This window comes from Saccharothrix sp. DSM 118769 (genome assembly GCF_052936295.1).
In genome coordinates, this window is sequence record NZ_CP193627.1 from 114,373 (window position 1) to 171,028 (window position 56,656).

Genomic DNA, 56,656 nt, shown 5'->3' on the forward strand with positions numbered 1-56,656 from the left:
GGAGCAGCGTCCGCTCGTCCACCTGGTCGGCGAACTCCTCGCGCAGCGCGCCCATCGCCTCCGCCACCGCCTCGGCCAGGTCGGTGGGGTCGCGGTGGTGCTCGACCACGTCCTCCCACCACCGCTCCGGGTCGTCGAACCCGGCCGCCTCGGCGAGCACCCCCAGCGGGTCCGTCACCGCCCGCGGCGGCTCCGCCGCGGACTCGCCCAGCGTCACGGCCGCCGGCAGGTCGAAGAACCGCACCGGGACGTCGTGCGCGCGCGCCCACACCACCGCCCGCCACTCGGGCGAGAACTCGGCGAACGGCCAGAACGCCGCCCGCGCCGGCTCCGCCTCGTCGTGCAGCAGCAGCGCCACCGGCGGCACCAGCCCCGGCACGTGCCCCAGCAGCGCGTCGCCCTCCGGCGGCCCCTCGACCAGCACCACCTCGGGCCGCGCGGCCTCCAGCGCCGCGGTGACCATGCGCGCCGACCCCGGCCCGTGGTGCCGGATGCCGAGCAGCGCCACGCGGTCCGGCAGCGGTCGGTCCATCAGCCCACCAGGTCCCGGCACGCCCGGTACAGGTCGCGCCAGTCGGCGCGCTCCTTGACGACCGCCTCCAGGTACTCCTGCCACGCCGCGAGGTCCGACACCCGGTCCTTCACCACGGCCCCGAGCAGCCCGGACGCCAGCTCGTCGGCGGTGATCCGGCCGTCGCCGAAGTGCGCGGCCAACGCCATGCCGCTGGTCACCACCGAGATCGCCTCGGCCGTGGACAGGCTGCCGCTGGGCTTCTTCAGCTGCGTCCGGCCGTCCGCCGTGGACCCGCCGCGCAGCTCGCGGAAGATGCGCACCACCCGCCGCACCTCCTCCAGCGCGGGCGGTTCGGCGGGCAGCTCCAGCGCCCGGCCGAGCTGCGCCGCCCGCGCCAGCACGATCTCCACCTCGGCGTCCTCGGTCGCCGGGGGCGGCAGCACGACCGTGTTGAACCGCCGCGCCAGCGCCGACGACATCTGGTTCACGCCCCGGTCCCGGTCGTTCGCGGTCGCGATCACGGTGAACCCGGGCACCGCCTGCACCCGGATGCCCAGCTCCGGCACCGGCAGCATCTTCTCGGACAGGACCGTGATGAACGAGTCCTGCACCTCGGCGGGCATCCGGGTCAGCTCCTCGACGCGCGCCACCGCGCCGGTCCGCATCGCGGTCATCACCGGGCTCGGCACCAGCGCCGCCTCGGACGGCCCCTCGGCGATCAGCCGCGCGTAGTTCCAGCCGTAGCGGACCTGGTCCTCGCCGGTGCCCGCGGTGCCCTGCACGACCAGCGTGGAGTCCCCGCTCACCGCCGCCGCCAGGTGCTCCGACAGCCACGACTTCGCCGTCCCCGGCACGCCCACCAGCAGCAGCGCCCGGTCGGTGACCAGCGTGCCCACCGCGACCTCCACCAACCGCCGGTCGCCCACGTACTTCGGCGTGATCACCGTGCCGTCCGGCAGCGTGCCGCCCAGGACGTAGGTGACCACGGCCCGCGGCGACATCCGCCAGCGCGGGGGGCGCGGCCGGTCGTCCGCCGCGGCCAGGGCCGTCAGCTCGGCGGCGTACTGCTGTTCCGCGGCGGGCCGCAGCACGGTGTCGGTCACGGGCTCTCCTCCTGGTGGTTGAACGCCTCGCGCAGCCGCATCCGCAGCCGCAGGACGTCGAGTTCGACGGTGTGCTCGGGCCAGCGGTCGGTGATGCGGTCCCAGTGCGCGCCGAGCACCTCGGCGTCACCGCGCGCCAGCAGCACCGCCGGCGGCCGTCCCGCGCGCCACCTCGGGTCGCGCATGGCCGCGTACCGCTCCAGCAGGTCGGCGGTCGCGCCGGGGCCCCACGGCGCGGGCAGCTGCGAGCACGCGTGGTCGAGCAGGTCGTAGTTCCACTGCCGGGACACCTCGACCACGGTCCGCGCGGCCAGGTCGGCGGGCAGCCCGGCGAGCATCTCCAGCTGCTCCATGCCGGTCAGCGACCGGGTCGCCGCGACCGCCCACGGCCGGGCGTCGACGGCCAGCCGCAGGTTCTGCGCCACGCCCCGCAGCAGCGCCGACGCCCACGGCCCCTTCGCCAGCTCGGCCGCCGCGCCCGCGTCGTCGGTGTCGAGGCGGCTCGTCCAGTGGGACGGCGGCACGCTCGCCGCCGCACCCCGGACGCGTCCGGTCACGCCGGTCTCGGAGCCGTCCTTGAGCAGGTCGCGGGCCTCCTCCGGGTCGGGGGACAGCTCGGTCCACAGCTCGTCGTCCTGCACGTCGAAGCCGTCGTCGGTGAACCACAGGCCGCGGTGCAGGCGTTCGGCGGCGCGGCCGGCGAGGGCCGAGCCGGGCAGGGTGCGCAGCAGCCGCAGCGCCTCGTCGTGCACGCCGATCGCCCGGTCGTCGAGGGCGTGCTCCAGCAGCGGTTCGTCGTCCGGGCCCAACCCGGCCTCCAGGGCGCTCACCAGCACCTGCCGGTCGGTGGCCCGGCGCTGGGCGTCGAACCGCGCGGCGACGAACGCGCGCGTGCCCGCCGGGTCGCGCGTGCGGGCCCGGCGCAGCGCGGCCGGCCGGGAGGCGCCGGGCAGGTCGAGCGCCTGCTCCAGGTCCACGTCCTCGTGCACGGTCCCCGTCGCCCACGCCCACGCGGGCCGCAGCCCCGCCAACCAGCGCCCGCGCGCGCCGAGCACCGCGGTCACCGCGGCCCGCAGCCCGGGGTGGACGGTGCCGAGCCCGAGGAGGGCGGGCAGCTCGCGGGGGTCGGCGGTCACGCCGGACGTGCGGGCCAGGCCGCACCACTCGGTGAGCAGCACGTGGTCGTCGAGGGCGAGGACCTGCGCCAGCACGTCCCGCGCGGCGGCCCCGGCGCGCACGTCGGCGGACGCGGGCGCCGGGGCCAGCAGCGGCCCGTCCACGGCGGGCGGCAGCCACGCCCCGTGCGCCGCGACGCCCAGCGCGGCCATCCGGTCGAGCAGCGCGGCCGGTGTCGTGCCCGCGCGGTGCGCGCCGACCAGCGCCGCCTGCACGGTCTCGTCCCACTCGGCGGCGAGGTCCGCCGGCGTGCTCCCGCCCCCGGTCACCCCGGCACCTCCGGCGCCCCCGGTCACCCCGGCACCTCCGGTCACCCCAGCACCTCCGGCGCCCGGCCCGGTCCGGCGACCGCGCCCAGCCGCAGCGCGTGCCCGTCCCACAGCCCCCACGCGTCGAACGCCGCCCCGCCGGTCACCGCCAGCGCCCGGTCGAGCGCGAGGTCCGCCCGCACCGGCAGCCCGTGCCCGGTCCCGTCGACCAGGTGCCCGGTGTCCCCGGTCAGCCGCACCGCCGCGCACCCCAGCGGGTGCAGCCTCTGCCACGGGTCGGCGCGCAGCCACCCCTCCAGCCCGGCCAGCGCCTCCCGCCACGACCCCGGCGCGCCCACCACCCCGTCCGCCGCCGGCCCTCCCGGCTCCGGTGACACCTCGCCCACCGCCACCCGGTGCGGCGGCGCCCCGGGGTACGGGTGCAGCACCCCCCGCACGCGCACCCCGTGCGCCAGCGCCGGCACCGGCGCGGCCCCGCCCCCCGCGTGCCGCACCGCGACCACCCAGCCGTGCGCGCGCCCCCACACCCACTGCCGCACGGTCCGCACCCGCCCGTCGTCGGACTCCAGCCGCAGCAGCGGCACCCAGTGGTCCGCCCAGCCGGGGCCGGCGCGGACCTCCTCCTCGGTCACCGAGAACCCGAGCCGGGGGCGCACCACGTCCGCGAACCCCGGCGACTCCGCCAGCGCGGCCAGCAGGTGCAGCCCGCCGAGCCGGTCGGCCGCGTCGTGCGCCCACGAGGGCCCGCCCGCCGCGACGACGCCGCGCACCTCGTCCACCGCCGACGCCAACCCCGGTGCCTGCGCGTCGACCATCCTGGCCTCGGCCGAGCGCCACCACGCGGCGTCGCGCGACGGCAGCCCGGCGATCCCCGAACCGGCCACGTCGGCCAGCCAGTCGGTCAGCCCGGCGACCCCGGCGCGCACCGCGTCCCGCCTGGCCAGGGCCGTCTTCTCGCGGGCCCTGGCCCGCCGCCGCACGGCCTCCGGCGAGTCGTCCACCACGACCGCCCCGGCACGCCGCGCCAGCCACTCCGCAACCCACCCCGGCGCCTCGCCGGGCGGCAGCGGTTCGCGCGCGTCGCGCAGCTGGAGCGCCAGCGCGTGCTTGCACGGGAACTTCCGCGACGGGCACGAGCACTTCGCCGAGCGGTCACCGAGGTCGACGCACACCCGGTACGGGGTCGCGCCGCTGCCCGCGCACAGGCCCCACAGGGCGGTGTCGTCGCGCCCCGTGCCGTGCCAGCCGGAGGACCCGGCGAGCCGGGTGGCGGCGCTCGCCACCTGCCCGTCCGGCGCCGTGCCGAGCAACGTCCGCACGTCCATGCCGGCAGACGTTAGAGGTAACCACCGACAGCGGGGCGATCAGCCGAGGTCGGGTCCCCGCCGCGACCACGACCAGGCGTACGCCGGGTCCTCGGAGGCCAGCGCCGCCTCGCCCAGCTCCAGCGGGCGGAAGGTGTCCACCATGACCGCGGTCTCGTCGAAGTGGTCCACCCCGAGGGACGCCTCCACGGCGCCGGGCTGCGGGCCGTGCGTGCAGCCCGACGGGTGCAGCGACAGGGACCCGACGCCGATGCCGGAGCCCTTGCGGGCCTCGTAGTTCCCGCCCACGTAGAACATCAGCTCGTCGGAGTCCACGTTCGCGTGGTTGTAGGGCACCGGGATCGCCAGCGGGTGGTAGTCGACCTTGCGCGGCACGAACGAGCACACCACGAAGTTCGGACCCTCGAAGGTCTGGTGCACGGGCGGCGGCTGGTGCACGCGGCCCGTGATGGGCTCGAAGTCGCGGATGTGGAACACCCACGGGTAGAGGCAGCCGTCCCAGCCGACCACGTCGAACGGGTGGTGCGCGTAGGTGAGCCGGGTGAGCCCGGCGCGGTGCCTGACCAGCACCTCGACGTCCTCGCCGTCGACCAGCAGCGGCTCGGTCGGGCCGCGCACGTCGCGCTCGCAGTACGGCGAGTGCTCCAGGAACTGGCCCTTCGCCGACAGGTAGCGGCGCGGCGGCCCGACGTGCCCGGTCGCCTCCAGCACCAGGAGGCTCATCGGCGAGCGCGGCACGACCCGGTAGGTGCACGAGGTGGGCAGCACGACGTAGTCGCCCTCGGCGACGGCCAGCGCGCCGTAGACGGTCTCCACGACCCCGTCGCCGGCCTGCACGTACAGCAGCTCGTCGCCCGTCGCGTTGCGGTAGAGGGGGCTCGGCGCGGTGGCCGTGACGAAGCCGATGACGACGTCGGCGTTGCCGAACAGGGTGCGCCGCCCGGTGACCGCGTCCGCGCCGTCGTCCCAGGTCAGCTGGGGGGTGCGGAAGTGGCGGGGCTTGAGCGGGAGGTTGGGCGCGAGGGGCCCGCGGTCCTCCTCGACGGTCACCGCGTCGACGATCGCGGTGGGCAGGTGGCGGTGGTAGAGCAGCGCCGAGTCGGCCGAGAAGCCCTCGACGCCCATCAGCTCCTCCGCGTACAGACCCCCCTCCGGGTCGCGGAACTGCGTGTGGCGCTTCCGGGGGATCTCACCGACCTGGCGGTAGTACGCCATCGTCTCACTCCGGGCGTTCGATAGTCGGACATCTTTGTTCATAGACCGGTACGCCACTAGCGTGTCAGCCGTGTCAAGCGCCTTCGAACTCCGTGCGCCCGGTCCACGCGGCACTCCGCCCCTGCTCGCGAGGCTCGTCGACGACGCCGCACTGTTCCCGCCGGGCAACGCTTCCATGCCCGACGCGGTCCGCGGCCACCTCGACGCGCGCAGCGGGGAATGGGCCGGCGCGGTCGGCCTGTTCCTGTGCCCAGCGTCGCGACTCGCCGAGCTCATCACCGAGCTGATCAAGGTCAAGCCGGTCAAGCCCATCGCCCTCTCCCTGGTCATCGACACCGGCCTGGGCGGTGTACCCAAGGCCGTGTCGATCGTCGAGTCCCGCAGTGAGCTGCTCGCGCTGCGCATGGTCGAGATGCCCGCCCCGTCCGACGTCGACGAGGTGTGGCTGGAACGCGTCTCGGAGTTCGTGCCCGAGGACGTCATCCGCGTCGTCGAGCCGCGCCGGGGCGGCGCCGAGTGGCTCGACGGCGTGCGCCGCGTCATCGAGCACGGCAGCTGGCCCAAGCTGCGCTGCGGCGGCGTGAGCAGGGAGAACTTCCCGAGCATCGACGAGGTCGCCGACTTCCTGTCGGTGGTCAGCTCCGGCGGGGTGGCGTTCAAGGCCACCGCCGGCCTGCACCACGCCGTCCGGCACACCGACGAGAAGACCGGGTTCACCCACCACGGGTTCCTCAACCTGCTGGTGGCGACCGCCCGGGCGCTGTCCGGCGGCGACGTGCGCGAGGCGCTGGGCAGCACCGACTCGACCGCGCTGGGCGAGGAGGCCGCGGCGCTGTCCGACCAGGCCGCGCACGCCGTCCGCGGCGTGTTCGCCTCCTACGGGTCGTGCTCGCTGGACGAGCCGATCGCCGACCTCGACCGCCTGGGGCTGCTGTGAGCTGGGTCGACGTCCCCGCGTTCACCGCGGACGACCCCTTCGGGCCCCAGACGCTGCCCTACGGCGTGCTGGCCGACCACGGCGTCGCGGTGCGGGTCGGCGACTCCGCGCTGCCGCTGCGCGGCCTGGCCCTCGGCGAGCGGCTCGCGCCGCTGGTCGCCGGCCCGTCCCTGGACCCCCTGCTGGCCGCCGGTCGCCCCGCGTGGAGCGAGCTGCGGGCCCGCCTGGTCGAGCTGGTGGCGGCGAAGTCCGCCCCGCGCGGCGCGGCCCTGGTGGGCCTGGACGGCGCCGTGCTGCCGTTCACCGTGGCCGACTACGTGGACTTCTACTCGTCGCGCCACCACGCCGAGAACGTCGGGCGCATCTTCCGGCCCGACGGCGACGCGCTCACCCCCAACTGGACGCACCTGCCCATCGGCTACCACGGCCGGGCGGGCACGGTCGTCGTCTCCGGCACCCCGGTGACCAGGCCGAACGGCCAGCGCCGGTCGTCGTCCGGGCCCGTGTTCGGACCGTCCGGGCGGCTCGACGTCGAGGCCGAGGTCGGCTTCGTGTGCGGCGGGCCCGTCGCGACCAGGCTGAGCCCGGCGAAGGCCGTGGACCACGTGTTCGGCGTGGCCCTGGTCAACGACTGGTCCGCGCGCGACGTCCAGGCGTGGGAGTACCAGCCGCTCGGCCCGTTCCTCGGCAAGTCGTTCGCCACGTCCGTGGCGGCCTGGATCACGCCGCTGGAGGCGTTCGCGGTCGCCCGAGTCACCCCGCCGCCGCTGCCCAACCCGGTATTGCCCTACCTCGTCGAGGAACGGCCGTGGGGGCTCGACATCCGCCTGGAGGTCGAGTGGAACGGCGAGGTCGTCTCGCGGCCCCCGTTCCGCGAGATGTCGTGGACGTTCGCCCAGCAGCTCGCGCACCTGTCGGTGAACGGCGCTACGGTCCGTCCGGGCGACCTGATCGCGTCGGGCACGGTGTCGGGTCCCGACCGCGACCAGCGCGGCTCCTTCCTGGAGCTGAGCTGGGGCGGGACGGAGCCGATCGCGCTCGGCGGGGGTGAGCGGACCTTCCTGGAGGACGGTGACGAGGTGCGCATCACCGCCACCGCACCCGGGGAGGGCGGTTCGGTCGTCGGGCTGGCCGAGGTGGTCGGCACGATCGCGCCCGCCGTCGCCGGTGCCGGTGGCGGTGCCGTCGTCGAGAGGTAGACCGTGGTCAGACCCGATCCGCGCGGACGAGTGCCGGCCCCGGCGTCGAAGGAGAGCTCGCTGACCCTGGAGCGGGGCCTGGCCCTGCTCCAGGCGGTGGCCGACGCCGAGTCCGAGGCGCCGTCGATCAGCGAGCTGGCGGCGGCCATCGGCGCGTCGCGCGCCGCCGTGTACCGGCTGCTGGTGCCGTTGCAGTCACGCGGCCTGGTGCGGCGCGAGGGCTCCAAGGTCCGGCTGGGCCTCGGCGTGCTGCGCCTGGCGTCCAACGTCCTGCCGCAGCTGCGGCTGGCCGCCCAGCCCGCCCTGCGGACCCTGGCGGAGCACGTGGGCGCGACCGCGCACCTGACCGTGGCGGACGGGTCGGAGGCGCAGGCCGTGGCGGTCGTCGAACCGTCGTGGACGGCGTACCACGTGGCCTACCGGGTCGGGTCGCGCCACCCCGTGCACCGGGGGGCGGCCGGGAAGGCCATCGGCCTGTCCGCGGAGGGCCGCCAGTGGGTGCACTCGACGGGCGAGCTGCAACCGGGCGCGTTCGGCGTCGCGGCGCCCGTGCGCGGTGTGCCCGGACTGCGGGCCAGCGTGGGCGTGGTGGCCCTGGAGGAGCTGGACGGTGACGTCGTGGGGCCGCACGTGGTGCGGGCGGCCCAGGAGGTCGCGGATGCGTTGCGTTAGAGCAACGCTACGCTGCGTGTGCGACAATCGGCGTGACGCGAGGAGGACCAGGTGACCGCTCTGCCCGAGCCTTCGGCGAACGAGCCCCACTTGTTCACGGTCGCCGAGTACGCCGCGCTCGGAGAGGTCGAGGCCGGCTACTCCGAGTTGCAAGAAGGTCGGGTCCTGATGTCGCCCAGCCCGTCGCCGCTGCGGCGGTGACCCGGGTTTCTCCCGCCGTCCCGACCTGCTCGTCGTCCCCCGGGAGGCGGTGGCGCGCGGGGGGATGCTCCGCGCGTCCGACGCCCTGGTCGTCCTGGAGATCGTCTCGCCGGGGTCGAAGCGCACGGACCGGGTCGTGGAGCGGGGCGAGTACGCGGACGCCGGCATCCCCCACTACTGGATCGTGGACCTGGCCGAACCGGTCTCCCTGGTGGCCTGCCACCTCGCCGGCGAGTTCGGCTACCAGGACCCCGGTGACGTGACGGGGGTCTTCACCACCGACGTGCCGTTCCCCGTCCGGCTCGACCTGACCGCCCTCGTCCGACCGTCCTCGTCCGGGTGGGTGCGCGGCTGCGGTTCGCGGCAGCGGGGGACGGGACCTTGGTCCTGCCCCGGACAGGACCCTCGTACCTGAGCGGAACCGCAGGTCAGACGTAACTTCATAGCCGTGGACGTCCTCGACCTGGCGCGGTGGCAGTTCGGCATCACCACCGTCTACCACTTCCTGATGGTGCCGCTGACGATCGGCCTGTCGCTGCTCGTCGCGGGGATGCAGACGGCCTGGGTGCGCACGGGCGACCGCAAGTACCTGGCCATGACGAAGTTCTGGGGCAAGCTGCTGCTGATCAACTTCGCCATGGGCGTGGTGACCGGCATCGTGCAGGAGTTCCAGTTCGGCATGACCTGGTCGGCCTACTCGCGCTTCGTGGGGGACGTGTTCGGCGCGCCCCTCGCGATGGAGGGCCTCGTCGCGTTCTTCGTCGAGTCCACGTTCCTCGGCCTGTGGATCTTCGGGTGGGACCGCCTGCCCAAGAGGGTCCACCTGGCCTGCGTCTGGGCGTTCTCGCTGGCCACGATCGCGTCGGCCTACTTCATCCTGGCCGCGAACTCGTGGATGCAGCACCCGGTGGGCGTCGTCCTGGACGACGGGCGACCGCGGCTCACCTCGATCTGGGCCGTGCTGGGCAACAACACCGTGCTCGCCGCGTTCCCGCACACCGTCTTCGGGGCGTTCGCCGTCGCGGCGTCGTTCCTGGTGGGCATCGCGGCGTGGCACCTGTGGCGGCGGACCGAAGAGGGAGCGGTCTGGCGCGCGTCGGTGAAGCTCGGCACGTGGGTCGGGGTGGTCGCGTTCGCCGGTCTCGCGGTGAGCGGCGACCTCCAGGGCAAGCTGATGTTCGAGCAGCAGCCGATGAAGATGGCCGCCGCCGAGGCGCTGTGCCACACCGAGGAGCCCGCCTCGTTCTCCGTGTTCGCGGTCGGCGACGTGTCGCGCCCGGACTGCGAGAACGTCAAGAGCGTCACGGTGCCCGCGCTGCTGTCGTTCCTCGCGCACAACGACTTCTCCACCGAGGTCAAGGGCATCGAGGACCTGGTGCCCGAGTACCAGGCGAAGTACGGCACCCACTACCCCGTCGACGAGCGGCTCGGCGAGCTGTCGGGGCAGCCGATCGACTACGTGCCGAACCTGCCCGTCACCTACTGGGGCTTCCGGTTCATGATCGGGTTCGGCGGCATCGCGGTGGCGTCCGGCCTGGCGATCCTGTGGCTGACCCGCGGCGGCCGGGTGCCGCGCGGGAACTGGTTCAGGTGGTTCGCGCTGGGCAGCGTCGCGACGCCGTTCCTGGGCAACAGCTTCGGCTGGATCTTCACCGAGATGGGGCGCCAGCCGTTCGTGGTGGTGCCCAACCCGACCGGCGTGGACGGGGTGTGGATGTTCACCGCGCGCGCCGTGTCGAACTCGACCGTCGGCGAGGTGCTGACCTCGCTGGTGGCCTTGACGCTGGTCTACGGGGTGCTGGCCTGCGTCGAGGTGTTCCTGGTCCGGCGGTACGTCCGCGCGGGGGTCGCGGGCGTGCTGCCGGCACCGGGCGGCGGTGCCGGGGAACCGCCGGGCGACGGCGGGCGACCGGGCCGCGACGAGTCCGACCACCTCCAGTTCGCGTACTGAGCGGGGAGAGCCGTGGAGACGTTCTGGTTCTGCGTGATCGCCCTGCTGTGGCTGGGCTACCTGTTCCTGGAGGGCTTCGACTTCGGCGTCGGCATGCTGCTGCCGGTGCTGGGCCGCGACGAGACCGAGCGCCGCGTGGTGATCAACACCATCGGCCCGGTGTGGGACGGCAACGAGGTGTGGCTGCTGGTGGCGGTCGGCGCGACGTTCGCCGCGTTCCCCGCCTGGTACGCCTCGCTGCTCAGCGGCGCCTACCTGCCGCTGGTGCTGTTCCTGCTGGCCCTGATCGGGCGCGGGGTCGCGTTCGAGTACCGCGGCAAGGTCGACTCGGCGCGCTGGCGGCGCACGTGGGACCGGGTGATCGTCGGCGGGTCGTGGGCGGCGGCGCTGAGCGTCGGCCTGCTCCTGTCGACCACCGTGTTCGGCCTGCCGCTGGACGCCGTCGGCGACCGGGTCGGCTCGCCGTTCGCCTCGGTCCGGCCGGAAACGCTGCTCGGCGCGGTCGCCGTGGCCGGGTACGCGCTCGTGCACGGCGCGGTGTTCCTGTCCCTCAAGACCGAGGGCGACGTGCGGGAACGCGCCCGCGCGCTGGCCCTGAAGGTCGCGCCGTTCGCGCTGCTGCCGCTGCTGGTGCTGCTGCTGGCCGTGCAGCTGCGGTCCGGCTCGGTGTGGACGTGGGGCGCGTCGATCGCGGTGGCCCTGGCCGCCCTGGGCGCGTACGCCCGGCTGGCGCTGCGGCGCGAGGGGCAGGCGTTCGCGCTGATGGGCGTCGCGGTGGCGGCGGCGGTGGCCGCGCTGTTCGGCGCGCTGCACCCCGACGTGCTGCCGTCGACGCTCGACCCGGCGTGGTCGCTGACCGTGGCCGGGGCGGCGTCCTCGCCGTACACGCTGACCGTGATGACGTGGGTCGCCGCGTTCGGCACGCCCGCCGTGCTCGTCTACCAGGGGTGGACCTACTGGGTGTTCCGCAAGCGGATCGGCACCCGGCACATCCCGCCGGTGCACGTGCCCACCGGTGACGCCCCCGTGGTCGACGCGCCCGCCCCCGGTGCGGGTCCGTCGCGCCCGTCGCGCCCGTCGGGCACGTCATGAGCTTCCCCGGAGCCCCTTCCGCCACGAAGCCGGGGAAAGGCCCGCTCGGCGCGCTGCCCGCCCTCTCGGGGGCGGCGCGCCGGGCGCTGGTCCTGTGCGCGCTGCTGGCCGCCCTGACGGCCGGGGCGCTGGTGTGGCAGGCCGTGGCGCTGGCGTCGGCGCTGGTGTCCGGCGGATCGCTGTGGGTCCTGGCGGCGGCCGTCGTGGTGCGCGCGCTGCTGGCGTGGGCCACGGAGTCCGCGGCGGCGCGCGCGGCGGCCGGGGCGAAGGAGGAGCTGCGGGCCGCGGTCCTGGACCGGGCGCTCGCCCTCGGACCCGGCTGGATCGTCGACCGCGGCCCCGCGGAGCTGGCGGTCCTCGCGACCCGGGGACTGGACGCGCTGGACGCCTACTTCACCAAGTACCTGCCCGCGCTCGTGACGACGGCCGTGGTGCCGCCGCTGGTCGGCGCGTGGGTGCTGTGGACCGACCCGACGTCGGCCGTGCTGATCGCCGTGACGCTGCCGCTGATCCCGGTGTTCGCCATCCTGATCGGCAAGTTCACCTCGGCCCGGGTCGCCGCGGCGGCGACCGCGCTGGAACGGCTGTCGGGGCGGCTCGCGGAACTCGTGCGCGCCCTGCCGGTGCTGACCGCGTTCGGGCGCGCGGCGGCGCAGGCCGGCGCGGTCCGGGAGGTCGGCGAGCGGTACCGGAAGGCCACCATGGGCACGCTGCGGGTGGCGTTCCTGTCGGCGCTGGTGCTGGAGATCGCGGCATCGCTGTCGGTGGCGCTGATCGCGGTCGGCATCGGCCTGCGGCTGGTGTCGGGGGAGATGACGCTGGCCGTGGGCCTGGTGGTGCTGATCCTCGCGCCCGAGTGCTACCTGCCGCTGCGGGCCGCCGGTGCGGCGCACCACGCGTCGGAGGACGGCGTGGAGGCCGTGCGCCGGGTCGCCGAGATCCCCGTGCGCCCCGCCGACCCCACCCCCGAGCTGCCCCCGGTTCCCGCATCGCCCCCCAGCGGTGTCGAGGTGCGCGACCTGCGCGTCCGCCGCCGGGGCCGGTACGCCCCGGACGGCGTGAGCCTGCGGGTGCGCCCCGGCGAGGTGCACCGCCTCGACGCGCCCAGCGGTGCGGGCAAGTCCACGCTGTTCGACGTGCTCCTCGGCTACGTCCGGCCGGACGGCGGTTCGGTGACCGTCGACCGCGACGCCATCGCCTGGGTGCCGCAGCGCCCCGCCTTCGCCGGCCGCACCGTCGCCGACGAGCTGGAGCTGACCACCGGCCGCGTGGACCGGGACGTCCTCGCCTCGGTCGCCGCCGACCACCTGGCCCACCGCCCGATCGCCGAGCTGTCCACCGGCGAACGCCAGCGCGTCGCCCTCGCCCGCGCCCTCACCAAGGTCCGCGACGGCGCGACCGTCCTCCTCCTGGACGAACCCACCGCCCACCTCGACCCCGCCACCGCCACCCGCGTCATGGCCGCGATCCAGCAAGCCGCGACCTCCGGCACAGCCGTCCTCCTGTCCACCCACAGGATTGTTCAACAATCCGACGACACCATTCCCGGCCGCTCAATCGCTCACACGTCGGATCGTTCAACAATCCCTCATTCCCCACGTCCGACGCGTCGGCTCGTGGCGGGCGCGCTGCTGGGTGCGGCGGCGGCGCTGAGCGGTGTCGCCCTCACCGCCGTCGCGGCGTACCTGATCGCGAAGGCCGCCACCCAGCCGCCGATCCTGACGCTGTCCGTCCTGGTGGTGGGCGTGCGGACGTTCGCGCTGGCGAAGGGCGTGCTGCGCTACCTGGAGCGGCTGGTGTCGCACGACGCGGCGTTCCGGCACGCCGAGGCGCTGCGGGTGCGGCTGTGGCGGTCGCTGCGCCCCGGCCGGGCCGACCTGACCCGGCTCGTCGACGACGTCGACACCGTCCGCGACCTGCTGCCGCGCGTCCTCCAGCCGCCGCTGGTCGCGCTCGGCACGGCGCTGGCCGCGGTGGTGCTGTTCACGCTGGTCGACCCGGCCGCCGGGGTCGCGCTGGCGGTCGCGCTGGCGGTGGGCGGCGTGCTCGCGCCGGTGGTGGCCGTCCTCGCCGAGCGGCGCGCGACCACCGCCCTGGCCCGGGGGAGGCGCGAGGTGTCGGAGCGGGTGCTGACCCTGCTCACCGCCGCGCCCGACCTGATCGCCTTCGGCGCGGACCGGACCGTGCGCGCCGACCTGGCCGCCCGGGACGCCGCACTGGCCCGGGCGGCGCGCCGGCAGGCCCTCGGGGCGGGCGCGGCCACCGGGATCGTGCACCTGACCACCGGCCTGGCCGCCGCCGTGTGCACGGGGCTCGCCCTCGCCGGCGGCGTCGACCCGCTGTGGGTGCCGGTGCTCGGCCTCGTGCCGCTCGCCCTGGCCGAGGTCCTCGGCGCCCTCCCGGCCGCCGCGCAGCACCGGGCCGCGTTGCGCGAGTCCTACGGGAGGATTGTTGAACAATCGGACGATTCAATCGTTCTTGCTTCCGGTGCGGACGTGGTGCTGTCCGATGTCACCGCGCGCTGGCCCGGAAGTGCGGAAAGCACGCTGGCGAACGTGACCGTGCATCTTCCGAAGGGGACAAAAGCAGCTGTGGTGGGGCCCTCGGGAGCCGGGAAGTCGACGCTGTTCGCGTTGCTGCTCGGGTTCGTCGGGGCGGAGCGGGGGACGGTGGCGAGGCCGGCGCGCGTCGCGTGGTGCCCGCAGGAGCCGATGCTGGTGACGACCACCCTGCGGGAGAACCTGCGGCTCGGCGACCCGCACGCCGACGACGACCGGCTGCGGTGGGCGCTCGGCGTGGCCGGCCTCGACCCCCGGCCCGACCTCGACCTCGACACGGTGATCGGTCCGACGCTGCTGTCCGGCGGCGAGGCGCAGCGCGTCGCCGTGGCCCGCGCCGTGCTGCACGACGCCGACCTCGTGCTGCTCGACGAACCCACCGCCCACCTCGACGAACCCACCGCCCGCGCCCTCCTCGACCGGCTCGACGACGTGCTGCGCGACCGCACCGTCGTGCACATCACCCACCGCCCCGCCGAGGCGGACCGGGCCGACCTCGTGCTGGACGTCGCCGGGGGCCGGGTGCGCGTCGCGGCCAGGGCATACCGTTGACCTCCGTGGACCCCGCACGCGTGCTCGCCGCTTCGACCGAGATCACCTCCGCGGCGCTCGCGGGCGACGACCCGGACGCCGTGCTGCCGCTCGTCGTGCGCAGCGCCGTCGAACTCGCCGAGGCCGACCTGGGCCTCGCCATGGTCACCACCGACGACGGCACGCTCACCGTCGAGGCGTCCTCCGGCGGGTTCTCGGGCGACGACGACCCGGTGGGCGTGGTCCTGTCGAACCGCTCGTCGGCCGCCCGCGCCGCCCGCACCGGGGTGCCCGTCGTCGCCGACGACTTCACCACCGACCCGCGCACCGCGCCGTTCGTGCCGAAGGAGCTGCGGTCCTACGGGCCGTTCGCGGTGGCGCCGTTCGGCACGAAGGAGCGCAAGATCGGCGCGCTCGCCGTGTACCGGCGCAAGGGCGGTCGGCCGTTCAGCCCGGACACCGTCGACGTGCTGGCCGCGTTCGCCGCGCAGGCCGGCCTCGCCGTGGTGCTGGCCGAGGGGTCGACGGCGCGCCAGCGCATCGCGGTCTACCAGGAGCGCGAGCGCATCGCGCGCGACCTGCACGACGTGATCATCCAGCGGCTGTACGCGACCGGCGTGCAGCTCGACCTGCTCGACCGCAGGCTCAAGCTCGACGGTCGCGAGGCGAAGCGGCTCGCCGAGGCCGTCGACCAGCTCGACCAGACGATGGCCGAGGTGCGCGCCACCGTGCGGGCGCTGCGCAGCGCCGACCCCGGCACCCCGGCCGACGCCGACCTGGGGCGCTCCGTGCTGGCCGAGGCCCGCACGGCCGGCGAACTGCTCGGCCACGCGCCCGAGGTGCGCGTCGAGGGCGACCTCACCGACGTCCCGGCGGACCTCGCCGACCACGCCCGCGCCGCGCTGCGCGAGGCCCTGTCCAACGTCGTCCGGCACTCGGGGGCCGGCCACGTGGCCGTCACCGTGCTGCGCACCCCCGACCACCTGCGCCTGGAGGTGGCCGACAACGGCTGCGGCATCCCGCGCGGCGTGGCCAAGCGCGGCCTGCGCCACCTGGAGGAACGCGCCCACGCCGCGGGCGGCGGCTGCGAGATCACCTCGTCCCCCCGCACCGGCACCACCATCACCTGGCACGTCCCCCTCCCCCACTGACCCCCGAGAGTCCAACGCCCAGACCTCGAGAGTCCAACGCTCAGGCCCTCTGAGTTCTACGCTCAGGTCCGGCGAGCGGGGTGCCCGAACGAAGAACTCAGGGGGCCTGGAGGTACGACTCTCGGGACCTGGAGGTTGGACTCTCGGGGCCTGGGGGTTGGACTCTCGCGGGAGGGGCGGGTCAGCGGGAGCGGCGGGCTACCCAGGCCGCGGCTTGGGTGCGGCGTTCCATGCCCAGCTTGGACAGGACCGCGGTCACGTAGTTCTTGACCGTCTTCTCGGCCAGGAAGAGGCGCTCGGCGATCTGCCGGTTCGTCAGGCCCTCGCCGATCAGGTCCAGCACCCGGCGCTCCTGCTCGGTCAGCGCGTCCAGCACGTCGACCTCCGCGGGCCGCCGCAGGCGGTCCAGGACGCGCGCCGTCGTCTGCGGGTCCAGCAGGGAGCGCCCGGCCGCCACCTCGCGCACCGCGTGCACCAGGTCCTGCCCGCGCACCTGCTTGAGCAGGTAGCCCGACGCGCCGGCCATGATCGCGCCGACCAGCGCCTCCTCGTCGTCGAACGCGGTCAGCACCAGGCAGCGCGGCGGCGAGGGGGACGACCGCAGCCGCCGGCACAGCTCGACCCCGCCGCCGTCGGGCAGGCGGACGTCCACGACCGCCACGTCCGGCCGGGACGCCGCGGCGCGCACCAGCGCCTCGTCCACGCCACCCGCCTCGGCGACGACCGCGATGTCGTCCTCGTCCTCCAGCAGTTCGCGCAGTCCTCGGCGAACCACCTCATGGTCGTCAACGAGCAACACTCGCACGGGCACGAACCCACCATAGGTCGAATGCCGGTACCGGCCGCACGCGCACGCCAACACAGTGCAGGGATGTTCGTACGAGCGATCGAGGAAGCCGACCGGATCGTCGTCGGCCGACTGGTGCTGGAGCTGTGGGGGGCGCACACGGCCGTCGCCCACGGCCAGGTGTTCTTCCCGGCGAGCCTGCCGGGGTTCCTGGTGGAGCAGCAGGAGCAGGTCGTCGGCCTGCTCACCTACGCCGCGACCGACGGCCACCTGGAGATCGTCACGGTCGACGCGCTGCGAAGAGGCAGGGGCGTCGGCAGCTCCCTCGTCGACGCCGCCGTGCACCGGGCCCGCCAGCTCGGCTGCTCGCGCGTCCGGCTCACCACCACCAACGACAACCTCGACGCGCTGCGCTTCTACCAGCGCCGCGGGTTCCGCCTGACCGCGCTGCGGCCGGACGCCGTCCGCGAGTCGCGCCGCCTCAAGCCGGAGATCCCCAGCGTGGGCGACTACGGCATCCCCATCACCGACGAGCTCGACCTCGAACGATGGGTCGCGCCGCGCTAGTTGTCCACCCCTTCGCCCCAGTTGTCCACAGAGCTGTGCACAGACCTGTGGACAACTCGACCGGGAGGTGGCTACCGGCGCGGCAGCGGGCTGAACACCTCGTCCCACGCCGCCGCCACCTGGCGCGCGCACGTCGCGGGCGCGACGCCGCCCACACCCGTGCCCAGACCGGGCATGGCGATGGTGCGCACCACCTCGCGCAGCGGCCTGCCGTCGTCGAGCCGACCGCCGAGCCACAGCCGCAGCACGGCCCGCGCCGCGAGGTACGGGTGCACGGTGTCCTCGGGCAGCAGTTCGCCGGGGGCGCGCATGGTGGGCGCGCTGATCAGCCACTCCGGCTCGGGTTCGCCGGTCGGCACGGCCACCGCCTCGCCCACCGGCAGCTCACCGCCGTGCAGGGCGAGCACGGCGCGGCGGACGTTGTCCTCGACGTGCGGGAAGGCCCGCGCGTAGACGGCGTCGATGCCACCGCGCATCCAGCCGGACGAGTTCGCGGGGCTCACGACGGCCTCGGCGACGATGTCGAGCACCGAGCCCCGGTGCACCTCGACGCCTGCCCTGCCGTCGGCCACCCCGAGCCACGCGCTGGCCAGTGGTTCGTCGACGGCGCACAGCACCAGACGGGGAACTACTACCGGAGCGTTGATCTCACCCTCCGTATCGGCGGACACACCTCCCAGCATTCCAGGAGAACCGCGTGCTGCGGAACGGGGGCGGGTATGCGCCGGCCGGGTGATCCTCGCCTCAACGAGGCCCACCGGTGGTGGGCCTCGTATGGTTGCGGCCGTGCTCGCCTACTTCGGACCGCAGGGAACGTTCACCGAGCAGGCCGCACGCGGCTTCGCCTCCCCGCAGGACGAGCTGGTCCCGTTCGACACCGTCCCCGCCGCCCTGACCGCCACGCGGCGCGGTGCGACGCAGGCCGCGTGCGTGCCGGTGGAGAGCTCCGTGGAGGGCGCCGTGCCCGCCACGATGGACGCGCTGACCGAGGGCGAGCCGCTGGTCGCCGTCGCCGAGGCCGTGCTGCCGGTGCGGTTCAGCGTGCTCACCAGGTCCGCCGGCGCGCCGGTCCGCACGGTCGCCAGCCACCCGCACGCGCTGGCCCAGGTCCGGCACTGGCTGGCCGAGCACCTGCCGTCCGCGCGGGTGGTGGCCACGACGTCCACCGCCGCCGCCGCGCGGGCCGTGCTGGACGGCGAGTTCGACGCGGCGGTGAGCGCACCCGTGGCGGTGCGGCACTACCCGCTGGAGGTGCTGGCCACCGACGTCGCCGACGTGCGCGACGCGAAGACCCGCTTCCTGCTCGTCCGACCGCCCGGGGCGCTGCCCGAGCCGACCGGCCACGACCGCACGTCCGTCGTCTGCACGGCGCCCGACCGCGTGGGCGTGCTGGCGGACCTGCTGGCCGAGCTGGCGCTGCGCTCGATCAACCTGACCCGCATCGAGTCGCGGCCCACCAAGGGCAGGCTCGGCGAGTACCGGTTCTACGTCGACCTCGACGGGCACGTCGCCGAGCCGCGGGTGGGCGACGCGCTGGCCGCGCTGCGCCGGCACTGCCCGGAGACCCGGTTCCTCGGCTCGTACCCGAAGGCCGAGCCGGGCGGGCCCGTCGCGGGCAACGAGGAGTTCGTGGCGGCGGCCGAGTGGCTGTCCGCCGTACGGAGGGGGCACGGCGCGTGAAGCTGATCATCGTCCGGCACGGCGAGACCGCGTCGAACCTGAAGATGGCCCTCGACTCGCTGCCGCCGGGGCCGCCGCTGACCGAGGCGGGCGTCGCGCAGGCCGCCGCGCTGGCCGAGTCCCTGGCCGACGAGCCGGTGGCCGCCGTGTACGCCAGCACGGCGATCCGCGCGCAGCAGACGGCGGCCCCGGTCGCCGCCGCGCACGGCCTGGAGGTGCGGGTCGTCGACGGCGTGCAGGAGATCTTCTGCGGCGACCTGGAGGGCCGGCACGACCGCGAGGCGTTCGAGATCTTCATCGCCGTCGTCAAGCGGTGGGCCGAGGGCGACCTGGACGTGCCGCTGCCGGGCGGCGAGACGGGCCGCCAGGTCCTCGACCGCTACCTGCGGGCGGTCGGGGAGATCACCGCCGGGCACCGCGACACCGACACGGTCGTCCTGGTCAGCCACGGCGCGTCGCTGCGCATGGCGGCGCTGGCCCTGGCGGTCAACGTCCGGCCGGCGCTCGCCGAGTCCGGCCTGCTGCCCAACACGGGCCGGGTCGTGCTGGAGGACACCGGCGACGGGTGGCTGTGCACGTCGTGGACGGGCGTCGACGTGCCGGTGTGAGCGGCGGTCAGCCCCAGCCCAGCTCGTGCAGCTTGTCGTCGTCGATGCCGAAGTGGTGCGCGACCTCGTGCACCACGGTCACCGCGACCTCGTCGACGACCTCGTCCTCCGACGAGCAGTGGTCGAGCAGGGCCTCGCGGTAGATCGTGATGCGGTCCGGGAGGACGCCGCCGTAGTCCGTCGTTCTCAGCGGCAGGGCGATGCCGTGGTAGAGGCCCAGCAGGCCCGGTTCCTCGGGGTGGCGGTCCTCGACCAGCACCACGACGTTGTCCATCGCCGACGCGAACTCGGCGGGGATCAGGTCGAGCGCCTCGCCCACGAGCTCCTCGAAGCGCTGTCGGGACATCTCGACCGGCACGGCGTCACCTCGTCGTCGTGGTGGTGGGCGTCGTGGTCGTGGACGAACCCGACGGCTCCGGGGCGTCCGACGACGGGGGCGCGGCCGAACTGCTGCTCGACTGCGAGTGCAGCGGCGCGCCGGTGGCGTCCTCCTGCTGCACGGCCGTCGTCTGCGGCGGGTTCGAGGTGGTCAGCGGCGGCGCGTCGGGGTTGCGGACGCTGCCCTGCCAGGCCGCGAGGCCGCCCTCGACGGGCACCGCGCCGATCTTGCAGTTCGCCAGGTGGGAGCCCGCCGCCCAGCTCTCCGGGGCGCGCGTGTCCCAGGTGACGATGAGGCCCTCCGCCTTGAGGTCCATGCCGCCGGTGTACTCGGCGCTGATCCGGGCGCACTCGCCCGCCATCAGCTCGTCCTGCGCCTCCGGCGCCGGGAAGTCGCCCGGCGGCAGCGGCACGACGCCGACGATCTCGAACGTGTGGGGCTTCGCGCACTCGACCGGGTCGCCCACGCCGAGGGCCTCGGTGATGCCCAGGCACACGCCCGGGTCGTACACGTCGGACTGGTCCTGGGTGCGCGCCGTGCCGAAGGACGGCAGCAGGCCGCCCGCGGGACCGGCGACCTGGAGCCCGCAGCGCAGCGTGCGCTGCCCCTGCGCCCACAGCCGCTCACCGGGGTTGAGCGGGCCGACGGTGTACTTGCCGAACGGGTCGAACTTGTTCCCGAGGTACGCCATGGACAGCTGCACGCAGTTGTCCTGGCTGATCTGCTGCCACGCGGCGTCGTCCGGGAACGGCGCCTGCGGGCCGTGCGAGGCGGAGATGTCCGAGACGCCCGTCACCTCGAACAGGTGCTGGCCGGCGCAGTCGACCTTCGCCACGTCCGTCAGGTCCTTGCGCGTCCAGTTCAGGCAGTCGCCCGCCTGGGCCTCCAGCACCGGGTTGACCTGCGACGACGTACCGGCGACGACGCCGCGGGCGCCTACCGGCCAGGACGTGAAGGTGCTCAGCGCGAGCAGCGTGAAGGCGCTCGCGAACGCGCCGAGCATGACCAGTGTCTCGGCTCGACGAAACCAGCGGGCGCTCGTGGACATCTACTCCATGATGCCCGTGCCGACCGTGGACGCCTTCGGGCGGGTGGAGTGTGTTGCTTTTGGGACACTCGTCACCCACATGGCGGCCGATCTCTGTACCGTCCCCGCCGGGAGTGGCTGATGACTGAGAACGACAACACCGGCAACGCCGCTTCGCCCGGCCAGGGCGGGGCGGGTGGACCGGGCAACGGACCGACACCTCCGGCCGGTGGCGCGACGCCGCCGCCGTACGCGCCGCCGCCCTCGCCCGGACAGGGGCAGGCGGGGCGCGGCCAGATCCGCAGGCAGGAGCCCGGCCGGACCAAGCCGAGGCCGCCGACGCTCGCCGAGCAGCGGGCCCGCGCCCAGGCGATCGAGGAGCAGCGCGAGGCGGAGCTGGCCCGGGAGGCCGAGGAGAAGCGCAAGAAGAAGCTGCGCAAGCGCCTGCTCATCGGCGGCGGCGTGACCGTGGGCGTGGTGGGCGTGGTGGCCATCTGGTACGCCGCCTCCAGCCCCGACGACGTCACCGCGCAGTGCACCGACGACGGCGTGGTGGTCGAGGACCAGTACTGCGACGACAACTACGCGCGCTCGCACGGCGGGTACTCCAGCGGCGGCTTCATCTACATCGGTGGCAACTCCTACCGCTACCACTACGGCAGCGCGCCCCTGTCCGTCGGCCAGAAGGTCAGCGGCGGGAGCTACACGATCCCCAAGGGCGCGAACGTCACCACGAAGTCCGGCACGACGATCCAGCGCGGCGGGTTCGGGGTCTCCGGCGGCAGCAAGAGCGGGGGCAGCTGAGTGCGCCGCGAGTCCTCCGCGCCCCGGCCGAACTGGCAGCGCACCGTCTCCGACCAGGGCCTCGTGTTCGGCGCGCCGTCGAAGCACGTCGACGGCAGCGCGCGCCCGTACTGGGACGAGTCGGCCCACTACGCCTTCGACATGAGCGAGGTCCTCGCCCTCGAAGCGGACGTGGAGCTGCTGCACAACCTGTGCCTGGAGGCCGTCGACAACGTGGTGCTCACCGAGCGCTACCGCGACTTCGGCATCCAGGAGTGGCTGTGGCCCGCGATCGCCGAGTCGTGGAAGCGCCGCGACCCGCACGTCTACGGGCGGTTCGACCTGCGCTACGACGGCGGCGGCCCGGCCAAGCTGCTGGAGTACAACGCCGACACGCCCACGTCGCTGCTGGAGGCGTCGGTCGTCCAGTGGAACTGGAAGACCGACGTCTTCCCCGACGACGACCAGTGGAACTCGATCCACGAGAAGCTGGTCGAGCGGTGGGCCGAGCTCGGCGCCAAGCTGCCGTCCAACGAGCTGCACTTCACCTGGTCCGGCGCCGACCCGTCGGGCGAGGACCACGTCACCGTCGCCTACCTCCAGGAGACGGCGGCCGAGGCCGGGATGAACACCGTCGGCCTCGCCATCGAGGAGATCGGCTGGGACTCGCTGCTCAAGCGGTTCGTCGACCTGGAAGACGCCCCGATGGGCACCGTGGTGAAGCTCTACCCGTGGGAGTGGGTGGTCGACGAGCAGTTCGGCCGCTTCGCCGTGGAGAGCCTGCCCGGCACCCTGTGGGTCGAGCCGCTGTGGAAGATGCTGCTCTCCAACAAGGCGCTGCTCGCGGTGCTGTGGGAGATGTACCCCGGCCACCCCAACCTCCTGCCCGCGTTCCTCGACGACCCCGGTCTCCTCACGGAGTACGTGCGCAAGCCCCGGCTGGGTCGGGAGGGCGCGAACATCCAGATCGTCGCCCCCGGCTACGAGACCCAGACCGGCGGGGTCTACGGCAAGGAGGGCTTCGTCTACCAGCTGTTCGACCCGCTGCCCGAGTTCGACGGCTACCGGCCGGCGCTCGGCGCGTGGGTCGTCGGCGACTCCTCGGCGGGTCTCGGCATCCGGGAGACCGTCGGCCTGGTCACCGACGACGGCGCGGCGTTCGTGCCGCACCGGATCGTCGGGTGAGCACCGCAACCGTGTCACCGGCTCCTTCACCGGCGGCCCATCCCCGACACCAGAACACCACCCTGGAGGGTCTGTGAACACCAACCTCGCGTTGGACCCCGGCTTCGGCGGCGCCATCGGCCAGGGCATCGGCGCGATCGCCCTGTACGCGATCGTCGGCACGATGCTGATGGTCCTCGGCTTCTACGCCATCGACTGGACCACGCCCGGCAAGCTCAGCGCCCTGGTGCGCGGCGGTGCCCCGAACGCGGTCATCGTCACGTCCGCCGGCCTGGTCAGCATGGCGCTGATCATCGTCGTCGCCATCTACAGCTCGGCCGGCAAGCTCTCCGAGGGCCTGCTGTCGGCGCTGGTCTTCGGCGTCGTCGGCATCATCGTCCAGGTGCTCGCGGTGCGGCTGCTGGAGTGGGTGACCCGGCTCGACATCGGCTCGCTCATCGAGTCCGACCGCTTCGCCCCGGCCAGCGTGGTCGTGGCCGCGGCGCACTTCGCGCTCGGCCTCGTGGTGGCCGTCGCCATCTCGTAGCCCTCCCGTCGGCGGAGGGGGCGCGCCCGACCGGGTGCGCCCCCTTCCCGCTGTTCAGGACACGGGCGGACTTCAGGACACGGGCGGGCTGGTCAGGACACGGGGAGGCGCTTCCGCCAGTCGGCCAGGTCGACCTTGATGCGGCTGCGCACCGACCCGTTCCACTCGACCGGCAGGCCGCCCGCCGCCAGCGCGTCCGCGACCTCGCGCGCCACGGCCTCGTCCGCCGCCGCCGGGTCCTCCGCCTCGACCAGCGAGCCGAACGCCAGGTACAGCCCGCGGCCGGCCACGGCGCCCTCGGTGTCCTGCCGGTGGAAGAACACGTACCCGCGGGCGTCACCGGCCCCGGGGTCGACCTCGCCGCCGATCTCCGCGTGCCCGCACGTCTGGCAGCACGTGAAGTCGGGGCGCGCCACGATCCCGCCGTCGTCCAGCGCCTCGAACACGGCCAGCAGCCGGTCCACCTCCGTCGTCGCCGGCCACCCGGCCTGCTCCTCGACCCGCTCCCGCCACACCCGCTCGACGACCGACCGCGCGACCGCCTCCGTGACGCCGTCCTCGTCCTCGAAGCACTCGGCGACCGCCTCCACGGCGTCCTCCAGCGGGGTGAACCCGCCGTGCACCACGTCGCGCGCCTGCTCCTCCACCCGGTCCAGCAGTTCGGCGGGCAGGTCCTGGGTGTTCTCTCGATCGACCACGCGCGCATCCTGCCGCACGTCGCCGACAATCCGGATCGGGCGCCGGCGGTCCGGGTACTACCCTGCTCCGTGTGATTGACCTCAAGGCTCTGCGCGAGAACCCGGAAGCCGTCCGCGCGTCGCAACGCGCGCGTGGCGAGGACGAGGCCGTGGTCGACGCGCTGCTCTCCGCCGACGAGCGCCGCCGGGCCGCCGTGGCCCGCGCCGACGCGCTGCGCGGCGAGCAGAAGTCGTTCGGCAAGCAGGTCGGCCGTGCCCGCGGCGAGGAGCGCGACGCGCTGCTCGCGCGGGGCAAGGAGCTGTCCGCCGAGGTCAAGGCCGCCGAGGCCGAGCAGTCCGCCGCCGAGGCCGAGCTGGCCGAGCTGCACCGCGCCCTCCCGAACGTCGTCCACCCGGACGCGCCCGAGGGCGGCGAGGACGACTACGTGGTGCTCAAGCAGGTCGGCACGCCGCGCGAGTTCGACTTCGAGCCCAAGGACCACCTGGACCTGGGCACGCGGCTGGGCGCGATCGACATGGAGCGCGGCGCGAAGGTCGCGGGCTCGCGGTTCTACTTCCTCACCGGCATCGGCGCGCAGCTCGAACTGGCGCTGTTGAACATGGCCGTCGCCCAGGCCACCGCGGCCGGCTTCAGCCTGATGATCACCCCGACCCTGGTCCGCCCGGAGATCATGGCCGGCACCGGGTTCCTCGGCGCGCACGCGAGCGAGGTCTACCGGCTCGAAGCCGACGACCTGTACCTGGTCGGCACGTCGGAGGTGCCGCTCGCGGGCTACCACGCCGACGAGATCCTCGACGGCGAGAAGCGGTACGCGGGCTGGTCGTCGTGCTACCGCCGCGAGGCCGGCTCGTACGGCAAGGACACCCGCGGCATCATCCGCGTGCACCAGTTCAACAAGGTCGAGATGTTCTCCTACGTCAAGCCGGAGGACGCCGAGGCCGAGCACGCCAGGCTGCTGGCCTGGGAGGAGGAGATGCTCGCCAAGATCGAGGTGCCCTACCGGGTGATCGACACGGCGGCGGGCGACCTCGGCAGCAGCGCGGCCCGCAAGTTCGACTGCGAGGCGTGGGTGCCGAGCCAGCGGGCGTACCGGGAGCTGACCTCGACGTCGAACTGCACCACGTTCCAGGCCCGCCGGCTCAACGTGCGCTACCGCGACGAGAACGGCAAGCCGCAGATCGCCGCCACGCTCAACGGCACCCTCGCCACCACCCGCTGGATCGTGGCGATCCTGGAGAACCACCAGCAGGCCGACGGCTCGGTCGTCGTCCCGCAGGCGCTGCGGCCGTTCCTCGGCGGCCTGGACGTGCTCAAGCCGGTCTGACCCCGGTGCCCGGGACCTGCCGGACCCCGGGGTCCGGCAGGTCTGGGCCCGGCCGGTCTAGGTCCAGCTCGACTCGACGCGGTCGGCCACGTGCCGGCCGATCTCCAGCGCCGACGTCGCGGCGGGTGACGGCGCGTTCAGCACGTGCACCTGCCGCGGCGCGGTGTCGACCAGGAAGTCGTCCACCAGCGAGCCGTCGGCGCGCATCGCCTGCGCCCGCACGCCCGCGCCCGCGCGCACCAGGTCGTCCTCGCCGACCGCGGGCACCAGGCGGGCCAGGCTCGCCGCGAACCGCCGCCGCGACAGCGACCGCAGCACCTCCTCGGCCCCGGTCCGGGCGAACCGCCGCGCCAGCCGCCACGTGCCGGGGAACCGGGCCACGTCCAGCACGTCGCCGACCGAGACGTCCCGCCACCGGTAGCCCTCGCGGCGCAGGGCGAGCACCGCGTTCGGCCCGGCGTGCACGCTGCCGTCGAGCATCCGGGTCAGGTGCACGCCCAGGAACGGCAGCGCCGGGTCCGGCACCGGGTAGATCAGCCCGCGCACCAGGTGCCGCCGCTCGGGGCGCAGCTCGTAGTACTCGCCCCGGAACGGCACGATCGCCGCCGACGGCGCCACGCCCGCCAGCCGCGCCACCCGGTCGGCGTGCAGGCCCGCGCAGTTCACCAGCGCGTCCGCCCGCACCACGCCCGACCCGGTGGCCACCTCGACGCCGCCGCCGGACAGCGCCCGCCGGATGCCGAGCGCGGGCGTGCCCAGCCGCAGGTCGTGGCCGTCCAGCTCGCGCACCAGCGCGTCGCACACGGCCGGGAAGTCGATGATGCCGGTGCTCTCCACCCGCAGCGCGGCCACCGCCGCCACCTCGGGCTCGTGCTCGCGCGCCTCGGCCGCCGACACCCGCCGCGCGGGCACGCCGTTCTCCCGCGCGCGGGCCTCCAGCGCCTCCAGCCGCGGCACCTCGTCCGGCGAGGTGGCGACGACGAGCTTGCCGCACACCTCCACCGGCACGCCGTTCTCCCGCGCGTAGGCGACGACGGAGGCGTTGCCGGCCACCGACATCCGCGCCTTCAACGACCCCGGCTTGTAGTACAGCCCGGCGTGCACGACGTTGCTGTTGTGCCCGGTCTGGTGCGCCGCCCACCGCGGCTCCTTCTCCAGCACCACCACGTCGTGCCCGCGCCTCGCCAGGTCCCGCGCGGTCGCCAGCCCGACGATCCCGCCACCGATCACCACGACTCGTCGCACGGCGGAGACGCTAGCCGCTCACCAGTTCCGGGAGGACGTCGGCCGCCACCCGCTCCAGCACCGACTCGCTGCCCGCGTACACGCCCTCCGAGCGCGGCCAGTGCACGGCCAGGTCGGTGAACCCCAGCTCGCGCGCCCGGCCCACCACGTCCCGGAAGTGCTCGACGCTGGTCAGCGAGTACACCGGGCACGAGTCGGCGTTGAGGTGGAAGTCGACGGACTCCTTCGCCCTCCCGATCCCGTCGAGCACCTCGCGGAACCGCTCGGTGATGCCCGCCACGCCGCGCCACCACGCGTCCTCGTCCTCGGTCTCCGGCCCGGTGGTCACCCAGCCGGTGCCGTACCGCGCGGCGACGCCCATCGCCTTCGGCCCGTTCGCCGCCACCACGAACGGCAGCCGGGGCCGCTGCACGCACCCCGGGTAGCCGCGGGCGTCGCGGATCTCGTAGTACTCGCCGCTGAACGTCGTCCGGTCCTGCGAGAGCAGCAGGTCCAGCGCGGCCACGAACTCCTCGAACCGGCGCTGCCTGCTGCGCGGCGGCTCGTTGCCCATGACCTGCGTGTCGTACCCCGCGCCACCAGCGCCGACGCCGAGCGTGAAGCGGCCGTCGGACTGGTCGTCGAGGGCGAGCAGGTCCCGGGCGAACGGCACCGGGTGGCGGAAGTTCGGCGACGCGACGTACGTGCCGAGCCGAATCCGGGAGGTCGCCGCGGCGGCGGCGGCGAGCGTCGGCACGGCGCCGAACCACGGCCCGTCGACGAGCGACCGCCACCCCATGTGGTCGTAGGTCCAGGCGTGGTGGAAGCCGTACTCCTCGGCGGCCTTCCACCTGTGCTCGGCCATCCACCAGCGGTGTTCGGGGAGGATCACAATCCCTGTGCGCACGCGGCGACGGTATCCGACGGGCACGATGGGGGGCGTGCAGAGACCATCCCTTGTGGCATCCGACGTCGACGGCACCCTGCTCACCCCCCTCGGCCGGGTCAGCCCGCGCACCGCGGCCACGGTCGGCCGGGTGCTCGCGGCGGGCGTCCCGTTCGTCCTGTCCACCGGCCGCCCGCCCCGCTGGGTGCCGGACGTCGCCGACGCGGCCGGCCTCACCGGGTACGCCGTGTGCTCGAACGGCGCCGTGGTCCACGACATCGGCGCGGACCGCGTCGTCTCGTCGACGCTGCTCACGCCCGTGCAGCTCACCGACCTGGCGTCGGTGCTCGACGAGGCCCTGCCGGGCTGCTCGATGGCCTCCGAGCGGCTGGGGGAGAGCGCCCGCGGCCCGGCGGGGCCCGAGTTCATCGCCGACGAGCACTACCTGCACCCGTGGGACGAGGGCGCGCAGCCGCTGCCCGGCCACCAGCGCGCCCAGCTGCTCGGCAAGCCCGCGGTGAAGCTGCTGGTCCGGCACGCGGGCATGACCTCGGACGAGATGGCGCGCGCCGTCGGCCCGCTGGTCGGGGAGGCGTTCTCGATGACCTGGTCGACCACCGAGGGCCTGCTGGAGTTCGCCGCGCCCGGCGTGACGAAGGCCACCGGCCTGGCCGCCGTCGCCGAACTGCTCGGCGTCGACCCGGGCGGCGTGCTGGCGTTCGGCGACATGCCCAACGACGTGCCCATGCTCACCTGGGCCGGGCACGGGGTGGCGATGGCCAACGCGCACGCCGACGCCCTGGCCGCCGCCGACGAGGTCACCGCGGCCAACTCCGAGGACGGGGTGGCGCTCGTCCTGGAGCGCTGGTTCTAGGCTGGCGGACACCGACGCGACCTACCCCAGGAGAGATTCCTCGTGCGCGCACTAGTGACCGGCGGCGCCGGTTTCATCGGCTCCACCCTGGTCGACCGGCTGTTGAGGGACGGGCACGAGGTGCACGTCGTCGACGACCTGAGCCGCGGCAAGCGGACCGAGCCCGCCGACCCGGCCGCGGCCGACCGCTACTCGTTCTCGCGGGTCGACATCACCTCGCCGGAGCTGGCCGAGGTCGTGGCCGCCGCCGCGCCCGAGGTCGTCTTCCACCTGGCCGCGCAGATCGACGTGCGCGTCTCGGTGGCCGACCCGCTGCTCGACGCCACCAAGAACGTCCTGGGCACGGTGAACCTGGCCGAGGCCGCCCGCCTCGCCGGCGTCCGCAAGGTCGTGTTCGCCTCCTCCGGCGGCTCCATCTACGGCACGCCCGACGTGCTGCCGGTGGCCGAGTCCGTGCCGATCAACCCGAAGTCGCCGTACGCGGCGTCCAAGGTGTCCGGCGAGGTGTACCTGAACACCTACCGGCAGCTGTACGGCGTGGAGTGCACGCACCTGGCGCTGGCCAACGTGTACGGCCCCCGGCAGGACCCGCACGGCGAGGCGGGCGTGGTGGCGATCTTCGCGTCCGCGCTGCTCGCGGGCCGCCCGACGAAGGTGTTCGGCGACGGCGGCAACACCCGCGACTACGTGTTCGTGGAGGACGTCGTGTCGGCGTTCGTCGCGGCCTCCGGCGAGGCGGGCGGCGGCAAGCGCTACAACATCGGCACCGCCCACCAGGTGTCCGACCGAGAGCTGCACACCCTGGTCGCGCAGGCGGCGGGCGTGGCCGACGAGCCCGAGTTCGCCCCGGCCCGCCTCGGCGACCTGCGGGCCTCGGCGATCGACGCGTCGCTGGCGCGGGCCGAGCTGGGCTGGAAGCCCGAGGTGGACATCGCCACCGGCGTGCGGCTGACCGTGGACTACTTCCGGTCGCTCTGACCCCGGTACGGCGAACGGCCGGTCACCCCCGAGCGGGGTGACCGGCCGTTCCGCGCCGGAGGGGCGGCTCAGGCCGCCGGCTTCTCGGCGTCCTCGATCTCGGGCGCCTCGGCGTTGCGCAGGGCGATGGCCCGCGCCAGCCGGGCGTAGCGCAGCTCCAGCTCCTTGAAGCGCAGGTAGGTGTTGATCGTGGCGAAGCCGAACGCCACGATCAGCGCGTAGAGCAGCAGGTCGGTGCCGCGGCCGACGCCGACGAGCTCGGCGAGCCTCGACACCGCCGCGGGCTGGACGACGGCGACCGCCGCCAGCACCAGGAACAGCACGAAGCCGATCTTCACGCTCGCGGCGGTCTTCGTGGTGCCGTGGTGCTTGAGGAAGAACACCAGCAGCACGACGACCGCGGCGATGAGCAGGAACTGGATCAGCATGTCAGCGCCTGGACCCCGTCTTGAGAGCCGTGTCGAACAGGATGTTCACGCCGTTGATGAGCGACTGGCCCTTGGACATCGAGTACTCGGTGTAGAGGATCTCGACCTGCTCCTCGGAGACGCGCCAGCCCTTCTGGGCGATCATCTCGACGATCTCGGAGGCGTGGCCCATGCCGTTCAGCGTGATGCGGACCTCGTCCGCGACCTTCTTGTTGAACACCCGCAGCCCGTTGTGGGCGTCCGACAGCTTCAGCTTGCGCAGCCGGGGGCTGACGGTCACCACGGTCCGCAGCACGACGCGCTTGAGCAGCGGGATGTGCGAGGCGTCGCCCTTGAACCGGGTGCCGACGATGATGTCGACCGGTTCGGCGCGCAGCCGCTCCAGCATCCGCAGCACGTCCACGACCTGGTGCTGGCCGTCGGCGTCGAACGTCACGAAGTACTCGGCCCCCTCCTGCCGGCGGGCGTACTCGACGCCCGTCTGGAGCGCCGCGCCCTGACCCAGGTTCACCGGGTGCTGCACCAGGTGCGCGCCGGACGCGCGGATCGCGTCGGCTGAGCCGTCCCGGCTACCGTCGTCGACGCACACGATGTTCGGGAACGTCTGGAGCGCGTTGCGCACCACGTCGCCGATCACCTGCGCTTCGTTGTAGACGGGCACGACCAGCCAAACGTCGGACTGGTCCGCCACGGCGGCCTCCCTGGCGAGTGAGTCGGATGGGGGGTTATACCCGAACAGGCTAGCGCGCCGCACCGCGCCGGCCGTCGCCGACCAGCATGGCGGAGAATTCCGCGATGGCCCGGTCCCAGGAGAAACGGGCACGGGTCGTCTCGCGCAGCTTCGCCGCCCGCGTCACCCGGTCGGGGGACGTGAGGGCGTCTTCCAGCGCCCTGGCGAGCGCCCTGGGGTCCTTGGCGGGCACGAGCCACCCGGTGACCCCGTCGTCCACGATCTCGGCCGTGCCGCCGACGTCCGTCGCCACCACGGCGCAGCCGATGGCCGACGCCTCCAGCACGGTGGTGGGCAGGCCCTCGGTCCAGCTCGGGTTCACGAACACCGTCGCCGCCGCCATCTCGCGCAGCGCCGTGTCGTGGTCGACCGCGCCGAGGAACTCCACGTGGTCGCCCAGGCCCGCCGAGGACACCCGCGCGCGCAGGTCGGCGGCGGCCGGGCCGTCACCGCACAGCCGCAGCCGCAGCGGCACGCCCCGGCGGTGCAGCTCGGCGGTCGCGTCCACCAGGTCGGCGACGCCCTTGCCGTTGATGAGCCGGCCGACGAAGCACGCGGTGGCGGGCTCGGCCGACGGGTGGCCGACCAGCTCCTCGGGCAGGTCGATGCCGCGGTGCAGCACGCGGGCGTCCCGCCCGGCCAGCTGCCGGGCGAACACCGCCGCCGCGCCGGACACGGCCACCACCTGCTCGGCCCACCGCAGCACGGGTTGGCTGGTCACCCGGTCGACGACGGCGGCCGCGAACCGGACGAAGCCGTTGCCGCTCTGCACCGGCGTGGAGCCGTGCTCGACGTGCAGCCGGCGCAGCCCCGCCCGCTTCGCGAACAGCGCGGCCCACACGTGCGGCCAGTAGAACCGGGTGTGCGTCATCAGCACGGTGTCCGGGCCGCACAGCGCGCGCAGGCGCCTCGTGAAGCCGGGGTTCGGCACGGGGTAGTGGGAGATGAGCTCGAAGCCGGGCCAGCGCACGACCGTCCAGCGGTCACCGAGCCGCTCCTCGCCGGCCGGGGCCCCGACGGCCGAGGTGAACACCGTGATCCGGAGGTCCGGGTCGGCCTCCAGCAGTCGCCGGTGGAGCTCGTGGGCGTAAGCCTCGACGCCACCCTTGTGCGGTGGGTAGTAGGCGGGCATGTCGACCAGGTGCACGGGACGAACCTAAGCCCTGTCCCGGTGCCGGAGGACGCCGGCCCAGGCGAGCACGGCGGCGACCAGCCACGCGGTGGTCATGCCCAGCGCCACGCCGACGACGCCGAGCCACAGGCCCAGCACCGCGACCAGCGCGACCTCCGAGACGAACTGGACGGTGCGCACCCGCGGCCCCAGCCACGCCCGGCCGCTGGCCTTCGCCGCGACCAGCGCGGTCTGCCCGGTGGCCAGCAGGAACGCGTAGGCGAGCAGCAGCAGCACCACGGGCCGCAGCCCGTCCCACGGCGTGCCCAGCGCGGCCGTCATCAGGTCGGCGGGCGCGACCAGCGCGAGCAGCGCGAACACCGCGCTCACCGCCGCCGCCCCGGCGCTGACCAGCATCGGGGCCCGCACCACCTCGCGCGCCGGGCGGCCCGCCAGGTGCGCCAGCAGCGCGTTGCTGATGCCGATGAACAGCACGGTCAGCGCGGTCACCGGCACCAGCGCCTTGCGCAGCAGGCCCAGGCCGTCGATGCCGGTCACCAGCGCGGTCACGCCGAACGTCGCCCACGTGCCCGCGGTCAGGTACACCGCGTCGATCAGGAACCCGGGCAGCAGGTCCCGCCGGTCGCGCAGCCACGACCGCACCGCGCCGAACGCGAACGGCGAACCGGTCAGCAGCACCGCCGCGACCGCCACCGGCACGCAGCCCAGCGCCCACACCAGGTACGTCGAGGACGCGCCCAGCGCGCCGACCAGCGCCACGCCGCCGACGCCGCCGAGGAACAGCAGCAGCCACGCCGCGTTGAGGCCGAGCGCCTTGACCGCGGCGCCCCGCGCGTAGGCGACGTACCGGGCGTGGTCGAGCAGCCCGGCGAACGGCGAGGCCAGCGCCTGGACGAGCACCAGCGTGCGGGCCGGGCCGTCGAGCGCCAGCCCGACCGCGAGGCAGCCCACGCCGACCAGCAGCCCGAGCGCCAGCGAGGTGGCCGCCGCCCCCTGCCGCGCCCGGTCGTCGCCGACGGTCTTCGACACCAGCAGCGGTTCCGCGGCGAGCGCGCGGCTGAGGTACCACTGGCCGATCTGCACGATCGCGACCAGCGAGAACACGCCGAACTCGGCGTCGGTCGACACCGGCGCGGCGACCATCTGCACGGCGAACGTGATGGCGCTGAACAACAACTGGTCGATCGCCACGGCGGACTGCCGGACGCCGGTCGCGGCCAGGGCGCGCAGGCCGGCGAGCCGCGACGGGGACGCGGACGGCGGGCCGTCCTGCTCACCCTGCTCGCCGGGCCTCGGGCGACGGGTGGGGGGCGTGTCGGCCGCCGTCACGAAAATCCTCTCCGGCGCGGGATCGGGCGGCCCCACTGTACGGCGTCGCCCCGGCCAACCCGTCGTCGGCGAGGGGTGCGGCACAGGTAGTCTGCCGTCGCGGTGGCCCGGGACCCGGCGCCGAAGTACCGCGCGGTCCTGGAGCCGACCTGCTCCGACGCCGAACCGACGGGTTGCTATCGCGATGAGTGCTGCGCTGCTGGTGTTGCTGCTGCTCTGGATCCCCGGCCTGCTGTTCGGCGCGGCCGTCCGCCTGCGGGGGTGGGTCCTCGCCGCGGCGGCGCCCGCGCTGACCTACGGCCTGGTCGCGATCGGCGGTCTGGTGCTCGGCGAACTGGGCATCGCCTGGACGCTGTCGACGTTCGCGGTGTGGGTGCTGATCGCCTCGCTGGCGCTGTTCGCCGTCGCCTGGCTGGTGAACCGCCGGTGGCCGGCGCGCGTCGACGACGACGAACCGCGCGTCTCCACCCGTGGCCACCTCGTCGTGGGCGCGGGTGTCGCCATCGGCCTCGCGGTCGGCGCGGTCACGTTCCTGCGCGGCATCAGCAGCCTCAACCGGCTCGCCCAGGACTGGGACGCCCCGCACCACGGCAACCTGGTGCGCTGGTTCGCCGAGCACCAGACGTCCCTGGTCTCCACCGCGGGCACGATCAACAACCTGCCCGACACCGCGCACTTCTACTACCCGCCGACCTACCACCAGTTCCTGGCGCTGCTGCTCGACCAGTTCGGCATCACCATGCCCCAGGTGCTCAACTCCGGCGCGCTGGCCACGGTGCTGGTGTGGCCGGTCGGCATCGCCGCGATGGGCCTGGCCTGGAAGCTCCCGGCCCGGGTGGTGGCCCCCGCGGCGGCCGTGTCGACCTGGTTCACGCCCTTCCCGTACGACTCGATGTGGCGCGGCCCGCTGTGGCCCTACGTCGCGGGCATCGCCCTGCTGCCCGCCGTGCTGGCCCTGGTCACCTACCTGGTCAAGCCGCGCGGCATCATCGGACCGGTCGCGTTCGCGGTGTCCGTCGCGGCCCTGGTCGGCCTCCAGCCGAGCCTCGTGTTCCTGCTGGCCGGCCTGATGCTGATCATCCTGCTGGCCTGCCTGTTCCGGTTCGTGCCGATCGACTGGAAGCGCGCGTGGCCGACCCTCGCCGCGACCGCCGTGGTGGGGCTCGTGACCGCCGTGCCGCTGCTGCTGCCGTCGATGGCCGCGGCGGCCGGGGTGTCCGAGTCGGTGTGGGCCTCCGAGGCGACCCCCGCCGCCGCCTTCGGCCAGATGCTGACGTTCTCCGGCGTGGTCGCCTTCCCGCAGTGGTGGCTCGGCCTGCCCGCGCTGTTCGGCATGGTCGTCATGCTCAAGCGGCGGGTGATGGTGTGGATGGTCGGCGTCTGGTTCGCGTTCGGCCTGCTCTACGCCGCCACGGTGTCGCTGGAGTCGCCGCTCATCCAGACCCTCACCGGCTACTTCTACAACGACCACTGGCGGCTCGCCGTCATGCTGGCGCTGCCCGGCGCCATCGGGTTCGGCGTGGCCGTGGTCGCCTTCGGCACGTGGGCGGTCGACAAGGTCGGCGCGCGGGTGCCCGCGCTCGGCCGCTCGCCGTGGGCGCCGGTCGCGGCGAGCCTGGCGTTCTTCCTGTTCATCTCGGTCATCAGCGGCGCCTACATCGGCCGCAACAGCACCCGGCTGTCCGTGGCCTACCAGAACGGGGCGACCGTCAGCGACGCCGAGGTGGCCGCCTACCACTGGCTGGGCGAGCGGGTCCAACCGGGCGAGCGGGTGGCGAACGACGTGTTCGACGGGTCCGCCTGGCTCTACGCGGTGGCCGGCGTCGAGCCGATCGTGTGGACGTTCAACGGCGCCCCCCAGGGCACCCCGAACACGTTCCTGGTGAACCACCTCAACGACCTCAACACCGACCCGAGGGTCCGCGAGGACCTGGACGAGCTGAAGATCAGGTACGTCATCGTCGGCAAGGGCTTCGTGCGCGGCAACCTCCGCACCACCCCCGGCCTCGTGGGGCTCGACGGCATCAAGAACTTCACCGAGGTGTTCCGCAACGAGGGCGCGGTGGTCTACGAGATCGCCGGCCAGGAGGACGTGGTGCGGACCGCGACGACGGACGCCGGCCGCTGACGCCGCGGCGGGCGGGCGCGGGCCGGGCATCACGATTCCTGATCGGGTGATAGAAAGAGCGGAGCGCGCCGCGCGGAGGGGTGGCCACGTGCGCGACGACAGTGGCCCGTCCCGCCGTGGGGGTGCGCGGCAGCACGCAATCCGCACGGCCCCACCGGCGCGCCGCGCCGGGTGGGTACCATTCGACCGCTCGGCTCCCGTTCGCGGCGAGCGCCGACCCGACCCACCACGAGAGACGTGACGGACAACCTTGAGAACCCGCGGCCGCCGGAGATCTTCGAACTGATCGACGCGAGCGGCCTAGGACTTGACGGCGACCCCACGCTGCTTGACGACCGCGAGCGGCGTCTCGTCGAGGGCGCGGCCAACTTCCACGCGCTCGCCGAACCCGGCAGGACCTTCCGGTTCACCGTGCTGCGCGGTCCGCGCGGCGCGATGCCCTCACTGACGGACGAGGACGTCCGCAGCATCGAGTGGAGCGACGACCGCGAGGTCGTCGGTTCGCTCGTCGTGCGCAGCAACGTCCACACCACCCGCGAGACGAACGACGCCGACGGCCTCGTCGACCTGGCGATCGACCTGGGCGGCGAGCCGGAGACGGCGTCGGCCTACCACCAGCTGCCCGGCCTGCTCGGCAAGGTCCGGCGCGGCGTGCGGTTCTTCGCCCCGGTGCCGTTCGACGTCCTGCGCCAGGCCCGCACCGACCTCACCGAGCGCCGCTACCGCAAGCGCGACGTGCCGCGGAAGGCGCCGGTCCGCATCACGCGCGGCGCCAGCGCCACCGAGGCGGGCACGGTCCCGGCCATCCTGTTCGGCGTGCACTGGCTGGAGCTGGGCGGCGCGGAGCGGTTCGCGCTGGAGACCATCCAGCTGGCCAAGGACGCCGGCTTCGTGCCGATCGTCGTCACCGACCAGCCGTCCACGCACCCGTGGATCACCCGGCCCGAGCTGGAGGGCGCCGTCGTCGTCCCCCTCACCAGGCCGGTGCAGCCCGAGCACGAGGCGGCGTTCCTCAACGGCGTGCTGACCACGTTCGACGTGCGGGGCATCCACCTGCACCACAGCGCGTGGCTGGCCGGCCGGCTGCCGTGGCTCAAGTCGGTCCGGCCGGACATCCCGGTGATCGACACCCTGCACATCGTCGAGTGGCGGACCGGCGGGTTCGTGGACATCTCGGTGCGGATGACCAACGTCATCGACACCCACCACGTCATCTCGCCGATGCTGCGCGACTACCTGATCGGCAAGCACGGCGTGGACCCGGCGCGGGTCAAGCTGGCCACGCTGGCCAACCTGACCACCGGGGGCATCGCCCAGGCGCCCGCGACCAGGCAGGGCGGGCCGTTCACGGTCGCGTTCGTCGGCCGGTTCACCCAGCAGAAGCGCCCCTACCTGTTCCTCCAGCTCGCCGCGGCCCTCAAGGACTCCGCGCCGGGCGACGTGCGGTTCATCGTCCACGGCGACGGCGAGCTGTCCGGCGAGGTGCACGGGCTCGTCGGCAGGCTCGGCCTGTCGTCGGTGCTGGAGCTGCGGACCTCGGAGCAGCCGGTGTCCCGCACCCTCGCCGACGCCGACGTGCTCGTCGTGTCCTCGGACAACGAGGGCCTCACGCTCACCTCGTTCGAGGCGACCGCCGCCGGCGTCCCCGTCGTGTCCACCGACGTGGGGTCCCAGGCGTCCCTCATCGCGGACGACCTGCTCGTGCCGCGCCACCCCTACCCGTTCATCTCCACCGCGGCCGAGCGCATCCGCACGATGATCGCCTCGCCGGAGCAGCGCAAGGCGTGGCTGGACGAGCAGGCCGCCAAGGCCGCCGCGTTCGCCAAGCTGCCCGACGCCCGGACCTGGGTCCGCGAAACCTACGAAGGATGGCTCCCGTGAGCACCGTTGCCGCCGTTGTGGTGACCTACAACCGCAAGGACAAGCTCCCCACGGTTCTGGACCACGTGCTGGCGCAGACGCAGAAGCCCGACCTGCTGGTGATCGTGGACAACGCGTCCACCGACGGCACGGACGAGGTGCTGAGGCGCTACGAGGGCACCGACGGCGTGGTGCTGCTCCGGCTGGAGGAGAACACCGGCGGCGCGGGCGGTTTCGCCACCGGCATGAACAAGGCGTACGAGCTGGGCGCGGACTTCGTCTGGATCATGGACGACGACTGCTACGCCAACCCGGACGCGCTGGAGGCGCTGCTCACCGGCCTGGCCAAGGCCGAGGAGACGATGGGCATGCAGCTGCCCTTCGCGTGCTCGCTGGTCAAGTGGGTCGACGGCAGCATCTGCGAGATGAACAACCCGGTCACCACCTGGGACTGGGGCCGGCTCATCTCCAAGGGCCAGGAGTCGGTGCTCGTGCAGCACTGCTCGTTCGTCTCGGTGCTGTTCCCGCGCTGGGCGCTCACCAAGCACGGCCTGCCGCTGCGCGAGTACTTCATCTGGTTCGACGACCAAGAGTACACGCTGCGGCTGAGCCGCGCGTCCGGCCCCGGCGTGCAGGTGCTGTCCAGCGTCGTCGTGCACGACCTCGGCGTGAACCGCGGCGTGAACTTCAGCGACGTGAACGCGTCGAACATGTGGAAGTTCGAGTACGGCGCGCGCAACGAGGCGTCGTTCCGGCTGCACCACGAGAACCCGGTGGCGTTCGCGAAGTTCGTGCTGCGCGTGCACCAGGGCCTCAAGCAGGGCCACGTGCCGCTGGGCCTGCGCGCGAAGCTGTTCAAGAAGGTCGTCGAGGGCGTCAAGTTCAACCCGAAGCCCGACATGCCGCGCTCCGTGCTCTGATCGTTTTCGTTGCTGTGCCTGGAAAGGGCCGCGTCGTTCGCCGGCGCGGCCCTTTTCGCGCGCCCAGGGGGCGTCCGCGTCACGGGCGGTCACTGCCGTACGCTTGCTCGGCGTGAGCCTCGCTGGATTTGATCTGATCGTCGTCGGTTCCGGGTTCTACGGCCTGACGATCGCCGAACGCACCGCGTCCCAGTTGGACAAGCGCGTGCTGGTCGTGGAGCGCCGCCACCACATCGGCGGGAACGCCTACTCGGAAGCCGAGCCGGAGACCGGCATCGAGGTGCACCGCTACGGCGCGCACCTGTTCCACACGTCCAACAAGCGCGTGTGGGACTACGTCAACCGGTTCACCGACTTCACCGGGTACCAGCACCGCGTGTTCGCGATGCACGACGGCCAGGCTTACCAGTTCCCGATGGGGCTCGGGCTGATCTCGCAGTTCGTCGGCCGCTACCTCTCGCCCGAGGACGCCCGCGCGTGGGTCGCGGAGCACGCCTCGGAGATCGACTCCAAGGACGCGAAGAACCTGGAGGAGAAGGCGATCTCGCTCATCGGCCGCCCCCTCTACGAGGCGTTCGTGCGCGACTACACCGCCAAGCAGTGGCAGACCGACCCGAAGGAGCTGCCCGCGGCGGTCATCAGCCGCCTGCCGGTGCGCTACACCTTCGACAACCGGTACTTCAACGACACCTACGAGGGCCTGCCCGTCGACGGGTACACCGCGTGGCTGGAGAAGATGGCCGACCACCCGAACATCGAGGTGCGGCTGGACACGGACTTCTTCGACATCCGCGACGAGGTCCCGGCCGGCACGCCGGTCGTCTACACCGGCCCGCTGGACCGCTACTTCGACTACAGCGAGGGCTGGCTGGGCTGGCGCACGCTGGACTTCGAGCAGGAGGTCCTGCCCATCGGCGACTTCCAGGGCACCCCGGTGATGAACTACAACGACGCGGACGTGCCCTACACCCGCATCCACGAGTTCCGGCACTTCCACCCGGAGCGGGACACCTACCCGACGGACAAGACGGTCATCGTGCGCGAGTTCTCCCGGGCCGCGGAGAAGGACGACGAGCCGTACTACCCGATCAACACCGCCGAGGACCGGGCGAAGCTGGAGCGCTACCGCGAGCTGGCCAAGCAGGAGGCCGCGGAGCGCAACGTGCTGTTCGGCGGCCGGCTCGGCACCTACAAGTACCTCGACATGCACATGGCGATCGGGTCGGCGCTCACCGCGTTCGACAACCGGATCGCCCCGCACCTGACCGAGGGCAAGGCGCTGGACGGCTCGCTCGACTGACCGTCCCCACGACGTGCGGAACGCCCGGCCGGAGTCTCCCCCTCCGACCGGGCGTTCGCGTTCACCGGGGTCCCCGTGCCCCGCGGGACCATCGCGGCCCACCGGCCCCCGGTGACCCGGCGCGCGGGGGTTGCGGTCCCCCCGCCGCGCCGGGAGGTGCGGCACCGGCCCCCTGACCCGGCACCGCACGTCCCCCCGCGCGGGTCAGACCCGCTTGCGGCGCGCGGCCCACAGGGCGCCGCCACCGCCGGCCAGCATGCTGCCGCCCAGGCCGATCAGGCCCAGCGCCGAGGCGCCGGTGTCGGCGAGCGGCGCGCTGTTCCTCGCGACCGGCACGACGGCGGGCGCGGTCGTGGTGGTCGTCGGGGCGGGCTCGGTCGTCGTCGGCCCGGTCGTGGGCCCGGTCGTCGGCTCCGGCGTGGTCGGCTCGGTGGTGGGCTCGGTCACCGGGGCCGCGACGGCGCTGAAGGACTGCGACATGGTGTTGTTCGCGAGGTCCGGGTCGGAGGCGCCGAACACGCCGTCCCACACCTCCAGCGTGATGTCGGCCGCGTCGACGGGCTGCTCGACGACCACGCGGGCGCCGAGGAACTCGATCAGGCCGGGGGAGCGGCGGTCGTGGAAGAAGCCGGTGACCTCGTTCGGCGCGTCCTCGGCCATGTAGACGGGCATGCCGCCCAGCCGCTCGACCTTCCGCAGGCCCGCCGGCAGCGTCAGCTTGCCGCCGAACTGGTCGTTGGCGTTGCCGTTGAAGTAGGTGCTGCCGACGATGTCGACCACGTCGCCGACCTGGTAGGTGTCCTTCGGCGCGCCGCCGCCCGCCGGGTGCACGATGATCTGCGACGTGCGGTAGTCGTTGCGGGCCAGGACCAGGCCGCTGTCGGCGTTCTGCTCGCCGGCGAGGAAGGTGGCCTGGCCGGTGGCCGCGTCGAAGTCCGAGCCGCCGGGCAGCCACCCCTTCATCGGGGACCGGCCGTGGCCGTCGAGCAGCGAGCGGTCCATCGAGCCGACCCGGTAGCTCAGCCCGGCCACCAGGCCGGTGAAGGTGTAGCGGCCGGTGGCGTCGGTCTGGACGGCGGTGTCGGAGTCGACCAGGTACATGGTGTGCCCCGCGAAGCCGGGCTCCCCGGCGTCCCGGACGCCGTCGCTGTCCTGGTCGAGCCAGGCGACGCCGGAGATGGTGGTGCCCGCGTCCTGCGCGGCCACCCCCTCCTCGGCGAACGCCGGGGTCGCCGCGAGGGCGAGCGGTGCGCTGACGGCGGCGACGACGGCGGTTCTGCGAGCGGTGGTCCAGATGTTCATGGTGGTGCTTCCCCCTGCGTTGTTCCCCTGCCGCGGAGTTCCTCCCCGCTGACAACACAAGAATGGCACCGCCTGCTCAAAAAAACCTCTGAGCCGGCTTTCAGTTTTCTTTGAGGAATGGGAAGCAACCCGCGTGGGGGGTCATGCGTCCTCTGGGGAATCAGATTACACGAAATGCGCCGCGACGACGTGCGCGAAGTTCACCACGAAGTCCCGGCCGTCCGCCGTCCGCACCGCGTGCGTGTGCCCGTTGCGCACGACCTGGACGAGCCTCGACCCCAGGTCGGCGACCTCGTCGTCCGGGACCTTGATCGAGATGGGGTTGGGGTTGGCGGCGAGGTGCAGCACCAGGGTCGCCGTCCTGCGCGCTTCCGACGAGTTCATGCGCCCAGTCCACCGGTGTCGTCACGGCGGGGCAAGACGGGTTCGCCGGCAGCGATTCCCCGGAAAGCGGAACCACTGCCGGCGACACCGGCGTCACTTGCGGAAGAAGCGTTCCCGCTGCCCGAGGCGGACCAGCTTGAGCCACTCGACGAACGCCTTCGGGTCGCGCCGCACGCCGAGGAAGTACAGCCCGAACCGGGCCAGCTCCAGCAGCCCCAGCTTGCGCATCCCCGGCTGGGAGAGCAGGTAGCCGCGGTTGCGGTAGGTGTAGTAACGCTTGACCGCGTTCTCCGGGTCCTGGGCGTGGAACCGGCCGCCCAGCATCGGCTTGAACTCGTCCGAGCCGTCCGGGTGCAGGTAGGCGACCTTCAGGCAGGTGCCGAAGGGCAGGCCGGTGCGCACCATCCGGCGGTGGATCTCCACCTCGTCGCCGCGGAAGAACAGCCGGTAGTCCGGCACGCCGATGACGTCGATCGTGGAGGCGCGGAACAGGGCGCCGTTGAACAGCGACGCGATGCCCGGCAGGAAGTCCGTGCCGAGGTCCTCGGTGCGGCGCTTCCAGGTCAGGCCGCGCCGCAGCGGGAACGCCAGCTTCTCCGGCCGGTCGATGTTCGACACGACCGGCGAGACCGCCGCCAGCTTCCGCTTCTCGGCCACGTCCAGCAGGACGGCCAGCACGGTCTCGTCCGCGGGGCGGCCGTCGTCGTCGGCGAGCCACAGCCAGTCGGCGCCCAGCGACAGCGCGTGCAGCATCCCGAGCGCGAACCCGCCGGCGCCGCCGAGGTTGCGGTGCGAGGCCAGGTACGTCGTCGGGATCGGGCACTGCGCGACGAGGTCGTCGACGGGCTGGTCCGGTCCGTTGTCCACGACCACCAGGTGGTCCAGCGGCCTGGTCTGCGACGCCAGCACCTTGAGCGAGTCGGCCAGCAGTTCACGCCGGTGGCGGGTCACGACGACCCCCACGACCGACCCCTTCGGCAGTGCGCTCACGGCCTACTCGCCACCGTTCCCGCTCAGGACCCGCGACTGGCCCACCCGGTCCAGGGTCTCCTGGCTCAGGTGCTCGTAGGGGTCGCGGCCCTTGTAGGCGGTCAGCACCTCGCGCAGACCGTCGTGCATCTTCACGCGGCCCTCGTCCATCCAGATCGCCGAGTCGCAGAACTCCACCAGGAACTCGTCCGAGTGGTTCGCGAACACCAGCAGGCCGGAGCGCTTGACCAGGTCCTTGAGCCGGTCGCGCGCCTTGGCCATGAACGCCGCGTCGACCGCGCCGATGCCCTCGTCGAGCAGCAGGATCTCCGGGTCGATCGAGGTCACCACGCCCAGCGCCAGCCGCACCCGCATACCCGTCGAGTAGGTGCGCAGCGGCATCTGGAGGTAGTCGCCCAGCTCGGTGAACTCGGCGATGTCGTCGACCCGCTTCTCCATCTCCCGCCGGCCCATGCCGAGGAAGAGGCCGCGGATCATGATGTTCTCGTACCCCGAGATCTCGGGGTCCATGCCGACGCCCAGGTCGAACACGGGCGCGACCTTGCCGACGATGCGCGAGCTGCCGCGCGTCGGCTCGTAGATGCCCGCCAGCAGCCGCAGCAGCGTGGACTTGCCCGCGCCGTTGTGGCCGACCAGGCCCACCCGGTCGCCGTGGCTGAGCGAGATGTTGATGTCGTGGAGCGCTTCGATTATCGGGACACGGCCCTCGGAGCCGATCTTGCCGCCGACCTTGCCCAGGGCGAGCTTCTTCAGCGACCTCGACTTGGCGTCGAAGATCGGGAAGTCGACCGAGGCGTTCCACACGTCGATGCTGACCATTGCTTACGGCCTCACTCAGACCCAGTAGGAGACGCGGGCACGGTAGTTGCGCAGCGCCAGGAGAGCCAGACCCCAGCCGACGACGGTGAAGCCACCGACGACGGCCCAGTGGTGCCAGCTCTGCTCGTGGCCGAGCAACGGGGCCCGGACGATCTCCAGGAAGTGGTAAAGGGGGTTCAGCTCGGCGATGAGGATGCGCCAGTCGCCGTTCGCGCCCACCTTGTTGAGCACCCCGGTGTGCCACACGATCGGCGTCATGAAGAACACCAGGTTGATGAAGCTGTGGACCACCGGCGGGATGTCGCGGAACCGCGTGCTGATGATGCCGAACAGCAGCGCGATCCAGACCGCGTTGACCGCGATCAGCAGGAACCCGGGGATGGCGAGCAGGATGCCCCAGCTGATGCCGGGGTGCATCTGCGGGTCGCCCTCCATGAAGTACGGGTGCGTCAGCTCCGGGAAGAAGATGACGAGCACGACCAGGTACACCACGAGGTTGTGGGCGAAGAACAGCACCTGGCGCCACACCAGGCGCAGCACGTGCACGCTGATCGGCGCCGGCAGGTGCTTGATCAGCCCCTCGTTCGCGATGAACACGTCCGTGCCCTCGGTCACGCACCCGACGATGAAGTTCCAGATCACGAAGCCGGCCGTCACGTACGGCAGGAAGGTGCTGATCTCCTGCCCGAACAGCGCCGAGTAGAGCAGGCCGAGCGCGAGCGCCGTGGTGCCCATCGAAATGGTGATCCACAGGGGCCCGATGACCGACCGGCGGTAGCGCTGCTTGATGTCCTGCCAGCCGAGGTGGCCCCACAGCTCGCGGTTGTTCCAACCCTCGCGCACGTCCGCGACCGCGCGGGCAAACGTGCGGGAGTTCGACGCGGGGGGCGCTGGGGGCCTTTCAGCCGTACTGGTGGGTTGCACGGGAGATGAGACTACCGGCGGCGTCTCGGCGGCTCGTCCCTGGTCGGTCACGGTGCGGTTACCGCCCCGTCGCCGGCTCGGGGACGTTCGTCACCCGGACGATCACCTGCTCGTGGTCGAACGTGTACCCCTCGTAGCGGAACTCGGTGCCGGTGCGCTCGACGTACTCCGTCCACGCCTTGTACTCGTGGTCGCGCCACCCCTGGTAGTTGAAGTACTCGTCGAACAGCACGACGCTGCCCGCGCGCAGCCGGGGGCCCACCAGGTCCAGGACGGTCTTCGTCGACGAGTACAGGTCGCAGTCGACGTGCAGGAACGCCACCTCGCCGGGGTGCTCGGCCAGGAAGCCCGGCAGGGTGTCGTCGAACCAGCCGGCGATCAGCTCGGCGCCCGGCACGTCCGGCAGCTCCTCGACGCCGAACGCGCCCGCGTCGAACCCGGTCCGCCACGCCTCGGGCAGCCCCACGAACGAGTCGAAGCCGTAGACGTCGTTGTCGGCGAGCGCCGAGGCGATGACCTTCAGCGTGGTGCCCGTGTAGACGCCGAACTCCAGCGCCATGCCCGGCCCCTCCGCCAGCGACACCGCGTGGGTCAGCGTCGCGTGCGGGTCGGGGAAGTGCGGTGCGGTCGGCATGCTCTCCAGGACGAACCCGGCGCTGTCCGCCGCCGCCTGCCGCTCGGCCGCGAACACCAGGTCGCGCCGCGCGCGGTGCTCGAAGCCCGCCGTGATCTCGGCCATCCGGTCGAAGCGCCGGTGGACGTCCTCGCGGAGCGCGCCCAGTTCGCCGCTGAGCGCGTCGAGCCTCCGGTTCTGCTCCTCGTGGTAGGGCGCGACGGCCTCGGCGACCGCGCGGAGGAGTTTGTCGCGGAGACCGCGCCTGACCCGGTCGGCCTGGAGGCTGCGGAGGACTCGGTCGAGCACCTGTACTGCTCCTCGGTGGTCAAGAGGGTGGTGGCTGTGGTGACCATCACCGTCCGGCACGGCGACCGGCTTGTAAAGCACCTGTTATCCGATCGCCGCGGACGGGGGTCCGGGCGATCCTGCCGCACCCGCCCCGCTCACAGGTACTGGCCCGTGCCCCGGATGTGCGGGCCCGCTTCGGCCTCCCCGGCGCCGGAACCGGCCGGCAGCGCCCGGCCGCGCATCTGCTCCAGCTGCACGCGCGCCGCCATCTGCTGGGCGAACAGGGCCGTCTGGATGCCGTGGAACAGGCCCTCCAACCAGCCCACCAGCTGCGCCTGCGCGATCCGCAGCTCGGCGTCCGAGGGCGTGCCCTCCTCCGTGAACGGCAGCGACAGCCGCTCCAGCTCGTCGCGCAGCTCCGGCGCCAGGCCGTCCTCCAGCTCGTCGATGGACCGCTTGTGGATCTCCTTCAGCCGGTTCCGGCTGGCCTCGTCCAGGGGGGCGGCGCGCACCTCCTCCAGCAGCTGCTTGATCATCGTGCCGATCCGCATGACCTTCGCCGGCTGCTCCACCAGGTCCGTCACGTCCTGGCCGCCCGGCTCGCCGCCGGCCGGCACGCGCGCGGCGCCCACCGGGGTGCCGTCCGGACCGACCACCACCACGTGCCGCTCGTTCTCCGCCTCGTTCATGCCCACCATCCTGGCCCGATCAGGTGGTCGCCGCCGAACCGGGTCGCGGATCGGGCACCGGACCCCCGGCCCCTGCTGTCGCGCCCGCAGGCGTCCTCCGTACGGTGTGCGGCATGGCGTTCGACGTCGCACGAGTCCGCGGCCTCTTCCCCGCGCTCGGCGACGGCTGGGTTCATCTGGACGCTCCTGCGGGGATGCAAGTACCCGAACAGGTGGCCACGGCCGTCTCCACCGCGCTGCGCGCACCCGTCTCCGGGCCGGGTGGCATATTCCCCGCCTCGCAACGCGCCGAGGCCATCGTCGACGCGGCCCGGCGGGCCGTGGCCGACCTGGTCGGCGCCGACCCGGCCGGCGTCGTCCTCGGACCCAGCTCCGCGGTGCTGCTCCAGCGGCTCGCCGAAGCCCTGTCCGACGGCTGGTTCCTCGGCGACGAGGTCGTCGTGTCCCGGCTGGACCACCCGACCAACATCAACCCGTGGCAGCGGGCCGCGCAGCGCACCGGCAGCGTCGTGCGCTGGGCCGAGGTCGACATCGAGACGTGCGAGCTGCCCGCCTGGCAGTACGACGACCTGGTCACGCCCCGGTGCAAGCTGGTCGCGGTGACCGCCGCGTCCGGGTCCGTCGGCACCCGGCCGGACCTGCGCAAGATCGCCGAGTCCGCCCGCCGCGCCGACGCCCTGGTCGTCGTCGACGCCTCCTCGGCCGCGCCGTTCGTGCCGCTCGACATCCGGTCGATGGGCGCCGACGTGGTCGCCGTGTCGGCCAACAACTGGGGCGGCCCGCCGGTCGGCGCCCTGGTGTTCCGCGACCCGTCGATGCTCGACCTGCTGCCGTCGGTCGCCGTCGAACCCGGCGCGCGCGGCCCCGAGCGGCTGGAGCTCGGCCCCCACGCCTACCCGCTGCTGGCGGGCCTCGTCGCCTCGGTGGAGTACCTGGCCGGGCTGGACGACGCGGCGGTGGGTCCCCGAAGGGAGCGCTTGCTCACGTCCCTGGGTTCGGTCAAGGCTTACCAGGCGGGTCTGCTGGCTAACCTCATCAACGAACTGCGGTCGCTCCGTCACGTCATGGTGATCGGGGACGCCATGCGGCGCGTGCCGGCGCTGGCGTTCACGGTGGCCGGGGTGAAGGCGACCGACGGCGTCGAGCACCTGTCCGAGCGAGGGGTCTGCGCGTTCGCGGACTCCGGGCAGCACGGCGTCTTCTCGGTGCTGGGGGTGGGCGAGGTCGGCGGGGCGATCCGCGTCGGGCTCGCGCACTACACGAACGCGGTCGAGGTGGACGAGCTCGTGCGGGCGGTCGCCGAGCTGGGGTGAGGTGGAGGCCGGGCTTGGACGACCTGCTGTCGCGCGAACTGGCCGACGTAGCCGCACTCCACCGCCTGGCCCCGCTGATGTCGGAGTACCTGCCGAACACCGCGCACGAGCTGCGCCCCGCCGCCCTGGCCGCCGTCGTCGACGAGGTCCTCCTCGGCTCGCGCACGGTCCTCGTCGAGTGCGGCAGCGGCGCGTCGTCGGTCGTCCTGGCCCGCCTCCTGGCGCGGCGCGGCTTCGGCCACCTGCTGTCGGTGGAGCACGACGAGCGCACCGCCGCGTTCGTGGCCAGCCAGCTCCGCCGGGAGGGCCTGGGCCACGTGGCGCGCGTCGTCCACGCCCCGCTGGCCCCGCACCCGGCGGCGCTCGGCAGCGCCCACTGGTACGACCCGCAGCTGGTGCACGACGAGGTGTCGTACTACGTGGAGCGCTACGGCCTCGTCGACCTGCTGCTGGTGGACGGCCCCCTGCTCGGCGACGCCCGCTACCCGGCCCTCCCGGTCTTCCGGGGCGTGCTGGCGCCGGGCGCGGCGGTCCTGGTGGACGACGCCGAGCGCCCGGGCGAGCAGACCGTGCTGGTCAGGTGGGCGGAGGAGTTCTCCCTGCGCTTCCGCCCCACCCCCCGCACCTCCCTGGCCACCGCCACCGCCCTGAACTGACCGCGCCCCCGACGCCCCCGCGAGTCCTGCGTTCGCGTCCCGCGAGTCCTGCGCTCCCGCCCCGCGAGTCATGCGTTCGCGACCCGCGAGTCCTGCGTTCGCGACCCGCGAGTCCGACGCTCATGACCGGCGAGTCCTGCGTTCGCGACCCTCGGGTCAGACCTCCAGCACCACCTTGCCGAACACCTCGCCGTCCTCCAGCGCACGGTGCGCGTCCGCCGCCCGCTCGATCGGCAGCACGCGGTCCACCACCGGCTTCACCCGGCCGTCCGCGATCATCGGCCACAGGTGCTCCCGCACCTCGGCCACGATCCGCCCCTTGCCGTTGCGCCCCTCCACCGGCCGGAACCGCAGGCCCGTCCCGCTGATCGACCCGCGCTTCGCCAGCAGCTTGCCGATGTTCAGCTCGCCCTTCACGCCGCCCTGCATGCCGATCACCACCAGGTGCCCGTCCGGCGCGAGCACGTCGACGTTGCGCCCCAGGTACGCGGCGCCCATGTTGTCCAGCACCACGTCCGCCGCGCCGACCACCTCGACGAAGTCCTGCTCGCGGTAGTTCACCAGCACGTCCGCGCCCAGCTCCGCGCACCGCGCCAACCTGGCCGACGACCCCGCCGTCACCGCGACCCGCGCGCCCAGCGCCTTGGCCACCTGGATCGCGTGCGTGCCGATCCCGCCCGCGCCGCCGTGCACCAGGAACGTCCCGCCCGCCTCCAGGCCGCCCAGCATCACGACGTTCGACCACACCGTGCACGCCACCTCGGGCAGCGACGCGGCCGTGACGAGGTCGACGCCGCCGGGCACCGGCAGAAGCTGCGCGGCCGGCACGACGACCCGCTCCGCGTACCCGCCGCCGGCGAGCAGCGCGCACACCTCGTCGCCGACGGCCCACCCCCCGACGCCCTCGCCGACCGCCTCCACCGTGCCCGAGCACTCCAGCCCGAGCACGTCCGACGTGCCCTTCGGCGGTGGGTAGTGGCCCTGCCGCTGGAGCAGGTCGGCCCGGTTCACGGCGGTCGCCGCCACCCGGAGCAAGACCTCGCCGGGACCGGGTTCGGGGTCCCGAACCTCTCCCCACACGAGCACGTCGGGGCCGCCGGGTTCACGAATGGTGATCGCGCGCATGCCGCCGACGTTAATCCGGTCGCGCCGCACCCGCGAGATCGTCACCATCCACGGGCATGGACCACTGGCCCTTCGCGGACCTGGTACTCCGCACGCCGCGCCTCGAACTGCGGCCCGACGACGACGCCGGCCTGCGCGAACTGGTCGACGCGACCCTGCGCGGCATCCACCCGCCGGGTTACATGCCGTTCGGCGTGGGCTGGACCGACGCGCCCCGGGAACGGCTGGGGATCGCCACGCTCCAGCACTACTGGGGCGCGCGGGCGAGGCTGTCCGCCGCGAGCTGGACGCTGAACTTCCTGGTGCGGCTGGACGGCCGGGTCATCGGCACGCAGGGCCTGGGCGCCGACGACTTCGCCGTGCTGCGCGAGGTGACCAGCGGGTCGTGGCTGGAGATGGCGCACCAGGGCAGGGGGTACGGCACCGAGATGCGCGCGGCCGTGCTGCTGTTCGCCTTCGACCACCTCGGCGCGCTGGTCGCTCGGTCGAGCGCGTTCGACGACAACCTGCGGTCGCACGGCGTGAGCCGCCGGCTCGGGTACCGCCCGGACGGCACGTTCCGGCAGGTGCGCCGGGGCGAAGCGGCCCGGCAGACCCGGCTGGTGGTGACGGCCGAGGAGTTCCGCCGACCCGACTGGCGGCTCGACGTGAAAGGCGTCACGCCGTGCTTGCCCCTGCTCACAGGGCGAGAACCCGTCGATTGACGGATTGCTTTCACGGGGTTGCTTTGTGAGGGTTCGGCAACCGAGTGAAGGGGAACTCGATCATGTCAGGTAGAACCGGGATCCGACGGGCGGCCGTGCTGGCCGCGTCCGCGTCCCTCGCACTGGTCGCCGTGCCGACCGCGGGTGCGGCACCGTCCGGGCTCGACGGGCCCCAGTTGGCCAAGAAGCTCACCAAGAACGTCACGCTGGAAGGGGTCAACCGCCACCTGATCGCGTTCCAGCGCATCGCCGACCGCAACGACGGCAACCGCGCGGCCGGCACGCCCGGCTACGACGCGAGCGTCGACTACGTCGCGGGCAAGCTGCGCGGCGCCGGCTTCGACGTGTCCACGCCGGAGTTCACCTACCCGGTGCAGATCACCGACGCGGCCGTGGCCAAGGTCGGCACCACGACGTACGAGAACATCCCGCTGGAGTTCTCGCCGCAGACGCCCGCGGGCGGCGTCACCGGCCCGCTGCGCGTCGTCCCCGAGGACGGCACCCCGGGCTGCGAGGCGACCGACTTCGCGGGCCAGGACTTCACCGGCTCGATCGCCCTGATCCGCCGCGGCGCGTGCACGTTCGACATCAAGCACCGCAACGCCGCCGCCGCGGGCGCCATCGCCGTGGTCATCGCCAACAACGTGCCGGACGCCAAGCTGTCCGGCGTGACGCTCGGCGCGCCCGGCGTCGTGCCGACCGGCGGCGTGACCCAGGCCGACGGCACCGCCCTCGCGGGCCGCGCCGGCCAGCCGGTGACGGTCGACCTCCGGTACCACGAGGAGGACCGGATCTCGCGCAACGTCATCGCGCAGACCAAGACCGGCCGCAAGGACAACGTCGTGTTCGCCGGCGCCCACCTCGACAGCGTCGAGAACGGCGCGGGCATCAACGACAACGGCACCGGCTCGGCCGGTCTGCTGGAGACCGCGCTCCAGCTCGGCGGCAAGCCGAAGGTGGAGAACGCGGTGCGCTTCGGCTGGTGGGGCGCGGAGGAGCTGGGCCTCGTCGGCTCGACGGAGTACGTGCGGTCGCTGTCGTTCGAGCAGCAGCTGGACATCGCGCTGTACCTGAACTTCGACATGATCGGCTCGCCGAACGCGGGCTACTTCGTCTACGACGGCGACGACTCCGACGCCGTCGGCGCCGGTGCGGGTCCGTACGGCTCCGGGCAGATCGAGCAGGCGTTCGTCGACTACCTGGAGACCGAGAAGAAGATCGCCACCGAGGGCACCGACTTCACGGGCCGCTCGGACTACGGCGAGTTCATCGCGAACGGCATCCCCGCCGGCGGCCTGTTCACCGGTGCCGAGGTCCTCAAGACCGAGGCCCAGGTGGCGAAGTGGGGCGGCACCGCCGGTGTCGCGTACGACCCGAACTACCACGGTCCGGGCGACAACCTCGGCAACGTGGACCGCAAGGCCCTCGACCGGAACTCCGACGCCCTCGCCTGGGTCACCGCGTCGTACGCCATCAGCACGGAGGACGTGAACGGCGTCCCGTCACGCGCCAAGCGCGCCGACGTCCGCGCGGCGGCCAAGACGCGCGCCCTGCACGTCGAGCACCACACGCACGCCGAAACCGCCTGACCCTAGGGGTTTCACCACGAGGGCCGGTCCTCCTCCGAGAGGGCCGGCCCTCGCCGCGCGCCGGGCGTCCTCGAACACCGGGCCGGCCTGGTTCTTCGTCATCGCGAGGACCCGGGTGTGCGGCAGTGCAGGCCCACGACGAACGGACCCGCTCACGCACCCACTACCGCGAGAGGGGGCGCGGCCGGTCCCGGGAGACCCGCCGCACCCCCTCCGACCTGCGGAAGCGGAGGGATTTGAACCCCCGGACGGTTGCCCGTCTCCCGCTTTCAAGGCGGGTGCATTCGGCCGCTCTGCCACGCTTCCCGGTGTGCCGCAGCAGGCTACCCGTCCACCGACCTCAGGTGCGTGATGACCCGGTCGAAGACCTTCGCCACCACCTCCTGGTCCGCCCTCGGCAGCAGGTCGATCATGTGCGTCCGCACGCCCTCGACGTGGGTGGGCGCGGCGCGCTCCAGCAGGGCCATGCCCTGGTCGGTCAGCTCGGCGAACACGCCCCGACCGTCTTCCGGGCACTCGCGCCGCCGCAGGAGGCCGTCCCGCTCCATCCTCGCGACCTGGTGGGAGACGCGGCTCTTGGACGACGCCACGTCATCCGCCAGCTGCGACATCCGCATCCGCTTGCGGGGGCGTTCGGACAGGCGCACCAGGACCTCGTAGTCGGCCAGCGAGAGCCCGTGGCGGTCCTGGAGTTCGCGGTGCAGGCGGTCGGCGAGCATGGCCGCCCCCACCACGTAGTTGCGCCACGCGCGCATCTCCCCGTCATCCAACCAACGCGGTTCGTGATCGGTCACCCCACCAGGCTATGCCGCGCACATCTCCGTTAACGGACGATCCACCCGGACGTCTGGTGCACGCCGCTTCCGGGAGGCAAACTCCTCCGCCGTAGTGCGCCCTCCTACCGGGGCGCAGCCAGGGAGGACCCCCACATGACCCCGTCGAGTCGCACCGCACGCCGCACGGTCGCGCTCGCGGTGACCGCCGCCGCCGCACTGGCGGTCACCGTCGCGCAATCCCCCGCACAGGCCGACAACAAGCCGTCACGCACGGTGGACGTCCGGCTGATCGGCATCAACGACCTGCACGGCAACATCGAGCCCCCGACCGGCTCGTCGGGCCGGGTCACGCTGTCGGACGGCACCGTGGTCGAGGCCGGTGGCGCCGCGTACAACGCGACGCACATCAAGAAGCTCCAGGCCGAGGTGAAGAACTCGGTCATCGTCGGCCAGGGCGACCTGATCGGCGCCTCGCCGATCGTGTCGGCGCTGTTCCACGACGAGCCGACGATCCAGGTCCTCAACCAGGTCGGCATGGACACCACCGCCGCCGGCAACCACGAGTTCGACGAGGGCTACCGGGAACTGCTGCGCGTGCAGAAGGGCGGGTGCCACCCCGTCGACGGCTGCCAGTTCACCGACACCTACAAGGGCGCGGACTTCCCGATCCTCGGCGCCAACGTCACGCTCGCCAAGAACGGCCTGCCGGCCCTGCCGCCGTTCTGGGTCGAGTTCCGCGACGGCGTCCCGATCGGCTTCATCGGCATGCCGCTGAAGGACGTGCCGATCCTGGTCGACCCGAACGGCATCAAGGAGCTGCAGTTCGGCGACGAGGTCGCCGCCGCCAACCGGTACGCGGACCTGCTGAACTGGCTCGGCGTGAAGTCGATCGTGCTGCTGATCCACCAGGGCGACAGCACGAGCGGCGGCGGCCCGGACGACTGCCGCACGGTCGAGGGCGGCCCCGGCCGCTCGATCGCCGAGCGGGTCAGCCCGAAGATCGACGCGATCTTCTCCGGCCACAGCCACCAGCACTACAACTGCACGGTCACCGACCCGGCCGGCAACCCGCGCCCGTTCATCGAGGGCCTGGCGTTCGGCCGCGAGCTGTCCGTCGTCGACCTGAAGATCGACAAGCGGACCCGCGAGGTCGTGCGGAGCGCCACGGTGGCGCGCAACAGGGTCGTCACCAAGGACGTCACCCCGGACCCGGAGATCCAGTCGATCATCGACCTGGCCAAGTCGAAGTCCGGCCCGATCGCGAACCGCCCGGTGGGCACGATCGCGGCGGACGTCCCGCGCGCGCAGAACCCGGCGGGCGAGTCGCCGCTGGGCAACCTGATCGCGGACTCGCAGCTCGCCGCGACGCGGGGCAACGGCGCGGTCCTCGCGCTGATGAACCCGGGTGGCGTGCGCGCCGACCTGACGTACGCCTCCTCGCCCGCGGGCGAGGGCAACGGCGTCGTCACCTACGGCGAGGCGTTCACCGTGCAGCCGTTCGGCAACATCCTCCAGACGGTCACGCTGACCGGTGTGCAGGTCAAGGCCGCGCTGGAGCAGCAGTGGCAGGTCGTCAACGGCGCGACGCGGCAGATCGTGCTCCAGCCGTCGAAGGGCCTGACCTACTCCTGGTCGGCGTCCGCCCCGATCGGCTCGAAGGTGTCGAACGTCGTGCTCAACGGCGCGCCGCTCGACCCGGCCGCGAGCTACCGAGTGACGATCAACAGCTTCCTCCAGGGCGGCGGTGACGGCTTCAGCGCCTTCACCGGCGGCACCGCGATCACCGGTGGCGGCATCGACCTGGACGCGTTCGCGGCCTACCTGACCGCGAACCAGGGCACCGTCCCGCCGGCGCTGGACCGCATCACCACCACGCCGTGACGACGCGCGCGGTGGGCGTCCCGGACGTGAAGGGGCGCCCACCGCGCGAGCACCCGCCACCCGGGCACCCGCCGTACGAACACCCACGGTGAATTCCGTTTCACCAGTTCAGGGCGTTGCCGAGGGGTTGCGGCCGGGGCCGATCAAGCGCATGCTCGGAACAGGACCTGCCACCGGCGGACACCTCAGCAGCACCGCCGGCGGCACGCCCGGAAGGGGTAGGTGGTGCGGTGCAGACAAGTCCTCGCAGTGACGATCCGCGCACGACCGCGACCCCGCGGGCGGAACGGGCCAGACCGTCCCGCACGTGACCACAGCGGTCGACGAGGGTCCGGGCACGCGCTGCCGCAGGCAGCCTCGACGTGCTTGACGCTGTTGACCCGGGTTGTCCAGGCGCAGTCTCCACCGTCGGCGCCGACCGAGGTCCACGCCACCTCGTCACCAGCGGTTTCGTCGCTTCCACTAGTGGGAAAACCCGGGTGCGGTGCCCCGACGTCGGGCCCCGCACCCGGGGCCTGCTGTTGTGCGGCTCCAGTGGGCCCCCCTTGGTTGGAGGACGCGGTGCAGTTCAACGAGGACGCCGAGCTCGACACGTCACAGGTCAACGACCAGCGCGGCGTCGGTGGACGCGTCGCCCTGGGCGGCGGTGGCCTGGGCATCGTGGGCCTGATCCTGTACTTCGTGCTCTCGCAGCTCGGCGGTGGCGGCGGCATCCCGCTGCCCTCCGGTTCCGGGTTCGGCGACGTCGGCCAGGACCAGCAGGTCGGGTCCGAGGCCATCAAGGAGAAGTGCAAGACCGGCGCGGACGCCAACCGCGAGGCGGACTGCCGGGCGGTCGCCTTCATCAACTCGATCCAGGGCTACTGGACCGACCAGTTCGCGCGGTCCGGCCGCACCTACCAGCAGGCGCAGACCAACTTCTTCTCCGGCGGCGTGCAGACCCGCTGCGGCAACGCGACGTCGGCCACCGGGCCGTTCTACTGCCCGGCCGACGCCCAGGTCTACATCGACCTGACCTTCTACCAGGAGCTCCGGCAGAAGTTCGGCGCCGAGGGCGGCCCGTTCGTCGAGGCGTACATCCTGGCCCACGAGTACGGCCACCACGTGCAGAACATGCTCGGCACGTCCGACCGCGTCGGCCAGGAGTCCGGCCCGACGTCGGGTTCGGTGCGGCTGGAACTCCAGGCCGACTGCTACGCGGGCGCCTGGGCGAACCACGCGCAGTCCGTGCCCACGGCCTCCGGCAAGCCGCTGATCAGCGGCATCACCCAGGACGACGTGAACGCGGCGCTGGACGCGGCGGCGCGCATCGGCGACGACTACATCCAGAGCGAGCTGGGCGGCGGCCGGGTCGACACGACCCAGTTCACGCACGGCTCGTCGGCGCAGCGCCAGAAGTGGTACACGACCGGCTACGAGAGCGGCGACCCGGCGCGCTGCGACACGTTCGGCACCGACAACCTGGGCTGACCCGGCACCGACGACCCGGGCCGACCCGGCGGCGCTCACCCCGGGCCGATCCGCCTACCCCTCGGTCAGCACCTTCGAGCAGCGGGCGAGGAGCGCGCGCAGCGTGGCGCGCTCCTCCTCGGTGAACTCGTCGGCGAGCCGCCGCTCGATCGCCGACGCGCGCTCGTCCGCGACCTCGAACGCCCGCCGGCCGGCCTCGGTCAGGCGGGTCTCCAGCACGTTGCGGTGCACCTCGTGCGGCACGCGGGCGATCAGCTCCGCCGACTCCAGGTTGCGCAGGACCGTGGTCATCGTCTGCGGCGTCACGCGGCAGCGGCGGGCCAGCTCCGCGGCGGACACGCCGGGGTGGTCGGTCAGCACCAGCAGCGCCGCGTACTGCGCCGCGGTCAGGCCCGCGGGCCGCACGGCCTGCTGCTTGAGCAGCATCAGCTCGTGCTCGACCCGCTTCACGTCGCCGCCCAGGCGCTCCTCCAACGGCATGCCCATGCGCCGATCGTAAAGCGCGTTGACGAGTATCAGAGGTCTGATCTAACTTCGTGCACGTACTCATACACGTGAACGGAGCACCATGCGTCTCCTGATTTCCTCCCTGCTCGTGCTGGTCGCGCTCGCGGCACCCGTGCGGGCGCACCCGTCACCGGACGTCGTCACCGGCCGCTCGGCCGCGCTGCACCCCGAGGGCATCGCCTGGGACCCGCTGCGGCACGCGTTCCTGCTCGGCTCGACCCATCGGGGCACCGTCGAGGTCGTCGGGCGCGGCACCACCCGCACCCTGGTGAGCGACCCCCGCATGGTGTCCGCGTTCGGCGTCCACGTCGCCGGCGGTCGCCTCTACGTCGCCCACGCGGACATCGGCCTGGGCGCGCGCTCCACGCCGGCCACCACCTACCGGTCGTCCGGCCTCGGCGTGTTCGACCTCGCCACGGGCCGCCCGCTGCACGTCGTCGACCTCGCCATCGGCCCCGGCCGGCACAGCGCCAACGACGTCGCCGTCGACCCGGCCGGCACCGCCTACGTGACCGACCCGTCGTCCGACGCGCTGTACGCGGTGGACCGCCGGGGCCGGGCGCGCGTCCTCGTCCGCGACCCGAGGTTCGGCAGCGGCACCATCGGCCTCAACGGCATCGCCTGGCACCCGGCGGGTTTCCTGCTGACCGTCCGCTACGACACCGGCGCCCTGTTCGCGGTGTCCCGCGCCGGGCTGGTCACCGAGGTGGCCACCGACCGCGCGCTGGTCGGCGGCGACGGCATCGCGCTCCGCCCGGACGGCTCGCTCGTCGTCGTCACCAACGCGCTGGCCGCGCCGGGCGAGGCGGCGGTCACCGTGCTGCGGTCCGCCGACGGCTGGCGCACCGCCCGCACGACCGCGCGCACCGCGCCGTGGCCGGACGACGAACCCACGACGGTCACCCGTTCCCCGCACGGCGAGTACGTCGTGGACGGAGACCTCGGACCGCTGGTCACCGGCACCGGGCTGTCCGACGCGCACGTGCTGAGGAGGTTCCGCGACACCCCCGCCCGGTGAGCGGTCCGCGGCCGGGGCCGACGACCCGCGGGGACGGCCGAGGGGGCCGGGCCGGTGTCGGGATTCCCACACCGCGCCCCGCCCGACGCGGTGTTAGCGTCCGCTGACGACCGCGAGAGCAGGGGAGAGTGGGCTTGTGACGACGCTGGAGGCGATCCTCGTCGTCCTGGCCGGGGTCTTCGCCGGCGGCATCAACACCGTGGTCGGGTCCGGCACCCTCGTCACGTTCCCGGTCCTGCTCGCCGTCGGCTACCCGCCCGTCGTGGCGAACGTCTCCAACAGCCTCGGCCTCGTGCCCGGCTCGCTCAGCGGCGCGTGGGGCTACCGGCGCGAGCTGGTCGGCCAGGCCGGCCGGGT

Annotated in this window: 54 protein-coding genes, 1 tRNA gene and 1 pseudogene (2 of these 56 running past the window's edge); 29 read left to right on the plus strand and 27 right to left on the minus strand. The window is 73.3% G+C overall.

Annotated features, from left to right (window positions below):
* The 5 genes in view from ACRAKJ_RS00560 to ACRAKJ_RS00580 are tightly spaced (at most 41 nt apart) and all read right to left on the minus strand, a layout consistent with a single transcriptional unit that may run on beyond the window.
* Positions 1-532, minus strand: the 5' end (the start) of a protein-coding gene (locus tag ACRAKJ_RS00560) for a DUF5682 family protein (RefSeq protein ID WP_438919568.1). The gene continues 1,769 nt to the left of window position 1, outside the view; the window shows 532 of its 2,301 coding nt (coding positions 1-532); its start codon is at positions 530-532; the stop codon falls past the left edge of the window.
* A complete protein-coding gene (locus ACRAKJ_RS00565; RefSeq protein ID WP_438919567.1) occupies positions 532-1,617 on the minus strand; it encodes an AAA family ATPase in 1,086 nt (361 codons plus the stop codon). Before ACRAKJ_RS00565 ends, ACRAKJ_RS00560 begins: the two co-directional genes overlap by 1 nt.
* On the minus strand, positions 1,614-3,062 hold the full coding sequence (locus ACRAKJ_RS00570) for a DUF5691 domain-containing protein (protein WP_438919566.1): 1,449 nt from the start codon (positions 3,060-3,062) through the stop codon (positions 1,614-1,616). The genes ACRAKJ_RS00565 and ACRAKJ_RS00570 overlap by 4 nt, the downstream gene beginning before the upstream one ends.
* Positions 3,063-3,103: 41 nt before the next feature.
* Positions 3,104-4,387, minus strand: a complete 1,284-nt coding sequence (locus ACRAKJ_RS00575; protein WP_438919565.1) for an SWIM zinc finger family protein — start codon at positions 4,385-4,387, stop codon at positions 3,104-3,106.
* A gap of 39 nt (positions 4,388-4,426) precedes the next feature.
* On the minus strand, positions 4,427-5,602 hold the full coding sequence (locus tag ACRAKJ_RS00580) for a homogentisate 1,2-dioxygenase (RefSeq protein WP_438919564.1): 1,176 nt from the start codon (positions 5,600-5,602) through the stop codon (positions 4,427-4,429).
* Positions 5,603-5,672: 70 nt separating this feature from the next.
* Between ACRAKJ_RS00580 and ACRAKJ_RS00585 the strand changes: the two genes are divergently transcribed.
* From ACRAKJ_RS00585 to ACRAKJ_RS00620, 8 genes and pseudogenes are all read left to right on the plus strand, one after another.
* Positions 5,673-6,539: a hypothetical protein gene (locus tag ACRAKJ_RS00585; protein WP_438919563.1), complete on the plus strand. Its 867-nt coding sequence runs from the start codon at positions 5,673-5,675 to the stop codon at positions 6,537-6,539.
* Entirely contained in the window at positions 6,536-7,738 is a 1,203-nt protein-coding gene (locus ACRAKJ_RS00590) for a fumarylacetoacetate hydrolase family protein (protein ID WP_438919562.1), read from the plus strand. Before ACRAKJ_RS00585 ends, ACRAKJ_RS00590 begins: the two co-directional genes overlap by 4 nt.
* A gap of 3 nt (positions 7,739-7,741) precedes the next feature.
* Positions 7,742-8,410: a helix-turn-helix domain-containing protein gene (locus tag ACRAKJ_RS00595; RefSeq protein WP_438919561.1), complete on the plus strand. Its 669-nt coding sequence runs from the start codon at positions 7,742-7,744 to the stop codon at positions 8,408-8,410.
* Positions 8,411-8,461: 51 nt separating this feature from the next.
* A pseudogene (locus ACRAKJ_RS00600) lies at positions 8,462-8,933 on the plus strand (Uma2 family endonuclease); the annotation flags it as partial.
* Positions 8,934-9,059: 126 nt separating this feature from the next.
* Positions 9,060-10,562: a cytochrome ubiquinol oxidase subunit I gene (locus ACRAKJ_RS00605; protein ID WP_438919560.1), complete on the plus strand. Its 1,503-nt coding sequence runs from the start codon at positions 9,060-9,062 to the stop codon at positions 10,560-10,562.
* Between the two features lie 12 nt (positions 10,563-10,574).
* Positions 10,575-11,654, plus strand: coding sequence for a cytochrome d ubiquinol oxidase subunit II (gene cydB / locus ACRAKJ_RS00610; protein ID WP_438919559.1), 1,080 nt, complete (start codon positions 10,575-10,577; stop codon positions 11,652-11,654).
* Positions 11,651-14,764, plus strand: a complete 3,114-nt coding sequence (gene cydD / locus ACRAKJ_RS00615; RefSeq protein WP_438919558.1) for a thiol reductant ABC exporter subunit CydD — start codon at positions 11,651-11,653, stop codon at positions 14,762-14,764. Before cydB ends, cydD begins: the two co-directional genes overlap by 4 nt.
* Positions 14,761-15,894, plus strand: coding sequence for a GAF domain-containing sensor histidine kinase (locus ACRAKJ_RS00620; RefSeq protein WP_447008846.1), 1,134 nt, complete (start codon positions 14,761-14,763; stop codon positions 15,892-15,894). Before cydD ends, ACRAKJ_RS00620 begins: the two co-directional genes overlap by 4 nt.
* A gap of 181 nt (positions 15,895-16,075) precedes the next feature.
* On the opposite strand, the gene ACRAKJ_RS00625 is transcribed toward ACRAKJ_RS00620, so the two are convergent.
* Positions 16,076-16,705 carry a response regulator gene (locus ACRAKJ_RS00625; protein ID WP_438926260.1) on the minus strand — a complete coding sequence of 210 codons (630 nt, stop codon included), beginning with the start codon at positions 16,703-16,705 and terminating at the stop codon, positions 16,076-16,078.
* A 60-nt stretch (positions 16,706-16,765) separates the two neighbouring features.
* On the opposite strand from ACRAKJ_RS00625, the gene ACRAKJ_RS00630 reads away from it, so the two are divergent.
* A complete protein-coding gene (locus ACRAKJ_RS00630; RefSeq protein WP_310310840.1) occupies positions 16,766-17,248 on the plus strand; it encodes a GNAT family N-acetyltransferase in 483 nt (160 codons plus the stop codon).
* Positions 17,249-17,319: 71 nt separating this feature from the next.
* Here the strand turns inward: ACRAKJ_RS00630 and ACRAKJ_RS00635 are convergent, their stop codons facing one another.
* The gene (locus ACRAKJ_RS00635) at positions 17,320-17,931 is read right to left on the minus strand and encodes a macro domain-containing protein (RefSeq protein WP_438926259.1); all 612 of its coding nucleotides are present in this window, start codon (positions 17,929-17,931) and stop codon (positions 17,320-17,322) included.
* A gap of 91 nt (positions 17,932-18,022) precedes the next feature.
* On the opposite strand from ACRAKJ_RS00635, the gene pheA reads away from it, so the two are divergent.
* Complete coding sequence (gene pheA / locus ACRAKJ_RS00640) at positions 18,023-18,928, plus strand: prephenate dehydratase (protein ID WP_438926258.1); 906 nt, start codon at positions 18,023-18,025, stop codon at positions 18,926-18,928.
* Positions 18,925-19,536 carry a histidine phosphatase family protein gene (locus tag ACRAKJ_RS00645; RefSeq protein WP_438926257.1) on the plus strand — a complete coding sequence of 204 codons (612 nt, stop codon included), beginning with the start codon at positions 18,925-18,927 and terminating at the stop codon, positions 19,534-19,536. The genes pheA and ACRAKJ_RS00645 overlap by 4 nt, the downstream gene beginning before the upstream one ends.
* A 7-nt stretch (positions 19,537-19,543) precedes the next feature.
* Here the strand turns inward: ACRAKJ_RS00645 and ACRAKJ_RS00650 are convergent, their stop codons facing one another.
* The gene (locus ACRAKJ_RS00650) at positions 19,544-19,894 is read right to left on the minus strand and encodes a metallopeptidase family protein (protein ID WP_438926256.1); all 351 of its coding nucleotides are present in this window, start codon (positions 19,892-19,894) and stop codon (positions 19,544-19,546) included.
* 4 nt (positions 19,895-19,898) lie between these two features.
* Positions 19,899-20,963, minus strand: a complete 1,065-nt coding sequence (locus ACRAKJ_RS00655) for a septum formation family protein (RefSeq protein ID WP_438926255.1) — start codon at positions 20,961-20,963, stop codon at positions 19,899-19,901.
* 120 nt (positions 20,964-21,083) lie between these two features.
* Between ACRAKJ_RS00655 and ACRAKJ_RS00660 the strand changes: the two genes are divergently transcribed.
* From ACRAKJ_RS00660 to ACRAKJ_RS00670, 3 genes are all read left to right on the plus strand, one after another.
* Positions 21,084-21,746 (plus strand): hypothetical protein, encoded by a 663-nt coding sequence (locus ACRAKJ_RS00660; protein ID WP_438926254.1) that lies wholly within the window; start codon positions 21,084-21,086, stop codon positions 21,744-21,746.
* A complete protein-coding gene (locus ACRAKJ_RS00665; protein ID WP_438926253.1) occupies positions 21,747-22,910 on the plus strand; it encodes a glutathionylspermidine synthase family protein in 1,164 nt (387 codons plus the stop codon).
* 73 nt (positions 22,911-22,983) lie between these two features.
* Positions 22,984-23,436 (plus strand): DUF350 domain-containing protein, encoded by a 453-nt coding sequence (locus tag ACRAKJ_RS00670; RefSeq protein WP_438926252.1) that lies wholly within the window; start codon positions 22,984-22,986, stop codon positions 23,434-23,436.
* Positions 23,437-23,528: 92 nt separating this feature from the next.
* Here the strand turns inward: ACRAKJ_RS00670 and ACRAKJ_RS00675 are convergent, their stop codons facing one another.
* A complete protein-coding gene (locus tag ACRAKJ_RS00675; RefSeq protein ID WP_438926251.1) occupies positions 23,529-24,134 on the minus strand; it encodes a DUF6891 domain-containing protein in 606 nt (201 codons plus the stop codon).
* A gap of 71 nt (positions 24,135-24,205) precedes the next feature.
* On the opposite strand from ACRAKJ_RS00675, the gene serS reads away from it, so the two are divergent.
* Positions 24,206-25,459 carry a serine--tRNA ligase gene (serS, locus tag ACRAKJ_RS00680; protein ID WP_438926250.1) on the plus strand — a complete coding sequence of 418 codons (1,254 nt, stop codon included), beginning with the start codon at positions 24,206-24,208 and terminating at the stop codon, positions 25,457-25,459.
* A gap of 57 nt (positions 25,460-25,516) precedes the next feature.
* On the opposite strand, the gene lhgO is transcribed toward serS, so the two are convergent.
* A complete protein-coding gene (gene lhgO, locus ACRAKJ_RS00685) occupies positions 25,517-26,704 on the minus strand; it encodes an L-2-hydroxyglutarate oxidase (protein ID WP_438926249.1) in 1,188 nt (395 codons plus the stop codon).
* Positions 26,705-26,714: 10 nt separating this feature from the next.
* Positions 26,715-27,590, minus strand: a complete 876-nt coding sequence (locus ACRAKJ_RS00690) for an LLM class flavin-dependent oxidoreductase (RefSeq protein WP_438926248.1) — start codon at positions 27,588-27,590, stop codon at positions 26,715-26,717.
* 34 nt (positions 27,591-27,624) lie between these two features.
* On the opposite strand from ACRAKJ_RS00690, the gene ACRAKJ_RS00695 reads away from it, so the two are divergent.
* Positions 27,625-28,443: an HAD hydrolase family protein gene (locus ACRAKJ_RS00695; protein WP_438926247.1), complete on the plus strand. Its 819-nt coding sequence runs from the start codon at positions 27,625-27,627 to the stop codon at positions 28,441-28,443.
* Positions 28,444-28,485: 42 nt separating this feature from the next.
* Positions 28,486-29,421: an NAD-dependent epimerase/dehydratase family protein gene (locus tag ACRAKJ_RS00700; RefSeq protein ID WP_447008847.1), complete on the plus strand. Its 936-nt coding sequence runs from the start codon at positions 28,486-28,488 to the stop codon at positions 29,419-29,421.
* A gap of 68 nt (positions 29,422-29,489) precedes the next feature.
* Here the strand turns inward: ACRAKJ_RS00700 and ACRAKJ_RS00705 are convergent, their stop codons facing one another.
* Genes ACRAKJ_RS00705 through ACRAKJ_RS00720 form a run of 4 tightly spaced genes read right to left on the minus strand, consistent with a single transcriptional unit; the run spans position 29,490 to position 33,040 of the window.
* Positions 29,490-29,849 carry a DUF2304 family protein gene (locus ACRAKJ_RS00705; RefSeq protein WP_447008848.1) on the minus strand — a complete coding sequence of 120 codons (360 nt, stop codon included), beginning with the start codon at positions 29,847-29,849 and terminating at the stop codon, positions 29,490-29,492.
* A 1-nt stretch (position 29,850) separates the two neighbouring features.
* Positions 29,851-30,540: a glycosyltransferase gene (locus ACRAKJ_RS00710; RefSeq protein WP_438922469.1), complete on the minus strand. Its 690-nt coding sequence runs from the start codon at positions 30,538-30,540 to the stop codon at positions 29,851-29,853.
* 49 nt (positions 30,541-30,589) lie between these two features.
* Positions 30,590-31,726: a glycosyltransferase gene (locus ACRAKJ_RS00715; protein WP_438922468.1), complete on the minus strand. Its 1,137-nt coding sequence runs from the start codon at positions 31,724-31,726 to the stop codon at positions 30,590-30,592.
* Between the two features lie 9 nt (positions 31,727-31,735).
* Entirely contained in the window at positions 31,736-33,040 is a 1,305-nt protein-coding gene (locus ACRAKJ_RS00720) for a hypothetical protein (RefSeq protein WP_438922467.1), read from the minus strand.
* Between the two features lie 184 nt (positions 33,041-33,224).
* Here ACRAKJ_RS00720 and ACRAKJ_RS00725 point away from each other — a divergent pair, with 184 nt between their 5' ends.
* The 4 genes from ACRAKJ_RS00725 to glf all read left to right on the plus strand — a co-directional run bounded on the left by ACRAKJ_RS00725 (position 33,225) and on the right by glf (position 39,248).
* Positions 33,225-35,168 (plus strand): DUF6541 family protein, encoded by a 1,944-nt coding sequence (locus tag ACRAKJ_RS00725; RefSeq protein ID WP_438922466.1) that lies wholly within the window; start codon positions 33,225-33,227, stop codon positions 35,166-35,168.
* 237 nt (positions 35,169-35,405) lie between these two features.
* Entirely contained in the window at positions 35,406-37,049 is a 1,644-nt protein-coding gene (locus tag ACRAKJ_RS00730; RefSeq protein WP_438922465.1) for a glycosyltransferase, read from the plus strand.
* Positions 37,037-37,948, plus strand: a complete 912-nt coding sequence (locus tag ACRAKJ_RS00735; protein ID WP_447008849.1) for a glycosyltransferase — start codon at positions 37,037-37,039, stop codon at positions 37,946-37,948. The genes ACRAKJ_RS00730 and ACRAKJ_RS00735 overlap by 13 nt, the downstream gene beginning before the upstream one ends.
* 112 nt (positions 37,949-38,060) lie before the next feature.
* Positions 38,061-39,248, plus strand: a complete 1,188-nt coding sequence (gene glf / locus ACRAKJ_RS00740) for a UDP-galactopyranose mutase (protein WP_438922463.1) — start codon at positions 38,061-38,063, stop codon at positions 39,246-39,248.
* 204 nt (positions 39,249-39,452) lie between these two features.
* On the opposite strand, the gene ACRAKJ_RS00745 is transcribed toward glf, so the two are convergent.
* The 7 genes from ACRAKJ_RS00745 to ACRAKJ_RS00775 form a co-directional block, all read right to left on the minus strand.
* Positions 39,453-40,550: an SdrD B-like domain-containing protein gene (locus tag ACRAKJ_RS00745; RefSeq protein ID WP_438922462.1), complete on the minus strand. Its 1,098-nt coding sequence runs from the start codon at positions 40,548-40,550 to the stop codon at positions 39,453-39,455.
* Positions 40,551-40,715: 165 nt separating this feature from the next.
* Positions 40,716-40,934 carry a hypothetical protein gene (locus tag ACRAKJ_RS00750; RefSeq protein ID WP_438922461.1) on the minus strand — a complete coding sequence of 73 codons (219 nt, stop codon included), beginning with the start codon at positions 40,932-40,934 and terminating at the stop codon, positions 40,716-40,718.
* A gap of 93 nt (positions 40,935-41,027) precedes the next feature.
* Positions 41,028-41,924, minus strand: coding sequence for a galactofuranosyltransferase GlfT1 (gene glfT1, locus ACRAKJ_RS00755; protein ID WP_438922460.1), 897 nt, complete (start codon positions 41,922-41,924; stop codon positions 41,028-41,030).
* Between the two features lie 3 nt (positions 41,925-41,927).
* Positions 41,928-42,743 (minus strand): galactan export ABC transporter ATP-binding subunit Wzt/RfbE, encoded by an 816-nt coding sequence (wzt, locus tag ACRAKJ_RS00760; RefSeq protein WP_438922459.1) that lies wholly within the window; start codon positions 42,741-42,743, stop codon positions 41,928-41,930.
* Positions 42,744-42,758: 15 nt separating this feature from the next.
* On the minus strand, positions 42,759-43,667 hold the full coding sequence (gene wzm, locus ACRAKJ_RS00765; protein ID WP_438922458.1) for a galactan export ABC transporter permease subunit Wzm/RfbD: 909 nt from the start codon (positions 43,665-43,667) through the stop codon (positions 42,759-42,761).
* 58 nt (positions 43,668-43,725) lie between these two features.
* Complete coding sequence (locus tag ACRAKJ_RS00770) at positions 43,726-44,589, minus strand: class I SAM-dependent methyltransferase (protein ID WP_438922457.1); 864 nt, start codon at positions 44,587-44,589, stop codon at positions 43,726-43,728.
* A 137-nt stretch (positions 44,590-44,726) separates the two neighbouring features.
* Positions 44,727-45,260: a bacterial proteasome activator family protein gene (locus ACRAKJ_RS00775; RefSeq protein ID WP_438922456.1), complete on the minus strand. Its 534-nt coding sequence runs from the start codon at positions 45,258-45,260 to the stop codon at positions 44,727-44,729.
* A 113-nt stretch (positions 45,261-45,373) separates the two neighbouring features.
* Here ACRAKJ_RS00775 and ACRAKJ_RS00780 point away from each other — a divergent pair, with 113 nt between their 5' ends.
* Both ACRAKJ_RS00780 and ACRAKJ_RS00785 read left to right on the plus strand, forming a co-directional pair.
* Positions 45,374-46,573 carry a cysteine desulfurase-like protein gene (locus ACRAKJ_RS00780; RefSeq protein WP_438922455.1) on the plus strand — a complete coding sequence of 400 codons (1,200 nt, stop codon included), beginning with the start codon at positions 45,374-45,376 and terminating at the stop codon, positions 46,571-46,573.
* A 14-nt stretch (positions 46,574-46,587) separates the two neighbouring features.
* Positions 46,588-47,229 carry a class I SAM-dependent methyltransferase gene (locus ACRAKJ_RS00785; protein WP_438922454.1) on the plus strand — a complete coding sequence of 214 codons (642 nt, stop codon included), beginning with the start codon at positions 46,588-46,590 and terminating at the stop codon, positions 47,227-47,229.
* Positions 47,230-47,385: 156 nt separating this feature from the next.
* On the opposite strand, the gene ACRAKJ_RS00790 is transcribed toward ACRAKJ_RS00785, so the two are convergent.
* Complete coding sequence (locus ACRAKJ_RS00790; RefSeq protein ID WP_438922453.1) at positions 47,386-48,354, minus strand: zinc-binding dehydrogenase; 969 nt, start codon at positions 48,352-48,354, stop codon at positions 47,386-47,388.
* 56 nt (positions 48,355-48,410) lie between these two features.
* Here ACRAKJ_RS00790 and ACRAKJ_RS00795 point away from each other — a divergent pair, with 56 nt between their 5' ends.
* Both ACRAKJ_RS00795 and ACRAKJ_RS00800 read left to right on the plus strand, forming a co-directional pair.
* On the plus strand, positions 48,411-49,058 hold the full coding sequence (locus ACRAKJ_RS00795) for a GNAT family N-acetyltransferase (protein WP_438922452.1): 648 nt from the start codon (positions 48,411-48,413) through the stop codon (positions 49,056-49,058).
* Between the two features lie 62 nt (positions 49,059-49,120).
* Complete coding sequence (locus ACRAKJ_RS00800; RefSeq protein WP_438922451.1) at positions 49,121-50,647, plus strand: M28 family peptidase; 1,527 nt, start codon at positions 49,121-49,123, stop codon at positions 50,645-50,647.
* Between the two features lie 221 nt (positions 50,648-50,868).
* Here the strand turns inward: ACRAKJ_RS00800 and ACRAKJ_RS00805 are convergent.
* Both ACRAKJ_RS00805 and ACRAKJ_RS00810 read right to left on the minus strand, forming a co-directional pair.
* Positions 50,869-50,953 (minus strand) — tRNA-Ser (locus ACRAKJ_RS00805).
* A 17-nt stretch (positions 50,954-50,970) separates the two neighbouring features.
* Positions 50,971-51,441, minus strand: a complete 471-nt coding sequence (locus ACRAKJ_RS00810; RefSeq protein WP_438922450.1) for a MarR family transcriptional regulator — start codon at positions 51,439-51,441, stop codon at positions 50,971-50,973.
* 135 nt (positions 51,442-51,576) lie between these two features.
* On the opposite strand from ACRAKJ_RS00810, the gene ACRAKJ_RS00815 reads away from it, so the two are divergent.
* A complete protein-coding gene (locus ACRAKJ_RS00815) occupies positions 51,577-53,304 on the plus strand; it encodes a 5'-nucleotidase C-terminal domain-containing protein (protein WP_438922449.1) in 1,728 nt (575 codons plus the stop codon).
* A gap of 561 nt (positions 53,305-53,865) precedes the next feature.
* On the plus strand, positions 53,866-54,774 hold the full coding sequence (gene ypfJ / locus ACRAKJ_RS00820; protein WP_438922448.1) for a KPN_02809 family neutral zinc metallopeptidase: 909 nt from the start codon (positions 53,866-53,868) through the stop codon (positions 54,772-54,774).
* A gap of 54 nt (positions 54,775-54,828) precedes the next feature.
* On the opposite strand, the gene ACRAKJ_RS00825 is transcribed toward ypfJ, so the two are convergent.
* A complete protein-coding gene (locus ACRAKJ_RS00825; RefSeq protein ID WP_438922447.1) occupies positions 54,829-55,260 on the minus strand; it encodes a MarR family transcriptional regulator in 432 nt (143 codons plus the stop codon).
* A gap of 82 nt (positions 55,261-55,342) precedes the next feature.
* On the opposite strand from ACRAKJ_RS00825, the gene ACRAKJ_RS00830 reads away from it, so the two are divergent.
* Together ACRAKJ_RS00830 and ACRAKJ_RS00835 are read left to right on the plus strand one after the other, a co-directional pair.
* Positions 55,343-56,299: a hypothetical protein gene (locus ACRAKJ_RS00830; protein WP_438922446.1), complete on the plus strand. Its 957-nt coding sequence runs from the start codon at positions 55,343-55,345 to the stop codon at positions 56,297-56,299.
* Between the two features lie 136 nt (positions 56,300-56,435).
* On the plus strand, positions 56,436-56,656 hold the beginning of the coding sequence (locus tag ACRAKJ_RS00835; RefSeq protein ID WP_438922445.1) for a TSUP family transporter. 529 nt of this gene lie beyond the right edge of the window; only the first 221 of its 750 coding nucleotides appear in the window; it begins with the start codon at positions 56,436-56,438; its stop codon lies off the right edge, out of view.

What these genes read in the sequence shown, in the direction of transcription:
- ACRAKJ_RS00575 (WP_438919565.1), bottom strand. Translation starts at nt 4,387, where the DNA reads ATGGACGTGCGGACGTTGCTCGGCACGGCGCCGGACGGGCAGGTGGCG.
- ACRAKJ_RS00580 (WP_438919564.1), bottom strand. Translation starts at nt 5,602, where the DNA reads ATGGCGTACTACCGCCAGGTCGGTGAGATCCCCCGGAAGCGCCACACG.
- cydD (WP_438919558.1), top strand. Translation starts at nt 11,651, where the DNA reads ATGAGCTTCCCCGGAGCCCCTTCCGCCACGAAGCCGGGGAAAGGCCCG.
- ACRAKJ_RS00630 (WP_310310840.1), top strand. Translation starts at nt 16,766, where the DNA reads ATGTTCGTACGAGCGATCGAGGAAGCCGACCGGATCGTCGTCGGCCGA.
- ACRAKJ_RS00635 (WP_438926259.1), bottom strand. Translation starts at nt 17,931, where the DNA reads ATGCTGGGAGGTGTGTCCGCCGATACGGAGGGTGAGATCAACGCTCCG.
- pheA (WP_438926258.1), top strand. Translation starts at nt 18,023, where the DNA reads ATGGTTGCGGCCGTGCTCGCCTACTTCGGACCGCAGGGAACGTTCACC.
- ACRAKJ_RS00655 (WP_438926255.1), bottom strand. Translation starts at nt 20,963, where the DNA reads ATGTCCACGAGCGCCCGCTGGTTTCGTCGAGCCGAGACACTGGTCATG.
- ACRAKJ_RS00660 (WP_438926254.1), top strand. Translation starts at nt 21,084, where the DNA reads ATGACTGAGAACGACAACACCGGCAACGCCGCTTCGCCCGGCCAGGGC.
- ACRAKJ_RS00705 (WP_447008848.1), bottom strand. Translation starts at nt 29,849, where the DNA reads ATGCTGATCCAGTTCCTGCTCATCGCCGCGGTCGTCGTGCTGCTGGTG.
- ACRAKJ_RS00725 (WP_438922466.1), top strand. Translation starts at nt 33,225, where the DNA reads ATGAGTGCTGCGCTGCTGGTGTTGCTGCTGCTCTGGATCCCCGGCCTG.
- ACRAKJ_RS00735 (WP_447008849.1), top strand. Translation starts at nt 37,037, where the DNA reads ATGGCTCCCGTGAGCACCGTTGCCGCCGTTGTGGTGACCTACAACCGC.
- ACRAKJ_RS00745 (WP_438922462.1), bottom strand. Translation starts at nt 40,550, where the DNA reads ATGAACATCTGGACCACCGCTCGCAGAACCGCCGTCGTCGCCGCCGTC.
- ACRAKJ_RS00750 (WP_438922461.1), bottom strand. Translation starts at nt 40,934, where the DNA reads ATGAACTCGTCGGAAGCGCGCAGGACGGCGACCCTGGTGCTGCACCTC.
- wzt (WP_438922459.1), bottom strand. Translation starts at nt 42,743, where the DNA reads ATGGTCAGCATCGACGTGTGGAACGCCTCGGTCGACTTCCCGATCTTC.
- ACRAKJ_RS00775 (WP_438922456.1), bottom strand. Translation starts at nt 45,260, where the DNA reads ATGAACGAGGCGGAGAACGAGCGGCACGTGGTGGTGGTCGGTCCGGAC.
- ACRAKJ_RS00780 (WP_438922455.1), top strand. Translation starts at nt 45,374, where the DNA reads ATGGCGTTCGACGTCGCACGAGTCCGCGGCCTCTTCCCCGCGCTCGGC.
- ACRAKJ_RS00790 (WP_438922453.1), bottom strand. Translation starts at nt 48,354, where the DNA reads ATGCGCGCGATCACCATTCGTGAACCCGGCGGCCCCGACGTGCTCGTG.
- ACRAKJ_RS00795 (WP_438922452.1), top strand. Translation starts at nt 48,411, where the DNA reads ATGGACCACTGGCCCTTCGCGGACCTGGTACTCCGCACGCCGCGCCTC.
- ACRAKJ_RS00800 (WP_438922451.1), top strand. Translation starts at nt 49,121, where the DNA reads ATGTCAGGTAGAACCGGGATCCGACGGGCGGCCGTGCTGGCCGCGTCC.
- ACRAKJ_RS00815 (WP_438922449.1), top strand. Translation starts at nt 51,577, where the DNA reads ATGACCCCGTCGAGTCGCACCGCACGCCGCACGGTCGCGCTCGCGGTG.
- ACRAKJ_RS00825 (WP_438922447.1), bottom strand. Translation starts at nt 55,260, where the DNA reads ATGGGCATGCCGTTGGAGGAGCGCCTGGGCGGCGACGTGAAGCGGGTC.
- ACRAKJ_RS00830 (WP_438922446.1), top strand. Translation starts at nt 55,343, where the DNA reads ATGCGTCTCCTGATTTCCTCCCTGCTCGTGCTGGTCGCGCTCGCGGCA.